Here is a 55664-nt window from a genome sequence, read left to right on the forward strand (position 1 = left end):
CACCTGACCCTCAAGCCGACACTGGCGTGGTCGCAGGATGTTGCCGGTTATGCGGCGGACGGCCTGTTCAGTGAAGGCGCCAAGGCCGCCAGCATCGGCCTGGATGCCGAATACCAGAACATCTATCGCGTCGGTCTGCACTACAGCAGTTTCTTCGGTGGCGATTTCAACAGCCAGACTGACCGGGATTTCCTGTTGTTCAGTCTGGGTTTGAGTATCTAGCGCAGCGGCTCAGCGGTCGCTATCAGTGCGCCGGCAGATTCGGCTCAAACTTGGAGTGACCCGCCAAGCTGCAGCAGGCCGCGCTTGCGGCTGCTGTGTCTGGTCGATGGCGGATTATTTGCGGACCGGTGCGAGGAAACGGCGCAGGGCACTCCAGTTCTGCGTGCGGTCTTCCGCGCGGTAGGCGGTCAGCATCTGCAGCTGCTCCTCGATGGCTTTGGCCACCTTCTCGCGCAGCACCCATACGCGTTGTGCGTCGTCCGCTTTGCCGCGCAGGCGCGCAGTGGCTATGCGTTTGCCGAAGCCGAAGTAATAGCGCTGCGGCCGTGGCATCACGCTCAGGCCAATGCCGCGTGCCAGCGGCGGAATCATGTCGCCATTGCGGGTGCGCTCGCTGAGCTTGAGATAGCCGTCGAGCAGCTTCCACAGCTTCGAACTGCTGACGTCATTGGCATCCAGAAGAATGTCAAAATTCTCGTCTGCACCCAGCGAGCCGAACGGAATGATGTCGTAGCCATGCTCGATGGCCATGCGGGCAAAACCAGTGCGCTTCTTCCAGATCAGCTGATAATCCTCGCCCTTGCGCCGCATCACCTCGCGGCCGCCGCCGGGAAATACCAGTACGTGCTGGCCGGTCTGCATCAGCGCGGCACAGTTTTCCGGAGTGCCCAGCACCATGCCGGCGCTGACCAGCAGCTTGCTCCAGCCGGGTACGGCGAAATGCCCGCGGTCACCCAGTCCGCGCAGGAACACAGCGTGCTCGCGGTACAGGTGCTCGTTCATCAGCGGTACATCGAGCAGGCCATAGAGCGTGTGGTTGCCCACCCACAGCGCCGGCTTGCTCAAGTCGAGCTGGTCCAGGCCGAAGAATTGCGGCTTGAAGTAAGCGTTGGCCACGCGAAGGGTGCGCTGCATGGACTTGACCGCTGGTGGCTGGAAATCGGTGACGCCGGGAATATCCGGCAAGGCTGCGTCGGACTTGTGCATGGGGACTCCTTTGCGAGGTTTGCTGTGCTGGCTGGGCACTGATCTAGCGCCGTGCCAGCAGATCCAGGGCGACGTCGACGATCATGTCTTCCTGACCACCGACCATGCGCCGCTTGCCCAGTTCGACAAGGATGTCGAGGGTCTTCACGCCGTACTTGGCCGAGGCGGCTTCCGCATGGCGCAGGAAGCTGGAATAGACCCCGGCATAGCCCAGCCCGAGGGTTTCGCGGTCAACCCGCACCGGCCGGTCCTGCAACGGGCGCACGAGGTCATCGGCCGCGTCCATCAGGGTGTAGAGGTCGGTGCCGTGGTTCCAGCCCATGCGCTCGGCGGCGGCGATGAACACTTCCAGCGGCGCATTGCCGGCGCCGGCACCCATGCCGGCGAGGCTGGCGTCGATGCGGTCGCAGCCTTCCTCGACGGCGGTAATGGAATTGGCTACGCCGAGCGAAAGGTTATGGTGGGCGTGCATGCCGGTCTGGGTCTCGGGCTGGAGCACGGCCTTGAACGCGCGCATGCGCTCGCGGATGTCCTGCATGTTCATCGCGCCGCCGGAGTCGGCCATGTAGATGCACTGGGCACCGTAGCTCTCCATCAGCTGGCCCTGGCGGGCCAGTTCTTCGGCCGGCAGCATGTGGCTCATCATCAAAAAGCCGACGGTGTCCATGCCCAGCCCGCGGGCGTAGTCGATGTGCTGGCGCGAGATGTCCGCCTCGGTGCAGTGGGTGGCTACGCGCACCACGCGCGCGCCGGCGTCATAGGCGGCCTTGAGGTCGTGGATGGTGCCGATGCCGGGCAACAGCAGGGTGGCGATCCTGGCGTGGCTGATCACATCGGCAGCCGCTTCGATCCACTCCAGATCGGTGTGCGCGGCAAAGCCGTAGTTGAAGCTGGAGCCCTGCAGGCCATCACCATGGGCGACTTCGATGGAGTCGACTTTGGCCTTGTCCAGCGCGCGGGCGATGTCCTGCACGTTGCGGATCGAGTACTGGTGGCGGATGGCATGACTGCCATCGCGCAGGGTGACGTCGGAGATATATAGTTTTTTGCCGGGGTTAAACGTCATGACAGCTCTCCTTGGGCGCAGGCCTGGCCGCTGGCCGGGGTGATGATCGACTCGGCCATGCGCTCGGCAGTGGCCAGCGCGGCGGAGGTCATGATGTCGAGGTTGCCGGCGTAGGCCGGCAGGTAATGTGCAGCGCCTTCGACTTCGAGGAAGACCGAGGTCTTCAGCCCGGCGAAGGTACCCACGCCGGGAATGTGCAGCGGCGCCGCTTGCGGAATCACGTCGAACTGCACCTGCTGCTTCAGGCGATAGCCCGGCACATAGCGGTGCACCGCTTGCACCATGGCCTCGATGGAAGCGGCGATTTCAGCCTGGTCTGCCAATTCCGACAGCACGAAAACCGTGTCGCGCATGATCAGCGGCGGTTCCGCCGGATTGAGCACGATCATCGCCTTGCCCCTGGCCGCACCGCCGACCTGCTCGATGGCCCGGGCAGTGGTTTCGGTGAATTCGTCGATATTGGCGCGGGTGCCGGGCCCGGCCGATTTGCTGCTGATGGTGGCGATGATTTCGGCGTAGTGCACCCGGGCTACCCGCGACACGGCCGCCACAACCGGAATGGTGGCCTGACCGCCGCAGGTGACCATGTTGACGTTGGGCTTCTCGAGGTGGGCGTGCAGGTTGACCACCGGCACACAGTACGGGCCGATCGCCGCCGGGGTCAGGTCGATCAGCCGCAGGCCCGGCTTCAGCTGGCGCAGCAGGGCGTCATTGCTGACGTGGGCGGTGGCCGAGGTGGCGTCGAAGACAAAGTCGATGTCGTCGAATACCGGCAGCCGGGTCAGGCCTTCAACGCCCTCGTGGGTGGTCGCCACGCCGAGGCGGGCGGCGCGGGCCAGACCGTCGGAGGCCGGGTCGATGCCGACCATGGCACCCATTTCCACGTGTTTGCCGTTGCGCATGATCTTGATCATAAGATCGGTGCCGATATTGCCGGAGCCGATGATGGCGACTTTCAGTTTGCGGTGACTGCTCATCAGTGAGCCTCCAGTACGGGCAGCGAGTGCGGGCCACGCTGCCAGGCAAAAAGGTAAGGGGTCAGACGAAGCGGCAGCCGACTTCGCCGAGACGGGTCAGGCGCAGTTGCAAGCGGTCGCCCGCCATCACCGGGGTCATCGGGCCGAGCGCGCCGGACAGCAGTACGTCACCGGCCATCAGCGGGCGGCCGGCCCTGGCCATGGTGCGGGCCAGCCACAGGCAGGCATCCAGCGGGTTGCCCAGGCAGGCGGCGCCGACGCCGATCGCGGCCTGCGCGCCGTTCTTCTCCAGCAGCATGCCTTCCAGACGCAGGTCCAGCCCCGCCAGACGGGTCGGCTGCTTGCCCAGCACGTAGAGCGCCGAGGAGGCGTTGTCGGCCACGGTATCGGCCAGACTGATCTTCCAGTCGGCAATCGCCGAATCGACGATTTCCAGCGCCGGCAGCAGGTACTCCACCGCGCTCATCAGTTCGGCCAGGGTGCAGTCCACGTGGGGCAGGTCGCGGCCCAGCACGAAGGCAATCTCGCCCTCGGCCTTGGGCTGGATCAGCCGGCTGCAGTCGATTTCACCGCCATCGGCAATTTCCATATCGGCAAACAGCATGCCGAAGTCCGGCTGATCGACGCCCAGTTGCTGTTGCACGGCCGTCGAGGTCAGGCCGATCTTGCGTCCGACCAGCCGGCGGCCCTGGTCGAGTGCCGCACGGGTGTTGATTTCCTGCACGGCATAGGCATCGGCCAGACGGGTGATGCCGAACTGGCTGGATACCGGTGCAATCGCTGCCTGCGTGGCGCGCGCGGTGCGCAGGGCGAGCGCGGCGGCCTGGATTATTTCCTTGCCTGCGGAAGGGTGCGAACTCATGAGGCCACCTGCTGCTGGCCGGAGCTGTGCATGCCGAGCTGTTCGATCAGCGCGTCAATCGCCGCTTGCAATTGCCCGGGCTTGCTCATGGCGAAAACGAAGCGGTCGGGGCGGACGATGGCCACTGCGCCGGGCACATGGCCGGCTTCGCGGAAGCGGCGGATGCACTCACCGCTCATATCCTCCCACTCGTCGGCCGCCCCGGCGATGCAGGTCGAGAGCGTGCCCTGGGGGCGGCCGCCGGCCGGATACAGGGTCAAATAACGGACGTCCAGGGCTGCCAGCACTTGCTGGTCGGCAGTAGTGAGTTGTGCGCGCGGATCGACGCCATAACCGATCAGGGCATAGCCCTCACCCAGCACCTCATCCAGCAGCGCCTGCCGGCAGTCAAAGTCGGCCAGTTGCGGCTGCGGTAATTGCTCGCCTTCCACGCCGTTGCGGCGCGTGCGCGGCAGGCCGAAGTAGGCGCCGGACTCGTAGCGTGGGCGTGGCTTGAACTTCTGTTCGGCCAGGTATTCGCGGATGCCGGGGGTGGACCGTGCCGTGCGGGTGGCGACATTGCGCAGCGCACCGAGCAGCGGATTGGAGGTGGAAACAAAGTTCTTCATGTGGATCGACAGGTCGATCATCGCCTTGGCGTGTGGCCGGCGTTCACTCTGGTAACTGTCCAGCAGGCTGTCGCGAGCGCGCCCCTTGATGACGGCTTCCAGTTTCCAGGCCAGATTGTAGGCATCGCGCACGCCGGCATTCATGCCCTGGCCAACGAATTGCGGGGTCATGTGCGCGGCATCGCCGGCGAGCAATACCCTTCCACTGCGCCAGCTTTCGGCCACCAGTGCGTTGAAGGTGTAGACCAGACTGCGGAGGATCTCGACCTTGCTCACATCCACGTACTTGCCCAGATAGGCGCGTACGGTTTCCGGGTTCTCCATGTGCTCCCTGGTCTGGCCGGGCATCAGCATGAATTCGAAGCGGTGATGACCGTAGGGCTGGCGGCAGCTGACAGTGGGGCACTCGGGATCACAAATAAAGCTGAAGTAGGGCAGGTGGCGCAGACAGTTCTCGCCTTCCTTCTGTTTGATGTCGACCACGATCCACGGGTTGGGGAAACTCTGGCCGGTCATCTTGATCCCCAGCTGGGTGCGCACCGCGCTGCGGCCGCCATCACAGGCGACAAGATAGCGAGCGCGAAGCGCTTCTTCGCCATTTTTTGCTGCCGGGGTCTGGTCCGCCGCCGGCTTGCTGTAATTCGCGCCGCGACTTTCGCTATGCATCACCGTGACACCCTGATCATCCTGAATGAAGCGGGTGAACTCACGTCCGCGGCGCACACTGACCTGCGGGTAGCGCGCCAGCCCTTCGGCCAGGCTGGTTTCCAGCAGCGGCTGGTAGAACAGGTTGTTGACCGGCCAGCCATTGGGGCGGGCGTTCTGGATCAGTTGGTGCAGCACCTGACCATCGGGCAGCAGCCACTGGAAGGTGGCATTGAGCAGCATGTCCCTGGTCAGTTCTTCGGCCATGCCGGCGGCCTGGAAGATGCGCAGGCATTCATCATCGGTGTAGACGGCGCGGGCATTGCCGTAGAACTGCGGCTCGCGTTCGAGCACGACCACCGACAAGCCGCGCTTGCCGAGCAGGTTGGCCAGGGTGAGGCCGGTGGGGCCCAGTCCGGAAATGACCACATCAACCTGTGGTTCGGTAGTTTTCTTGCTCATCGGCTGCAGCCTCAATGTCCGGGTTCGAAGGGGATGTACTCGCTGCGCAACAGCGAGCGTGCGGCGCGGGTTATCTGGCGCAGTTCATCCATCAGGTTGTGGTCCAGCGGCTGGTGGCCCCAGGTGCTGATGCCCTGGTGCAGGGTCGGTTGCCAGCTGCTTTCGTCCACCGCGATCGGGTCCCAGCCGTATTCGATCTCGAAGCCGGACGGGCTCTGCACATAGAACGACAGCTCGCGGTCATTGGTGTGCTGGCCGACGCCCATCATGATCCGGTAACCGAGCCGGCGGCAGCGCTGGAAAGCGGCGGTCATGTCTTCCAGCGTCGCGCACTGGACATTCATGTGCTGGATGCGCGTGCGGATCGGGTCCATGCGCCGGCCACGGGTACAGGCGATGGCCACCGAGTGGTGTCGCGGGTTGAGGCGCAGAAAGCGGATGTCGAGCATCAGGCCGCCGATGCGCTGTTCGATGTCGTCACTGTGCCGGGCATCGAGAATTTCCTGCCAGAACGCCTGCACGGCTTCCGGGCGCCGCGAGGTGATCGCTACATGGCCCATGCCGGCTTCGCCGGTGACGTAACCGCTGGCCAGCATCGACAGCGGTTTGTCGCTCAGCAGCGGTGTGACATAGAACTCGATGGCCAGCGCCTTGGGCCCACGGCAACGCCAGTACTGCTCGACACCGCGCAGCGCTGCCCCGCAGGCATCCCCGGCTTCCACCGCTACGCCCTTGTCCCGCAACCGTTGCAGTACGGTGTCCAGGCTGGCCTGGTCGGCGAGCTCATAGCCCAGCGCCAGCATATCCTCCTGTGGCCCCTGGCAGATCAGCAGCCGCCGGGCGTGGTTGTCCAGGCGGCAGATCAGCGTGTCGTCCTCCCGATGAACGTCGAGGCCGAGTGCGTCGCGGGTAAAGCGCAGCCAGTCCTGGTGTTTTTCTGATTCGACCAGGGCATAGCCCATGCGTACCTTGCCAAACAGGCTGGTCCGGGTTTCTGGTGCGGTTGCCATGCTGATCATGCTCCCGACCGGGGCGAGGCACTGACGGGCGTGCGCACGGCCAGATAGCTGGTGACCACCGCGTTGAACTCTTCTGCGCGTTCCCACTGCACCCAGTGGCCGGTCTTGCAGAACAAATACAGATCGCAGGCCGGCATGGTTTTTTGCAGGGCCGCTCCGCCGCTGGGGCGATTGACCTTGTCTTCGATGCCCCACAGCACCAGCGTCGGCACCGGGCAGCTGGAGAGCCGCGGATCGCGGGTGAAGTCCATGCGGATGGCCGTCTTCAGGCTGTTGGGCCCGCGCAGGGGCGGTGCCGCGATCACTTCCGGGTCGATGCTGGCGCGGTAGCGTTCCTCGATCATGGCATCGGTGACCTGGCTGGCGTCGTACACCAGGTAGTCGCGGATAAAACGGGTGATTTTTTCCCGTGATGGTCCGCTGCCCTTGTAGTAGTTCAGCAGTTGCTTCAGTCCGGCTGTCGGCAAGCCGCGCGTAGTGCCGACGCCGCCCGGTCCCATGAGTACCAGTGCGGAAACACGCTGCGGCGCTTCCAGCGCCATGCGCAACGCGCAGGCACCTCCCAGTGAGTTGCCCACCACATGGGCCTGCTGGATGTGCAGCTGATCGAGCAGGCCGAGCATCGACTGCGCCAGATCGCCGAAGGTGTCATTGCGGTCGACGCCCTTGCTCGACTGGCCGTAGCCGGGCATGTCGGCCACCAGTACGCGGAAGTGCCGCGCCAGTGCCGCGATGTTGCGCGAATAATTGGACAACCCGGAGGCGCCAGCACCGCCGCCATGCAGCATGAGCAACGGATACCCCGTACCGGTTTCGCTGATGAATATCTTGCGTTTGCCGACGGTGACGGTGCGTGACGTCATCCCCGGATGGGTTACGGCTTGGTTCATCGGTGGCTCTCCAGTGTTGCGATGGCGGGCGGGGTGGTGCGGTTGCTGGGCTGTATAGAAGTCTGATTGACGCGAATGGTTTAAAAAATACTAGCACGATCAAAAATGAACACAAGTGTTCAATCAAAATAAAAAACCACAGCCGACCCGCACACAGCGCTGGGCCGATGCAGGATTGCTGGGGGACGTTGCGGTAATGGCTGCAGTCCAGCCCGGCGGCGGGTCTGGCAATCCACTGAAATGACGGCGTAAAAGCCCGGCGCACCCGGGGCGGGATGCGAGTCCGGCAACCGCCGGCGGGCACTGCCGGGCGGGCAGAAGGTGTTAGTCGAGGGTGGCCAGTGCTGGCAGATCCAGCCGTGCCAGGCGGTGTGCCTCGTCGGTGGCAACGCCCAGGGCGCGCAGCACCAGTTCGGCGGTTTCACTGCCGGCGTCACGCCAGGTCTTGCGGCCATCCAGAACCAGCATGATGGCTCCCAGCACCGCGCCGCCGATCAATGACATGACGCTGGTCAGCATCGACTGATCAAAGCTGTAGCGTGAGCGCGCCAGGCCGGCCAATACATCCTGGACCGGTGGCCCGGTCCAGAGATCCTGAAGGGATTCCGTATTGGTTGCATAACGGATGATGAACGCGCCCCACTGCGGTTCCTCATGGGCGCGGCGGATATAGAAGCGGATACCGTTGGCCAGGCGCTGGGCCGGATCAAGCTGGGGATCGGCGCTTTTCACCACGCGCTGGTTCATTTCCGCACTGAGTTCATTGGCCACGTCAGTAAACAGCGACTCGAGGGATTCGAGGTTGTTGTAGACAGTGCCGCGCGCCACGCCCGCCACCTGCGCCAGCTCGCTGACGCTGATCTCGCTGACGCCCTTTTCGGCGAAGAGTTGCAGGGCGGCCAGGTGCAGGCGTTTTCGAACAGGGGTCATAGGCGCAAGAACTCGGAATGAAAATTGTGATTACTATTGAACAGGCATGTTCAAGCAATTTCAAGCACATGGGGCTGATCAGGCACTAGGGAAAGCAGGCTTTGACGGCTAACCGGTAGCAAGTTTTTAAATACATTCGCCCGCTCCGCTCCGCTACAGTGCTGAAATTTGCAGCCATTGCAGGAAAGTCACGCGCAGGTGTTGAAAGCAAGTAGCTGATGGGGTGAACTTTCCACTTTGCTCCTGACATCCGGATGCACCGGCCTTACACAAGGAATACCCATGCAAGATGCCAAACCCGTGCTTATTCGCGAAACCTTCCCCGTCGGTCCGTTGCAGTGCAACTGCACCATCATCGGCGATCCGCTGAGCAAAAAGGCCATAGTGGTCGATCCGGGCGGCAACCCCGATCTGATCATGGCCAAACTGGAGGCCCACGGGCTGAAAGTGGTGAGCATCATTCATACCCACGCGCATCTGGACCACTTCCTTGCCTCCGGGCAGATGAAGGAGAAGACCGGCGCCACCTTGCACCTGCACAAGGAAGACCAGTTTCTCTGGGACAACCTGGAAATGCAGTGCGGCATGTTCGGTGTGCCCTATGTGCCGGTGCCGGCCCCGGACAGGTGGCTGGCCGATGACGAGGAACTGGCCTGCGGCTGCGGCGTGGCACTGCACACGCCGGGGCATACGCCGGGTTCGATGAGTTTCTGGTTTGCCGATGCAAAGTTGCTGATTGCCGGCGACACGCTGTTCCGTGGCGCCATCGGGCGTACCGATCTGTGGGGTGGTGACTTCCCGACTATCCAGCGTTCGATCAAACAAAGGTTGTACACCCTGGACGAGGAGGCCACTGTGGTCACCGGTCACGGCCCGGATACCCGGCTGGGTGACGAGATGCGCAACAATCCCTTTGTCCGGGCTTGAAGTGCTGCATGAATAAAAACAGCCGGAAAGCGGCGGAACCACGGCGCTGCTGTCCGGGTCCAACGCGCCGTCCGCTCAATTAACGAATCCATTTCCCACAGCCAAGGAACTTCCCATGAAGCAAAGCAAAACACTGATCGCCGGCGCTGCCTGCCTGGCGTTGCTCGCCGGTTGCACCACCAACCCCTATACCGGTGAGCAGGAAGCCGGCAAGGCTGGCGTTTATGGTGGTATTGGCGCGGTGACCGGGGCGGTGATCGGGGCGGCAACGTCGAGCAAGAAAGATCGCACCAAGGGTGCGCTGATTGGTGCCGCCGTAGGCGGTGCTGCCGGTGGCGGCTATGGCTACTACGTCGATACCCAGGAGGCCAAGCTGCGCCAGACGCTGGTGGGAACCGGTGTGCAGGTACAGCGCAATGGCGACAATCTCAAACTGATCATGCCCGGCAACATCACCTTTGCCAGCAACTCGTCGGATATTTCCAGCGGCTTCTACCAGACCCTCAACTCGCTGGTGCTGGTGTTCAAGGAATTCGACAAGAATGGCGTGGCTATCGTCGGCTACACCGACAGCACAGGTTCGCAGCAGCTGAACCAGAATCTGTCGAACCAGCGCGCGCAGAGCGTGGCCTCCTATCTGGTGGCCAATGGCGTGCCATCCAGCCGCATTTCTTCATACGGTGCCGGCCCGAGCAATCCGATTGCCAGCAACGACACCGCTGACGGTCGTGCGTTGAACCGCCGGGTGGAAATCAATCTGACGCCACTGCCTGGCGCCCAGTAAGCCTTAAAGCGCAAACCATCAGGCCGCTCTCGCAGCGGCCTGATGCTGTTCACTGCGGGCCTGGTAATCAGGATCGGCCCACCAGTCGCGCGCTGCCACCTGCATTCATGCAATCAGCGCCTGCAAGCTGATTCCAGACGGCAGGTAAATGGCACAAACAAGCTGTAACGGGCACCGGGCCAAAAAAAAGCGCCCCGCAGGGCGCTTCCGGATACTGCCGCGGGATCAGCTGGCCGTGGTCAGCTGCAAGCGCTGGTCGGATTGCGCGCGAACCGTGCGATACAACTCCGCATCATCCTGCAGTTCCTTGGCCGTTGCCGGGAAGATCTGCCGCAGCCGCGCTGTCCAGTCGGCCGAAGCCATCTTCTCGGGGAAGCAGCGGTACAGTACATCGAGCATTGCCGATACCGATACCGAAGCACCCGGAGAAGCGCCCAGCAGCGCCGCAAGACTGCCATCGGAAGAGGCGACGATCTCGGTGCCGAACTCCAGTTTGCCGCCGCTTTTCTGGTCTTTCTTGATGATCTGTACGCGCTGGCCGGCGGTCTCCAGGCGCCAGTCAGCGTCCCTGGCTTCCGGATAGAACTTGCGCAGGGCATCCAGCCGCGAGTCGGTTGACTGCATGACTTCCTTGATCAGGTAGCGGGTCAGATCCATGTTGTCGCGGGCGACTGCCAGCATCGGCATGATGTTGCCCGGGCGAATCGACTTGGGCAGATCCATGTACGAGCCGTGGCGCAGGAACTTGGTCGAGAAACCGGCGTAGGGGCCGAACAGCAGGGCCTTCTGGCCATCCACCATGCGCGTATCCAGATGCGGCACCGACATGGGTGGAGCGCCCACATCTGCCTGGCTGTAGACCTTGGCCTGATGCCGTGCGACCACCTCCGGATTGTCGCAACGCAGCCATTGGCCGCTGACCGGGAAGCCGCCATAGCCTTTGCCTTCGGGAATGTCGGACTTCTGCAGCAAGGGCAGTGCGGCACCACCGGCACCGAGAAACACGAAGCGCGCGGTAACCGAGCGCTGCTTGCCGGTTTCCAGATCCTTGATCTCGACAATCCAGCCCTTCTGGCTGTGTTCCAGGCCGGTGACGCGCTGGCTGTAGTCAATCGTGGTGTCAGGTTTTTGCGCCAGATGGCGCAGTAACTGGCCGGTCAGGGCGCCGAAATTCAGGTCGGTCCCGTTGCTGACACGTGTGCAGGCAACCGGCTCGGCGTCGTCACGTCCGGGAACCAGCAGGGGCGCCCAGCCGGCAATCGTGCTGCGCTCCTCGCTGTATTCCATGTTGCTGAAGCAGTGGTGAGCCTTGAGTGCTTCAAAACGCTTCTTGAGAAAGGCAATGCCGGCACTGCCGCGCACGAAACTCATGTGCGGAACCGGGTTGATGAACACCTTCGGGTCGCCAAAGGTTTCCTGTTCGACCAGATGCCCCCAGAACTGCTTGGATACCTCGAACATGCTGTGGATGCTGACGGCCTTGCCGATCGGCACGGAGCCGTCGTCGGCCTGCGGCGTGTAGTTCAGCTCGCAGAGCCCGGCATGTCCGGTGCCGGCATTGTTCCAGGGGTTGGAACTCTCCGCAGCGCCTCGATCGAGCAGTTCGACCAATTCGATCTTGAGCCCGGGGTCCAGCTCCCGGAGCAATGCCCCGAGAGTTGCGCTCATGATGCCTGCGCCTACCAGTAATACATCGACTGTTTCGTTGTCTTGTGCCATTTGCCCGTCACACTCTTTTGAAGTTGTGTAAAACCGTTATTTCACGCTGTTTGTGGAGACGTGAAATCAGATACTGCTGCAGGCTGGCTGCTACTGGCGATCCGCGGGTGGCGTGGCATCGGCACAGGAGCCTGTCTGCGGTACTCGAGCCAGTGACCTAAGCGTCGGGCTGGCTCGAGTGGAAATCGTTCTGTCAGTCGGAAGGCGATTATAACGGTGAAAAAACTAAATTTCGCCGTGTCAGACGTTAATCTTTCGTCGGATGTGCTACCGGGAGTCTCCATGCTTCCGGCCCTGTCTGTCTCAGCTGTAGGGTCTGGCATCGGCTTGCTGTCAGTCCGTGGCCGTGGATGGTTATACTGACGGGGTATCTATGGCTTTTCTGGAGATTTTTGCATGTGGCAACGCCTGTTTACCGCGCTGATTCTTTTGTCCGGCCTGTCCCTTGCCGGTTGTGGCCTTAGTCCGCAGCAGCTCAATCCCAATCCGGTGTTTAGCGGCGGGATCGTCGCGGTAGGCCAGGGGCAGCCGGTGCAGGTGCGGGTTGTCGATGGCCGCTCTTCGCCCGTGCTCGGCACCCGTGGTGGCATGTATCCGGAGACCAGCACCATCAGTGTCGCCGGCGCAACCATTCTGCCCAAGCTGCAGGCGCAGGTTGAGGCCGCAGTGCGTTTGATGGGCTTTACCCCGACTGCCGGCGCGATGAACGCGCCGCAACTGAGTGTGACCCTCAGCCAGCTGACCTATCAGTCGCCCAAGGATGAGGCCTACGTCACCGAGGCGGATATCGCCACGGTGCTCAGTGTCGATGTACTGAACGGCAACCGTCGTTATAACGGCCGCTATTCAGCCTCGATGAACCAGCGTTCGGGCATGGCACCGAATGAAGAGACGAACAACCAGCTGGTTACCGAAGTGCTCAGTGACGCCCTGAACAAGCTGGTGCGCGATCAGGCCATTGGCAACGCCTTGCTGCCCTGATCCCGGGAGAGTAAAGCCAGAGGCCCGGCAGCTGACTGTCGGGCCTTTGTCGTTCAAGTCGCAGCCGATTCGGGCAAACAGGGGCCGGGTACCGCTCAATACCCGGGCCGGGACGCCGTCATCCAGCCGTGTCTGTAGGTCAGGCGCCAGGCATAGCCACCAAGGATCAGACTGCGCAGCAGCATGAAGCTCAGCAGGGCGATCCACAGGCCGTGATTGCCATAACCCTTGAGGGCGAAGGCCAGCGGGACGCTGAGGGCGACGGCCAGCAGCATGGCGTCACGCATTTCGCGGGCGCGGGTGGCGCCGACGAACAGGCCGTCGAGCAGATAACTCCAGACTGATACCAGCGGCAATAAAGCCAGATAGGGCAGGTAGGCATAGGCTACCGCCCGTACCGTGTCGATGTCGCTTTGCAGGTTGATGAAAGCCTGCCCGCCGAGCCAGAACAGCAGTGCAAAGGCCAGGCTGAACAACAGCGACCAGCCCGTGGCGACCACCAGGGTGCGGCGCAGCGCCAGCTTGTCGCGGGCACCGATGGCATGCCCGCAGAGTGCTTCCACGGCGTTGGCCAGACCATCCAGGGCGTGTGCGGTAAGCAGCAGGCCGTTGAGCAGCAGGGCGTTGGCCGCCAGCGTGGCAACCCCCAGTCGCGTGCCTTGTACGGTGATCAGAAAGAACACCAGCTCCAGCGCCAGGGTGCGGATAAAGATGTCCCGGTTGACCGCCAGCAAGGGTTGCCAGTTAACCCAGCGGCGCAGCGCCGGCCAGTTGATCTGGTCGGGGAAGCGGCGCAGGGCATGGCGTGCGAGGAACAGCCCGAGCAGCGCGCCGCTCCACTCGGCGACTATGGATGCCTGTGCCGCGCCGGCCACCCCCCAGTCGAAACCAAGTACGAACAGCAGGGTCAGCGGTACGTTGAGCAGATTGGTGGTCAACAGGATCGCCATCGGCGCGCGGGCATTCTGTGTGCCCAGCAACCAGCCGACCAGTGCGTAGTTGGCCAGGGCCGCCGGCAGACCGAGCAGGCGGATATGGAAGTAGCTGCGGGTCAGCAGGTCGAGCTCTGCCGACGGATTCATCAGGCGCAGTGCCAGGTCGGTGAAGGTCAGGCTGAGCAGCCCGAGCAACAGCGCCAGGGCGCCGGCCAGCAGCAGCCCTTGCAGGAGAACCTGTCTGAGCAATGCGCCATCACCACTGCCGCAGGCCTGCGCGCTGAAGCCGCTGGCACCCATGCGCAGGAAGCCCATGGCCCACACCAGCAGGGTGTACAGACTGCCGCCCAGGGCTACGGCACCCAGCTGGTGGGCGTGCGGCAGGTGCCCGACCACCGCGCTGTCGACCAGCGTCACCAGCGGGACCGACAGATTGCACAGGATCATTGGCGCCGCCAGCGCCCAGACCCTTTGCTGGGTCGGCCGGTGCCGCCAGGAATCGCCTAGCCATGACATTTGCGTGCTCCTCAGGAACGCCGGACTATTGGGTGCAGTTGCAGTATGCAGGACCCGCCCGGGGCGAGATTTTCCTGTGGCGCCGGTCAGCCCCGGGTCTGGGCCAGCCGCAGGCAGTTGCGACCGTCGTGTTTGGCCTGATACAGGGCGGCATCGACGCGCCGGTACAGGCCATCGCCATTGCGGTCCACTTCGGGGATATAGGCACCGGCGCCGAGGCTGGTGGTGATCACCACGCTCTGGTCTTCGATCCTCAGCTGGGTGGCTGCCAGGGTGGTGCGAAACTGTTCCGCCAGCTGGATGGCCTGATCCAGCGTGGTGCCGGGCATGATCACGCCGAACTCTTCACCGCCCAGCCGTAAAGGCACATCACTGTCACGCCGGAACACCTGGCGCATCAGCTCGGAAAACTGCTGCAGGCACTGATCTCCCGCCACATGACCATAGGCATCATTGATCCGTTTGAAATGATCTATATCGAGCAGCACCAGTGACAACGGGCTGCGCTGGCGCTGGGCGGTGGCAACCATGGTCTGGAAAAGATCGTTGAACTGATAGCGATTACCCAGCTGGGTCAGACTGTCGGTGCGGCTCAGCTCTTCCAGATCGTTGCGCTGGCGCAACAGCAGCAATTCATTGCCCAGGGTGTTGTGGTAGTCGATATGGCTGCGCCGGCAGGCAAGCAGCAAATACACCATGTAGATGGCCAGGCAGATGAAGGCGGGTTGCTGTTCGGCAGTGCCCCGGGCCAGTGCCAGCAGACCCGGCAGATTGAGCAGGAAAAGCACGCCGACGCAGCGCGGCAGGCGCATGGCAAAGGTAAAGGCAAAGGCCGTACTGAAGGCGATGGTGCCGATGATCGCAACCAGATGGGAAATCTGGAAAATCGCCTGATGCAGAACCAGGCCATTGACCAGACCCCAGATCCCGGTAGTGATGATGATCAGTGCCCAATGCTGGTTGATCCAGCGTTGCAGGGCTGGTGGATCGGGATCAGCGGGCAGCTGGTGCAGCCAGCGGCTGATCAGCATGACGGCAAAAAAAATGCTGCCAAGTACCCCGTAGCCGAATATCTGCTGCGGGTCTGACATCGACAGCCAGATCATCAGCCAGGCAACCAGATAGAAACTGCCGCCCATCCGTGTCCGGCGGCTCATGTCGCTGGCTTCACGCCATAGCGCGAAAGTCTCGGGGTCAGCCGGTGGAGAGTTCGCCGTCATAGGTCGGTTTCGCCTGGTGAGCAGCTAAGCATAGCCGCGCATTGCGTGATTGAGCGTATTCATTGCACGGGAAAACTCTGCATGGCCCGGGTAACCGCTTCACGCAGCTTCTCCGGTTGTGCCGCATCGCCGTAGCCGCTTATCTCTGCCGAGTCGCCGGACCAGACCAGTTGCCCGCTGCGCGCGTCGTACATGTCGATCTGTACGCGCAGCACCTGTTGTGTGCTGTTGATGGCTCCACCAACCCCCACGCCATAGCCATCACCATAAGGGCCGTTCCCGTAGAAGCCGCCGACCCGTGGTGGCTCGCGGATTTCCACTTGCCGGGTCAGCACGCTGGCGCTGACCAGCAGATCGGGGCTGGCCTTGCCCTGCACCGGGCGCAGGCCGCTCTGGTCAAGGCTGGCACTGATGCTGTCAATGAACAGCTGGGTGCTGACCCAGCCACTGCCGGCGGGCAACACATCGTTGCGCCAGGCCCAGCTGTGGTAGAGGCCAAAGTCACGTTGTGGCGGTGGATAATTGCTGCGGTCGAAATTATCCGCTGCAGCGGCGGGTGCCGGCGGGTAGGGGATGGATTCCTCTTTATAGGGATTGGGCGTCTGCTGGCAGGCCGCCAACAGCGCACAGAGCATCAGTCCGGGCAATATCTTCATCAGTTACCTCCTTGCGGCCGGCACAGCCAGTGCAGGTAGCGGCCCAGGCCGGCATAGGCCGGGTGACGACGATAGGCCAGCTCCATTTCCAGCAGTTCGGCGAGTTCGGCGCGGGCCTGAAATTCTGACGGCATGTAGTCGTGAAACACCCGTACGCCGCTACGTTTCCCGATCTGCCAGTGTGCACCCATTTGCTGTTCCAGTTGGCGCGGATCAATTGGCCGTTGTGGCGTCAGGCTCTGCTTCTCTCCGGCCAGGGTGTCGCCGCGCAGTTTGCGGAAATGCCCCTTGAGCAGGTTGCGATAGACCAGTGCGTCGCGGTTGTAGAAAGCCAGTGACAGCCAGCCATCGGTTGCCGTGAGCTGATGCAGCAGCGGCAGGATCTGCTGCGGTTCGGCCAGCCATTCGAGCACGGCATGGCAGAGCACCAGATCGTAGGGCTGCTGTATTTGCCCCGCCAGTTCCTGCCACGGGGCCTGGATAAAGGTGGCGTTCTGGCCGGCCAGGGCAAAGCGTTCCCGTGCAGCATCGAGCATCGGCGCGGCCGGTTCGGCGAGGGTCACAGCGTGGCCGCGTTCGGCCAGCCACAGCGCCATATGGCCGAGGCCGGCACCGATATCCAGTATCCGTAGCGGCTTCGCGGGCAGCACTTCAGCCAGATCGGCCTGCAGCACGGCCAGGCGGATGGCCCCCTTGGCGCCGCCATAGATTTTTTCGGCAAAACGGCTGGCCAGTGCATCGAAGTGACGATCCTGCATCAGGCAAAACGCCTCTCGTTGTCGGCCAGTTTGGCGCGCACCGCCTGTTCCATGTCGATGCCCAGTTCGGCGCACAGCAGCAACAGGTAGAGCACGATATCACCGACCTCTTCGCCGGCGTGGCTGAGCGCAGCGGCAGGCAGTTGGCGCGATTGCTCCTCGCTCAGCCACTGGAATATCTCCACCAGCTCGGCCATTTCCACGCTGGCGGCCATGGCCAGGTTTTTCGGGCTGTGAAAGCCGCGCCAGTCATTGTTGTCGCGGATGTGGTGCAACCGCGTGGTGAGTTCGGTGATGTTCATCGGCAGTTTCCATCAGGCATTGGCATAGCTTCCGGTTCGGCCGGTGGAAAGGCAAGGCGCAGCCGCAGATCCGCCTGGAAATCGGTACAGGTTGCCAACGCATCGGCCCGATCTTGCCGTCATCCGTTGATAACGAACTCATCCAGCTGCGGTTCGCGCAGCTTACCCTGCACCCTGCCGGGCGACTTTGCAGGGTTCAGGGCAGACTCGCCAGGCCGTCGGCTTGATCGGCCAGCACGGCGCTATTTCCAGCTTCGGCCCGCAGTAGCGCCGCCTTGCGCTGTAGCCCCCAGCGATAGCCGCTGAGGGCGCCGTTGCCGGCGATGACCCGGTGACAGGGCACCAGCAGGCCCACGGGATTGCGTGCACAGGCACTGGCGACCGCGCGCGGATGGCTGTCCAGTTCGGCGGCCAGCTGCCCGTAGTTGCGTGTTTCCCCCGCCGGAATCCGTTGCAAGGCTTGCCAGACACGTTGCTGGAAGGCCGTGCCCTGCAAATCCAGCGGCAGTTGGGCGGCGCGCGCCGGTTCCTGCAGTTGGGCCAGTACCTGCTGCAGCATTGCGCCGAGTCCGTGCTGATCGACGCGGCGTTGTGCAGCAGGGAAACGCCCGGCCAGTTCGCTTTCCAGCGCTGCCGGGTTATCCGCGAAGAGCAGGGCGCAGATGCCTTTGTCGGTGGTTGCCAGCAGCAGAAAACCCAGCGCACAGGCGCTGATGGCATAACGCAGGTGCAGGCCGGCGCCTTTGCCGGCGCGCAGGGTCGGGCCGGTTTGCGCCTGGGCCAGGCTCCAGGCCCTGGGTGTCATGCCGATGCGGGTCTTGAAGGCGCGGGTCAGGTGCGAGGCGGATACGCCAATGCGCGTGGATAGCTGGGCCAGGGTCAGCGGCTCGGGACTGTCCTGCAGCAGGCGGCAGGCCGCAGCGACCAGTTCGTCGAGCAATGCCGCGGGGCTTTTGCCGTGCGGCGCACAGCGCTGGCAGGGGCGAAAGCCTGCAGATTCGGCGCTGGCGGCATCGGCAAAATAGCTGATATTTTTCGCCAGCGGCCGCCGCGCCGGGCAACTGGGGCGGCAATAGATGCCGGTGCTATGCACGGCAAACACAAAGTTGTCATCTTCTGTGGCATCACGGGCACAGACGGCTTGCCAGCAGCGTTGTGAATCAAGCATGGTGTGCTCCTGCAACAGGTTACATGGATTGTCGGCCACTGCCGGCAAGCTGCCAATGCGTAACTGACTTTCAAACTGGCCGGCGTTGGTGACTATTACTGCCCTGGCCATTACCCTGTAACAATCCGATTCCCACCTGGCGAGGCCCATTCCAGTTCCGATGAAAACCCCGAAGCGCCTTGAGTCACTGCTGGAAGATGGTTTGATTGATGAGGTGGTCCGTCCGCTGATGAGCGGCAAGGAAGCCTCGGTGTATGTGGTGCGCTGTGGCACCGAACTGCGTTGCGCCAAGGTTTACAAAGAGGCCAACCGCCGCAGTTTCCGCCACGCGTCCGAATATCAGGAGGGTCGTACTACCCGCAATACCCGTGATGCCCGCGCCATGGCCAAGGGCAGCAAGCACGGCCGCAAGGAGCAGGAAGAAAGCTGGCAGAATGCCGAAGTCACTGCGCTGTTCCAGCTGGCAGCGGCTGGCGTGCGGGTGCCCAAGCCTTTCGACTTCCAGGACGGTGTGCTGCTGATGGAACTGGTCGGCGATGGCCTCGGCGGTGTGGCGCCACGCCTGAACGATGTCGACCTGGAACCGGCGGATGCCCGTGAATTTCACGCGTTCATGGTCAGTGAAATCGTCAAGATGCTCTGCGCCGGTCTGGTACATGGTGATTTGTCCGAATTCAACGTGCTGCTCGGCCCGGAAGGCCCGGTGATCATCGATCTGCCGCAGGCGGTGAATGCGGTGGCGAACAACCATGCCTTCAGCATGCTGGAACGCGATGTGGGCAACATGGCCGAGTACTTCGGCCAGTTTGCCCCGGAATTGCGCTACACCAAATTCGCCAAGGAAATGTGGGCGCTGTTCGAAGACGGCAAGCTGACCCCGGAAAGCAAGCTGAGCGGCGAGTTCGCCGAGCCGGAAGACAGTGCCGACGTGGATGCCGTGCTGCGCGAGATCAAGGACGCGCTGGCCGAACAGGCACGCCGCGAAGCCATGCTCAACGCCGAAGATGCGCCGAATGACGAGCCGCCGATACCGCCGTGGATGCGCTGATCGCTGAGGTCCGCCAGCGGCTGTCGAGAATGTTCCGCAATGGCCCGCCCGCGCTGCTGGTTGTGGCCGGCCTGGGCGTTGCAGGCGTTTCAGGCGCCGCTGAGCAGTGCCCGGACGGGCAGCAGCGCCTGTGTGTGGGTGTCTGCTTCTGTGCGCCCGGCGATTCGCTGGTGCTGCAACAGGCCAATCGCGTGCTCGGTTACGGCCTGCGCAACTGGGTTGTCGAATCACGCCAGCGTGCGCTGGCCAGCGGCGCCAGCCCGATTCCGCCGGCCATTCGCGAGCAGCTGCAAAGTTACTTCGCTGCGCAGACCCTGGATGCGGTGCGCTATCGGGTCGGCGATGACATTCCGGCCAATCTCAGCCACGGCCTGTTGCAGAATCCGGATGTCAGCGCGGTGACGCTGGTTGATCTGATTGTCTTCCGCAATGCCGGGGATGCGCAGCACAACACTGCGTTGTGGGCGCACGAACTGACCCATGTCGAGCAATACCGCGAACTCGGTATCGACGGCTTCACGCAACTGTATGTGCGTGACTATGTGGCGCTGGAATCGCCGGCCTACCAGATGCAGAGCAGGGTGAGGTATGCGCTGAAAACGGCCGCAGAGCAGGCAACGCTGGCCGGAGACAGGCAGGGCGGTGGCCAAAATCCGTAGGGTGGGTTTCAGCCCGCCCGGACGGTGAATGCTGCCCGCCCTACGGTGTCCGGTCACCAGAGGCTAACTCCTTGAGGATCGGGCAGTCCGGGCGGTCATCGCCATGGCAGCTGGCTGCCAGCCCGGCAAGGGTGTCGCGCAGGCTGGTCATCTCGCTGATCTTGCGGTTGAGTTCTTCGATATGACTGGCGGCCAGTGCTTTCACTTCGGCGCTGGCGCGCTGGCGGTCCTGCCACAGCGCCAGCAGCTTGCCGACTTCTTCCAGCGAGAAACCCAGATCGCGGGCGCGCTTGATAAAGGCCAGACGATCCAGATCTTTCGCGGCGTAATGGCGATAGCCACTTTCCGTGCGGCCAGCAATCGGCAGCAAGCCGATGCTTTCGTAGTAGCGGATCATCTTGGCACTGAGTCCGGTTTTACTGGCAGCCTGGCCGATGTTCATGGTGTGACGCCCCCGGGCGTTGTGGTTGTTACCCCTTTCCCGTCTGCGGGAGGGTGCTCGACGGTGGAGCTTTGCCTGGCCGGCTTCCAGTAGCCGAGCAGCAGCGCATTGCTCACCACGCTGACACTCGACAGCGCCATGGCAGCGCCGGCCAGTACCGGGTTGAGCAGGCCGGCGGCGGCCAGCGGGATGCCCACCAGGTTGTAGACGAAGGCCCAGAACAGATTCTGGCGGATCTTGGCGTAGGTGCGCCGGCTGATCTCCAGCGCGGCCGGTACCAGTTGCGGGTCACCACGCATCAGGCTGATGCCGGCCGCCGCCATCGCCACATCGGTGCCGCCGCCCATGGCAATGCCGACATCGGCGGCGGCCAGTGCCGGAGCATCGTTGATGCCGTCACCGACCATCGCCACCACATGCCCGGCCTGTTTCAGTGCGGCGACGTGGGCGGCCTTGTCCTCCGGCAGCACGTTGGCGTGCACCTGCTGGATACCCAGTTGGCGGGCGACCACGCCGGCACTGCCCGGGTTGTCACCGCTGATAAGATGGCAGGTCACCCCGCGCTGTTGCAGGCTCGCCACCGCAGCGGCAGCGCCGGCTTTGAGTTCGTCGCCAAAGGCCAGCAGGCCGAGGACTTTTGCTTGCGGAGCGAGCTGCAGCAGCCAGGACAAGGTACGGCCCTCGTTCTGCCAGGCAGCGGCCTGCTGCTGCAGTTCGCCGGTGCTGAGCTGTTGCTCTTCCAGCAGGCGCTGATTGCCCAGCGCCAGTTCAAGCTCCCCGACCTGGCCACGGGTGCCACGTCCCGGCAGGCTGTGGCTGGCGTTGACTGCCGGCAGGCGCAGGTTGCGTTCGCTGCAGGTACGCAGCACGGCCTTGGCCAGCGGATGCTCGCTGCCTTGTTGCAGGGCGCCGGCCAGACCCAGCAGGTCTTCTTCACTGGTGCCCGGCACAGCCTGCCAGTGCAGCAGTTGCGGCTTGCCGGAGGTCAGCGTGCCGGTCTTGTCGAAAGCCACGTCGGTGACCTTGTGAACGATTTCCAGCGCCTGCGCATCCTTGATCAGAATGCCGTGTTTTGCCGCCACCCCGGTGCCGGCCATGATCGCCGCCGGTGTGGCCAGACCCAGTGCACAGGGGCAGGCGATCACCAGCACCGATACCGCATTGATCAGTGCCTGTTCCATGCCGCTGCCGGCCAGCAGCCAGCCGGCGAAGGTCAGCGCAGCAATCAGCAGCACCACTGGCACGAACACCGCACTGATGCGGTCGACCAGTTTCTGGATCGGTGCCTTGGCCGCCTGGGCGTCCTCGACCAGACGAATGATCCGTGCCAGCACGCTTTCGGCACCCAGCGCCGTGGTCTTGACCAGCAGCTGGCCGGCGCCGTTGATCGCACCGCCGGTGACCCGGTCGCCGGGCGCCTTGTCCAGCGGCAGGCTCTCGCCGGTGATCAGCGATTCATCGGCCTGACTCTGGCCTTCGACCACCTCGCCATCCGCCGCAAAGCGCTCGCCGGGGCGCACGCGCAACAGGTCGCCAACCTGCAGCCGGGCAATGCTGATCTGCTCGTCGCGCCCATCGACGATACGCACCGCCTGCTCCGGGCGCAGCGCCTGCAGGGCCTGGATCGCAGCACCGGTCTGGCGCTTGGCGCGGCTTTCGAGAAATTTGCCGAGCAGCACCAGGGTGATCACCGTGGCCGAGGACTCGAAATACAGATGGGCCATCTGCCCGTCGCCAGCAGTCCACCACAGGTAAATGCTCAGGCCGTAGGCTGCGCTGGTGCCGATGGCCACCAGCAGGTCCATGTTGCCGGTGCCGGCGCGCAGGGCATTCCAGGCGGCGCGGTAAAAACGTGCGCCGATGACAAACTGCACCGGCGTGGCCAGAGCGAACTGCAGCCAGGCCGGCAGCATCCAGTGCCAGCCCAGCCAGTCGGCGAACATCGGCAGCGCCAGCGGCAGGGTCAGCAACACGGCGGCGAGCAGCAGCCAGTGCTCGCGGGTGTAGTTTGATGGCGCAGCTTTGGTTTCCTGCTCCGGCAGGCTGGCGTGGTAACCGGCGGCTTCCACGGCGGCGATCAGTGCTGCGCTGTCGCTGCCGGCCAGCACTTGCAGGCTGGCTTTCTCGCTGGCCAGGTTGACGCTGACGCTGATCACCCCGGGCTGTTTGAGCAAGGCGCGCTCGACGCGGCCGGCACAGCTGGCGCAGGTCATGCCGCCTATACTCAGCTCCAGGCGTTGGCTGGATACCTGATAGCCGGCTTGCTGGACCGCTTCAATCAGGCTCGGCAGTGTGGCATCCAGGCCTTCGATCCGGGCCATTTCGCTGGCCAGGTTGACCTGTGCCGATTGCACCCCCGGCACTTTGGCAAGTGTGCGCTCGACGCGCCCGGCACAGCTGGCACAGGTCATGCCGCTGATGGGCAGATTGTAGGTTTGCTGGTTACTGGCAGGCATGCGGGCTTGTCCTGGCTATGAACGGCAGATTTCAGGATCAACCTTGACCTTATGGGAAGGTCAAGTCTTTGTCACCTGTTTACCCGAAAAGAGGAAATCGCAGTGGAAAAGCCTACCGAGCAGTTGTTCAGGGTTGAGGGAATGACCTGCCAGCATTGTGTGGCGGCCATCACGCGCGCGCTGCAGGCCCGGGATCAACTGGCCAGAATCGATGTGGATCTACCGGCTGGGCTGGTACGGGTAAACAGTGCGGCAGCGGCAGCCGAGTTGTTGCGGGTGCTGGCAGAAGAGGGCTACCCGGCGACCGTCGTCAAGGCCTGAGCCATTCCCGGCGCAGCCGTCAGCCGGTAACCGGGCGTCAACCGGATGCTTTAGACTATGGCTTTGCGCTAATTCGGCCAGCGGGAGTGTTGCATGCGTTGCTTGAGGTTTGCGTCGGGCTTGTTCTTCGGCCTGCTTGCCGCTGTTTCCGTGAGTCAGGCTGACGAGTCCTCCGCTGCGCAAACCCAGGTGCAGGTGGAAGTGGTCGAACCACAGGATATTCCGATCCTGCTGGAATATCCGGGGCGCACGGCCGGTTATCGCGAGGTGGAAGTGCGCGCGCAGGTCAGCGGGATTCTGCAGGAGCGTACCTACGAGGAGGGCGCACGGGTCGAAAAAGGCCAGGTGATGTTCCGTATCGATTCGCGCCAGTATCAGGCCGCGGTGGCTCGGGCCAAGGCCGCAGTGGCGCAGGAGCAGGCACGCTTGCGGCAGACCGAACGGGATGTCAAACGGGTGCGTACGCTGTCGAAGAAAGGCTTTGCCAGTGAGCGTGAGCTGGACAATTCGATATCTGCCTACGAACAGAGCAAGGCCAATCTGCAGGCCGCCGAAGCGGAGCTGCAATCGCGGCAGATCGACCTCGATTACACCACGGTCAGGGCGCCGATCAGTGGCATGACCAGCCGTGAAGCGCGTTCCGAAGGCAGCCTGGTGATCGCCGGTGATCCGCAGGCCAGCCTGCTCACCCAGCTGACCCAGCTCGATCCGATCTACGTCAACTTTGCCTTGCCGCAGGATTCCGAAGGCGCACGTTTGCGCAAGGATTTTGCCAGTGGCCAGCTGGGCAATGTCGATCAAAGCCAGTTGAGTGTCGAAGTGCTGTTTGATGACGGCACGGTTTACCCGCTCAAGGGCCGCGTCGACTTTACCGACAGCCTGGTCGACCGCGGTACCGGCAGTATCAGTGCGCGGGTGCAAATGCCCAATCCGCAGCAGAAAATGCTGCCCGGGCAATTTGTGCGGATTCGCATCAGTGGTCTGGTGCGCCGGCAGGCGATCAGCGTGCCGGAACGCGCAGTGGCACAGAAGGCTTCCGGTCCGTATGTCTATGTGGTCGATGCGCAGGGCGTTGCCCATCAGCAACCGGTGGTGCTGGGCTCGACCACAGGGGGGCGCTGGCTGATCAAGTCGGGTCTGCAAGCCGGTGACCGGGTGGTGATCGAAGGCGGCCAGAAGCTCGACCCGGATGAGCGGGTGCAGGCAGCCACGGTCAATACCTTGCAGAACAAGCATCTGATCGAAGAGGTGCGCCGGTGATTTCGCGCTTCTTCATTGACCGGCCGATTTTCTCCGCAGTTGTTTCCATTGTTATCGTGCTGGCCGGCCTGGTGGCCATGCGCGAACTGCCGATTTCGCAGTATCCGGCGATCCTGCCGCCGCAGGTAGTCATCAGCGCCAGCTATCCGGGTGCCAGTGCGCAGGTGCTGGCGGAAACCGTTTCGGCGCCGCTGGAGCTGGCCGTCAACGGGGTGGAGGACATGATTTATCTGGTGTCCTACTCCGGTGGCGGCAAGGTCAGCCTGTCAGCGTATTTCCAGATCGGTAGCAACCCGGGGCAGGCGACCATCGATGTCAACAACCGCGTGCAGGCGGCGCTGGCCAGACTGCCCGAGGAAGTGCGCCGGCAAGGCGTGAATGTCGAGAAGAAATCCTCGGACATTCTGCAGGTGGTGACGCTGTATTCCCCGGATGATTCGCAGACCCCGCTGCAGCTGAGCAACTACGCGCTGATCAACGTCATCGATGAACTCAAGCGCCTGCCCGGCGTGGGTGATGCGCGCCAGTTCGGTTCGATGAACTACTCCATGCGTATCTGGCTGCGTCCCGACAAGCTGGCGCAATACCAACTGACCTCCGCCGATGTGGTGGCTGCCCTGCGCGAGCAGAACTCGCAATTTGCTGCCGGCAGCTTCGGCCAGCAACCGCTGCGTGAAGAGCAGGACTTCACCTATATCGTCAGCACCCAGGGTCAGATGACGTCGCCGGCGCAGTTCGAGGATGTGATTCTGCGGACCAATCCGAATGGTTCCAGCCTGCTGCTCAAGGATGTCGCGCGCGTCGAGCTGGGTGCCCAGGATTACGCCATGATCACCACGCTGAATGGCAAGCGCAACGCGTCGTTCGGCATCTATCTGCAGCCGGGCGCGAATGCCCTGAAAACCGCGGCTGGCGTGCGGGAGGCCATGCAGCGCCTGGAACAACGCTTTCCCCAGGGCATGGCCTACAAGATTCCCTACGACACCACGCGCTTTGTTGAAGTGTCGATCGAGGAAGTGCTCAAGACCTTCGCCGAAGCACTGCTGCTGGTCGTGCTGGTGGTGTTCATCTTCCTGCAGAACTGGCGTGCCAGCCTGATCCCGGTGCTGGCAATCCCGGTGTCGCTGGTCGGCACCTTTGCCGGCATGTATGCGCTGGGCTTCTCCATCAACCTGCTGACTTTATTCGGCATGGTGCTGGCCATCGGCATCGTGGTGGACGATGCGATCGTGGTGATCGAAAACGTCGAACGGATCATGGCCACGGAAAAGCACAGCCCGCGCGACGCGGCGATCAAGGCCATGGATGAGGTGACGGGGCCGATCATCGCCATTGTGCTGGTGCTCTGTGCGGTGTTCGTGCCGGTGGCCTTTCTCGGTGGGCTGGCCGGAGAAATGTATCGGCAGTTCGCCATCACCATTGCCATCTCGGTGGTGATTTCCGGGATTGTCGCGCTGACCCTGAGTCCGGCCCTGTGTGCCCTGCTGCTCAAGCCGGGGCACAGCGAGCCGGCGGCACCGTTTCGCTGGTTCAACCGGGGATTCGAGCGCCTGACCCGGGCCTATGGTGCCGGCGTGGCGTTCTTTCTCAAGCGCAGTCTGCTCGGGGTGGTGCTGTTCGGGCTGATGATTGCGCTGACCTTTGGCCTGTTTTCCCGCGTGCCCGGCTCGCTGGTCCCGAGCGAGGATCAGGGCTACGTGCTGGCCAGTTATGTGTTGCCGCCGGCGGCCTCGCTGACACGCACGGCCAAGGTCAGCAGTGCGGTAACCGAAAAGCTGATGGCCCATCCGGCGGTCAAGGACGTGGTCACTTTCGCTGGCTACGACATTCTCAGCTCCGGCACCAACAGTTACTCGGGGGTATCGTTCATCCCGCTGCAGGACTGGAGCGAGCGCCCCGGCGCGGCGCTGGATGCGCGCAATCTGGTGGATGAGTTCAAGGAAATGGCGGCAGACCAGACCGACGGTTCGATCTATCTGTTCAATCCGCCACCAATTACCGGCATGAGTACTACCGGCGGCTTTGAAGGCTTTGTGCAGGACCGGCATGGCGGCAGTACCGAAGAAATGGATGTCAGGATCCACCAGTTGCTCGATGCGTTGAAAAAGCGTCCGGAACTGAACGGTGTGAAAACCACCTTCAACGCCGACGTGCCGCAGTATTACATCGACCTGGACCGCACCCGGGCACGCGCTCTCGGGGTGGCGGTCAATGATGTGTTCACTGCCATGCAGTCGACCTTTGGCAGCTACTACGTCAACGACTTCTCCATGGCCGGGCGTATCTGGCAGGTTTCGCTGCAGTCGGATGCCGAATTTCGCCGCAAACCGGAAGACCTGGCACAGGTTTACGTACGCTCGCGAAGCGGTGAGCTGGTGCCCTTGTCCACACTGGTGAAGGTCAAGCGCATTCTCGGTCCGGATATCTATACCCGCTTCAATGGCTACCCGTCGGCCAAGCTGATTGGTGCCCCGGCCGATGGTTACAGCAGCGGCCAGGCGCTGGCGGCAGTGCAGGAGGTGGCCGACGCAGTGCTGGGCAACGATTACTCGATCGGCTGGACCGGTTCGGCCTATCAGGAGATTGCCAGTCAGGGCTCGGGCAGCATGGCTTTTGTATTCGGCCTGATCATGGTCTTTCTGATTCTGGCGGCGCAATACGAGCGCTGGTCGCTGCCACTGGTGGTGGTAACGGCGGTGCCATTTGCGGTGTTCGGCGCGGTGCTCGCGGTGTGGCTGCGCGGCCTGGAAAACGACCTGTATTTTCAGGTCGGGCTGATTACCCTGATTGGTCTGTCGGCGAAGAACGCGATCCTCATCGTCGAATTTGCCGTGCTCTGCCGCGAGCGCGGCATGAATCGCCTGGATGCTGCCCTGCATGCGGCCAGGTTGCGCTTCCGGCCGATCATCATGACCTCGCTGGCCTTCATTCTTGGCTGTGTGCCGCTGGCCATCAGCAGCGGAGCCGGCTCGGCCAGCCGGCATTCGATCGGTACCGGGGTGATTGGCGGCATGCTGGCGGCGACCTTGCTGGCGACCTTCCTGATCCCGATGTTCTTCCTGCTGGTGGAGAAATTCACCAGTCGCGCTGACAAGGGATAGTGCTGTTCGCCACCAGCCTGCGAAAAGCTGTGTGTAACCAGGTCGCAAGGCGGGCGGGCCGCAGGGTGGGCTTCAGCCCACCAATACAATGCTGCCGATATGCGCCGGGCTGAGGCCCGGCCTACTCGGACTCTACCGCCTGGGCCACGCCGTCATGCAACGGCAAGCCGTAGCTTTGCAGCGCATGTGCAGGTGAAATCTGCGCACCCTGAATGCTGCCCAGTTGCAGCCACGACAGCTTGGGTTCGAGGATCAGTTTGACCAGTGATTCGGCTTCCTTGCTGGCCAGTGATGCATCGCAGAGCAGCAGGCTGCTGACGGCCAGGGTGCTGACAGCTTGCTTCTGTTCGGGATAGCTGCCGCTGGCAATGTTGAAGGCCAGGGTGCCGGGGCGGCTTTGCAGCAACTGTTCTACCGCCTTGGCCTCGAGGGGTAGCAGGCGCAGATGCATGTCTTGAGCAGCGGCGCGGATAGCATCGGCGGGCAGGCCGATGACCTGGATCAGGCCGTCGAGCCTGTCATCACGCAGTGCGGTCAGCGCTGCCTGCAGGTTCAGGCTGGTGATTTCGGAAAAATCTTCCGGCTGCAGGCCATGTGCTGCCAGCACGGCCAGTGCGGTGTCACGCGAGGCCGAACCCGGCAAACCAAGGTTGATGCGCTTGCCGCGCAAGTCGCTGATGCGCTGGGCGCCTTCGGCCTTGACCAGCACCTGCACCGGCTCCGGGTACAGGTTGGCCAGCACGCGCAAGCTGCCGTAGGCGCCCTTGCCGGCAAACGGGCCGATACCGTTGAACGCTTGCCAGGCCACATCACTCTGCGACAGTGCCAGTGTAGCGGTGCCTTCGCGGAGCATCTGCAGGTTGACCGTGCCGCCGTCGGTAAGCAGTGGCCGGATAATGATCTTGCGCTGCTTCGCCAGTTTTGCCAGGGCTTTGGCAAAGCGGCTGTACTGCCCGCTTTCCGGGCCGCCAGCGAGGGCAAAGCCGTTATGGCTGCGGGCGATGCGGCCTTCGATACTGCTCAGCGAACGGGTCATTTCTTCGGCAATGATCTTGCGGTCTTCCGGCCCGCTGCCCTCCGGAGACAGGTTCAGCGCGGTGGAGATGGCACTGATCAGCTGCTCGCGACTGCTGTCTTCTTCGCTCACCGGGCCATCGGTCGGCGGCTGGCTGAAGCCGTGCGGGGCGTGCAGCTGCCAGCCCTGGGGGCTGTCCTGGTAGATCATGCTGCCATGCACCTGCAACTGGTCACCGGCGTGGTTGCCACCACTCTCGATGCCGCTCAGTCCGCGCGGCCCGGCGCCAAGCAGGCTGACCAGACTGGCAACCCCGGGAACGTCCCAGCTGGAGAAGTCCCGATCCTTGTTCAGCTTCAGGGTCGCGTCAAAGTACAGCACGCGCCGTTCAGCGCCATCCTTGGCCGGTGCGGCAGGGGCAGAGCCCTGCCGGCGAAATTCGGTAATGCTGACGCTGTCCGGGCCGAGCGTCTGCTCCAGGCGCTGGTTCAGATCGTTGCGCAGGGCCTCGGCGTCAGGGCCCTGGCTGCAGGCGGCCAGCAACAGGAACAGGCCCAGCAGAATGATGCGTGGCATGTTCAACCCCCCACCCAGGACAGTGAAATGTAGCCGGTGAGAATCACCGCGTTGATAATGTCGATCAGGAAGGCGCCGACCAGTGGCACCACGATAAAGGCTTGCGGTGCCGGTCCGTAGCGCTGGGTGATGGCCTGCATGTTGGCGATTGCAGTGGCGGTCGCGCCCATGGCAAAGCCGCAGAAGGCGGCAGACATGACCGCGGCCTCGTAGTCGCGACCCACTGCGCGGAAGGTCAGCAGCGCGCCGAATAGCATGACCAGTGCGACCTGGAACAGCAGGATCACCAGTAACGGACCGGCCATGCTGGCCACGCTGACCAGGCTCAACGCCATCATGGTGATGGCCAGAAACAGCGACAGGCTGACTGACGAAATGAAGTCGATTGCCTTCAGGTTGAGTTGCAGCCCCAGCGGGCGGCCCAGATTGCGGATCAATACGCCGAGCAGCATGCACCAGAGGAAACTGGGCACGGTAACGCCGCTGTCGGCGAACAGGCTTGCCAGGGCCTGGCCACCGAGTACCGCGGCCAGGGTGGCGCACAGTACCGGCAGGAAACTGTAGGTAGCGATCGGGTTATGGGTGATGTCGTGTGCATCGCTGGGCACATCGGGGATTATTTCACCGCCGGACAATTTATGCCGCTTGATCAGCCATTGCGCCAGCGGGCCGCCGACCAGACCGCCGAGTACCAGCCCCATGGTGGCGGAGGTCATCGACAGCTCAAGGATCGACTGGATGTTGTGCTGTTCGGCGAAGGTCTGCGCGTAGGCGGCGCCGGTGCCGTGGCCGCCGATCAGGGTAATGCTGCCACCGACCAGCCCCATCAGCGGGTGCATGTCGAGGCCCAGCGCTGCCAGCAGGCCGAGGGCATTCTGCAGAAACAGAAAGGGGATCAGCACCAGTACGAACATCACCAGCCGCTTGCCGCCCTGGCCGAGCAGGCTGAGGTCGGCGGAGAGGCCGACAGCGGCAAAGAACGACAGCATCAGAATCGGCTTGAGCGTGTTGTCAAAGCTGATGCTGAAGTCACTCAGCTGTTCGGCTATGGCGAGCAGGACTGCTACCAGCAGGCCGCCGCTGATCGGCTCGGGAATGTTGTAGCGCGCCAGGGGGGCAATCACGCGGTTGAGCAGGTGGCCTAGTAATAGCACCAGAGCTGCGGCCAGCAGGGTTTCCACCGGTTGTAGAGTCACGCCAGGCTCCTTGCATGAAAAGCGGTGATGCTCACGCACAAGCCTGCGTGTCCATCCGGAAGGCTAAGCATAGTTGTACTGGCCAGTTTGTGACGAGTGATTTTAGCTGGTGCCGGCCAGCGCCTCGAGAAAGCTTTCCAGCACCAGATTGGGACGCCGTCCGCGGCGGGTTACCGCCGCCAGGCTGAGGTCGTAGAAACGCTCGGCGGGTTTCAGCGCGCGCAGGCGGCCCTCTTTCAACCAGGCCTCGGCGTAGTGATCAGGCAGATAGCCGATGAAGCGCCCGGTGAGAATCAGGAAGGCCATGCCTTCACGGTCCGAGGCGCTGGCGGTGCAGCGCAGCGCCTGGTAGTGCTGCTGGATTTCAGCGGGCAGGCGGAAGCTCGGAGCAATGGCATCCTGCTGATTCAGGCGCTCGTCTTCAAGCTTCGCGTCATCGACATAAAACAGCGGATGGCCGACCGCGCAGTAGAGCAGCGAGCGCTCGCTGTACAGTTGCTGGTAATCCAGCCCGGATAGCCCGCCAGCCTGCGGCACCACGCCGATATGCAGGCTGCCGCCGAGCACGCCTTGCTCGACCTCGTCCGGCGGGTTCATGCGGATATTGATGCGCACTTCGGGGCCCTGCTCCTTGAGGTGCGACAGGGCATGGGTGATGCGCATGTGCGGCAGGGTCACCAGATTGTCAGTCAGGCCGATGTTCAGCTCGCCACGCAGGTTGCGGTGCAGACCGTTGACCTCGGTGCGAAAGGTTTCCATCGCGCCGAGCAGTTGCTGGGCAGACTGATAGACCTCGCGGCCTTCGTCGGTCAGGGCAAAACCGGCCCGGCCGCGCTGGCACAGCCGCAGGCCCAGGCGTTGCTCCAGATCGCTCATGTGCAGGCTGATTGCCGAGCGGCCAATACCCAGGCTGGTTTCGGCCGCGGAAAAGCCGCCACATTCGACCACGCTGCGAAAGATGCGCAGCAGGCGGATATCAAAGTCACTGACCTGGGCCAGCGGGTCTGGGCGGCGGCTGCTCATTGTTTGGAAAACTCTAAACTAAAGATTGAAAAAGCATGATTTTACTGACTTTAAACCTCTGGCAACTTGCATGGCAAGAACCTGTAGGAGCGGCCCTGGTCGCGAACGGACTCGACAGCCTTCGCGGGCAAGCCCGCTCCCACACAAACTCCATCGCCAGCGCGAGACTGCCAAAATGACCATGCCAGAAACCGCACCGCTTATCTCCAGCCAACTGAAGCTGGATGCCCACTGGATGCCGTTTTCCGCCAACCGCAACTTCAAGCGTGATCCGCGGATCATCGTCGGCGCCGACGACAACTTCTTTATTGATGAAAGGGGCCGGCGCATCTTTGACAGCCTGTCCGGGCTGTGGACCTGCGGTGCCGGGCACAATCGCAAGGAGATCCAGGAAGCCGTGGCCAAACAGCTGGGCACCCTGGATTACTCGCCGGCCTTCCAGTACGGCCATCCGCTGTCGTTTCAGCTGGCTGAGAAAATCACCGAGCTGACCCCCGAAGGGCTGGACCATGTGTTCTTCACCGACTCCGGTTCCGAGTGTGCCGATACTGCGGTGAAAATGGCGCGTGCCTACTGGCGCCTGAAGGGCCAGCCAAGCAAGACCAAATTCATCGGTCGCGCCCGTGGCTACCATGGCGTGAATATCGCCGGCACCAGCCTCGGCGGCATCAATGGCAACCGCAAGATGTTCGGCCAGATGATGGATGCCGATCACCTGCCACATACCCTGCAGTCGCACCTGGCCTATACCAGAGGGATGGCTGCGACCGGCGGCGTCGAGCTGGCCAACGAACTGCTCAAGCTGATCGAACTGCATGACGCATCGAACATCGCCGCGGTGATCGTCGAGCCGATGGCCGGTTCGGCCGGCGTGCTGGTCCCGCCGCAGGGCTATCTGCAGCGCCTGCGCGAAATCTGTACGCAGCACAGCATCCTGCTGATCTTCGATGAAGTGATCACCGCCTTCGGCCGTATGGGCAAGTGGACCGGTGCCGAATACTTCGGCGTCACTCCGGACATCATGAACACCGCCAAGCAGGTCACCAACGGGGCCATTCCGATGGGTGCGGTGATCGCCTCCAGCGAGATCTACACCACCTTCATGAACCAGGCCATGCCCGAGCACATGGCCGAGTTCGGTCACGGTTACACCTACTCGGCCCACCCGGTAGCCTGCGCCGCCGGTCTGGCAAGTCTTGAATTGCTCAAGCGCGACAACCTGCTCGAGCAGTCCGCGGCACTGGCACCGGTATTTGAAGAAAAACTGCACGGCCTGAAAGGCAGCAAACATGTGCTGGACATCCGCAACTGCGGCCTGGCCGGCGCCATCCAGATCAACCCGCGCGATGGCGACGGGGTGATCCGCCCGTTCGAAGCAGGCATGAAGTTGTGGCAAGCCGGCTTCTACGTACGCTTCGGCGGCGACACCCTGCAGTTTGGCCCGACCTTCAACACCAGGCCCGAGCAGCTGGACACGCTGTTCAATGCGGTCGGTGAAACGCTGAACAGCCTCGACTAACGATCAAGTTTCTTCTGCAGGAGCGGGCTTGCCCGCGAACAGCTTCGCGGGCAAGCCCGCTCCTACAGGCATCGATGGTTCCCTCGCTCCGCGTGGGAACCCGTTGCGGGACGAGACGCTTGACCCAGAATTCAATTGATAGAGAGAAGCCCATGACTAGCATCGCCCACCTGATCAACGGCGAAACCGTTTCCACCAATGGCCGCACCGCCCAGGTCTTCAATCCCTCCATCGGCGCCGCCGTGCGTGAAGTCGAACTGGCCGATCGCGCCACCATGCAACTGGCCATCGATGCCGCCAAGGCCGCGTACCCGGCCTGGCGCAACACACCACCGGCCAAGCGTGCGCAGGTGATGTTCCGCTTCAAGCAGTTGCTGGAAGAGAACAAGGACAAGATCGTTGCGCTGATCAGCGAAGAGCACGGCAAGACCCTCGAAGACGCCCACGGTGAACTGCTGCGCGGTATCGAAAACGTCGAGTTCGCCTGCGCCGCCCCCGAGCTGCTCAAGGGCGAATACAGCCGCAACGCCGGCCCGGCCATCGACAGCTGGAGCGACTTCCAGCCGCTGGGCGTGGTCGCCGGCATCACCCCGTTCAACTTCCCGGCCATGGTGCCGTTGTGGATGTACCCGCTGGCCATCGTCTGCGGCAACTGCTTCATCCTCAAGCCGTCCGAGCGTGACCCGAGTTCGACCCTGCTGATCGCCAGTCTGCTGCTGGAAGCCGGTCTGCCCAGGGGCGTGATGAACGTGGTCAACGGTGACAAGGACGCGGTGGATGCGCTGATCGAGGCGCCCGAAGTAAAGGCCCTGAGCTTCGTCGGCTCCACGCCGATTGCCGAATACATCTACAGCGAAGGCACCAGGCGCGGCAAGCGCGTGCAGGCTCTGGGCGGCGCGAAAAACCATGCGGTGATCCTGCCCGATGCGGATATGGACAACACGGTGAATGCCCTGATGGGCGCCGCTTATGGCTCCTGCGGCGAGCGCTGCATGGCGATCTCGGTAGCGGTCTGCGTGGGTGACCAGGTGGCCGACACCCTGATTGCCAAGCTGACACCGAAGATCAAGGCACTGAAAATCGGTGCCGGTACTTCCGCCGGTCTGGACATGGGCCCACTGGTGACCCGTGCCCATTGCGACAAGGTGCGTGGCTACGTGGATGCCGGGGTGGCCGAAGGCGCCGAGCTGGTGGTCGATGGTCGCGGTCTGTCGGTAGCCGGCAACGAAAACGGCTACTTCCTCGGTGGCTGCCTGTTTGACCGGGTGACTCCGCAGATGAGCATCTATACCGATGAAATCTTCGGCCCGGTGCTGGTCATCGTGCGCGTCAACAGCCTGGAAGAAGCCATGCAGCTGATCAACGAGCACGAGTACGGCAACGGCACCTGCATCTTCACCCGTGACGGTGAAGCGGCGCGGCTGTTCTGTGACGAGATCGAAGTGGGCATGGTCGGCGTCAACGTGCCGCTGCCGGTACCGGTCAGCTACCACAGCTTCGGCGGCTGGAAGCGTTCGCTGTTCGGCGACCTGCATGCCTACGGTCCGGACGGTGTGCGTTTCTACACCAAGCGCAAGACCATCACCCAGCGCTGGCCGCAGCGCGCCAGCCATGAGGCGGCGCAGTTTGCCTTCCCCAGTAACAGCTGAGTAATACCCCCGGGGCTGGTCGCAAGATCAGCCCCTTTTTTTGCTGCAAGGCCCGGCTTGCGGGATGACTGGCGCACAGCGCTACCCGTCAGCCATGCGCTTGCACAGTACAACCAGCCGCGCGGGCGCGGCATTGGTGCAGTGCCCGGCCTGGCCGGTTACGGCACCCCTTGGGTGAGCGGGTTCACGCTTGATGTGAGCCGCAAGCCCGCTCTCCCAAGGGCAGCCCACTTCAACTACTTGTGAAGAGGACTTGCTATGACAAAACCCCTGATTGGCCTGCCGTTATGCCGCTGGCAACTGACTGACCGTGACATTGGCTGGTTTCACCTGGTCGGTGAAAAGTACATCAGCGCAGTCACCGGCTACGGCGCTTTTCCGCTGATGATTCCGGCCTTCGGCGATCAGCTGGATCTGGATTTCGTGCTGGATAGCGTCTCCGGCATCATGTTCGGCGGCTCACTGTCCAATCTGCACCCGAGCTTTTACAACGATGATCATCCCGGTCTGGGGCTGGCCGACAAACCGCGGGATGCCACGGTGCTGCGGCTGATGCGTGCCTGTATCGAGCGCGGTATTCCCCTGCTCGGTATCTGCCGGGGCGTGCAGGAAATGAACGTACTGTTCGGCGGCACCCTGCACCGCGAAGTGCATGCCGTACCCGGCCGGCTGGATCACCGCGAAGTCAAGGACGTGCCGGATGACGTGGCCTACGGGCCGATGCACAACGTCACCCTGACCGAGGGCGGACTGCTGCACCGGCTACTGGGTGAACGCGAGGTGGCGGTCAACTCGCTGCACGGGCAGGGCATTGATCGCCTGGGCGAGGGCCTGCAGGTCGAGGCCGTGGCCGAAGACGGGCAGATCGAAGCACTCAGCGTGAGCGACGCCAAAGCCTTTGCCGTGGGCGTGCAATGGCATCCGGAATATCGCTACTGGGAAAACCCGCAGTACCACACGCTGCTGCAGGCGTTTCATGATGCAGCGCAGGCGTATCAGGCGCAGAAGCAAGCCTGAATCGTTGCAGCAAAACCGGGAGCCCGTCGAGCGACGGGTTCTGGTTGTCGGTCGGCAGTGCGGTTCAGACCTTCTTCACAAACTCCGATTTCAGCTTCATCGCGCCGATACCATCGATCTTGCAGTCGATGTCGTGGTCGCCGTCGCACAGGCGGATACCCTTGACCTTGGTGCCGACCTTGACCACCAGTGACGAGCCCTTGACCTTGAGGTCCTTGATCACGCTGATGGTGTCGCCGTCCTGCAGCACGTTGCCGACCGCGTCGCGGATCACCTTGGCGTCCTCTGTCGCGTTGCCGGATTCCGTGGCAGACCACTCGTGGGCGCATTCCGGGCAGATCAGCAGGCCGGCGTCTTCGTAGGTGAATTCGGACTGGCATTTGGGGCAGGGTGGCAAAGTACTCACGGTAGATCCTCGGTGTTGGCCATTCTGGTCGGCCGCTGGGTGGAAAAGGCTTTTGTGCTTCGGCGCGGGTGTTGTTCAGCTACGCAGGCGCAGGGTCAGACCCTTGAGAAAGTTGCGCAGCAACTGGTCGCCGCACAGGCGGTAATTGTGATGCCCGGCCTTGCGGAACAGTGCGCTGAGTTCCGGCTTGGATACCGGGAAGTCGGCAGCCTGCAGAGTCTCGTGCAGGTCGTCTTCCTTGAGTTCGAAGGCCACGCGCAGCTTTTTCAGCACGATATTGTTGGTCATCGGCAGTTCGATGGCCGGTGCCGGACGGCTGTCATCACGGCCTCGGCGCAAGATCACCAGACCATCGAGAACGTGTGCCAGAACTTCATCGCTGCACAGCGTGTAACCGTCCTCGTCTTCCTTCTTGAGAAAACTGCTGATGCTCTTGCTGCTGATTTCGAGACCGCCGAGAGCGGCAATTTCAGCGACTTTGGCGTCACTGATGTCGAGCATGAAGCGCAGGCTGCGCAGTACATCGTTATTGAGCATGGGATTCCCTGGTTACAGTGGCCACGGATGCGTAGCCGGTCATGAAAGTGGGTCAGAATTTTTCGCCGGCGGCCAGATAGCGCCAGTGGCCGGGATCCATCTTGCGCAGGGAGACGCCGCCGATTCGCAGGCGCTTCATGCTGATAATCGTCAGGCCAACGCTGGCGCACAGATTGGCGATCAGACCGGGAGCCGGGTTCTTTACCGCCAGGCGCAGGCGATTTTCGCTCTGCCAGCTGGCCTTGACCGGCGCCAGACTCTGGCCCTTGTACAGCTGGCCCTGATTCATCCGGTTGAGGCCGTGCGGCGCTATTTCACCGCTGACCTCGACCACATACTCCTGCTCCAGCTTGCCGGCATCGTCGGTCAGTTTGCGCAGGGTGCGCCAGTCCTGGGTAAATACCAGCAGGCCGCCGGCACCGCTCTGCAGTGGCAGGGCGCTGTCGAGTCGGGCGAAGTGGCCTTTCAGCGGGCGGGTACCTTCACGGTGTTCGCTGGACAGGCTGGCCGGACTGATCAGCTGCAGGGCCGTGTCGGGGTTTGCCGCCACGGGCAGGTTGAGCAGCAGGGTGACCGGGTCGGCCTTGCTCAGGTCGGCATCGGGCAGCAGCTCGACCTTTTCATCGAGCACCTTGAACTGCGGTTCCTCGACTACCGTGCCGTCTACCGTCACCCAGCCACCTTCAATGTACAGTTCGGCTTCGCGACGGGAGCAGCCGACCAGTTCGATCAGGCGTTTGGACAGGCGGATTGGGTCGGTCATGGCGTTTGCCGGGCAAAGTGGGGAGCGCATTGTACCTCCCCGTGCAGCCTCGTGGCGGCTTCAGGGACGGGCCGGTTGTGGCCAGTCCAGTTTGCCGCTGGCGGTGAAGCGCTCGGCGAACAAGCCGCCACCGAGCTTGCCGCGCAGTTCATAGCCGATTTCCTGACCAGGTTGCAGGGTGCTGGCGCCCATGGCCTGGCGCAATATCGAATAGGCCGAGATGGTCAGCGGTACCTTGATCAGGCTTTCGCCAAAGCGGGGCACCTGGCCTTTCTGGTCGCTGACGCCGGTGGCCAGTGGTTGATCGTTGATCTCCATCTCCAGCGCAATGCCGTCGTAATCGATGGCGCTGTCGTTCGGATTCTGCACGCGCAGGGTCAGATTGAAACGCATCTCCATGCCCTGGCCGGGCAATGGCTCGATACCGGCGACGTCGATATTCAGCGGGTCGCGGGAGCTCAGGCTGCTGCAGCCAGCCAGCAGCAACACAAGGCACAAGCCCGTAAGGTAGCGCAGAGAAATGCTGCTGGATGACATGCGGTAGCTCCATAAGGGCGTCGGCGGGTTCTGCTCAAACGGGCAGTTGCGTGAGGCTGGCCGGCAAGAACGGGGGACTGCACACAGCGTCGATCATTCATGCGGTCTATGCAACCGCTGCCGGCCGCTACGGGTGCTGCCCGGGCTAGATTTATTGCAGCGCATGACACGGATGCATGTAAAAAATATAGAACTATCGAGCGGATCGCTCTGCTTGAGGAAGCCGTTTTACAGGTAATCATGCGGGTGTATTGCCACTGGTGGTGAGCGCGGCTGTTTTATTTATTTGACATATTTTGCCCATTTGGCAGACTGCAGGTCGGCAAGCATTTGCCATGGGAATGCCGTGATTCGCAGTTTCAGGCTTTACTGCAGGTAGTGGCATTTCTTCAACCCGAAGGTGACAGGTTTCTGCCCGCATGCCGGTAACGGTCATGCGCGATCCTTCCGGCCGATTCGGGTACGTATGTATGAAGGTAGTCCGGTTGTCCGGACTTCCGGAAAAATAATGGCAGAGCCTGTCTGCCCTCCAAGGTGACGTATGTCCGACAACACTGCAAAAACCGCCAAGACCCGCCGCAAACCGGTAGTGCTTATGAGCATGGGTACCTATGAGCGCAACGGCCATCCCTATCAGGTGATGACCCACAAATACATCCTGCCGATTACCGATATTTCCGATTGCGTACCGGTGCTGGCACCTACCTGCTGTGGCATCGAAGACCTGGATGCCTATCTGGACCTGGCGGATGGTGTGTACCTGACCGGTGCCGGCTCGAACATCGATCCGGCCTTGTATGGTCAGGAAAACATGACGCCGAAAAAAGCCCAGGACAAGGATCGCGACAATTTTGATCTGCCGCTGATCCATGCCGCGATCAAGCGCGGCCTGCCGATTTTTGCGGTGTGCCGTGGCATGCAGGAAATGAACGTGGCGCTCGGCGGTGATATTTATCAGAAGGCCTACACCCAGCCGGGCTTCATGGATCACCGTGAAGACGGCGATGATGCAATCGAGATCCAGTACGGGGAAAGCCATGCGATCAACATGGTGCCGGGCACCTGGTTTGCCGATCTGCTCGGGCAGCCGTCGATCATGGTCAACTCGCTGCATGGCCAGGCACTGAAGAATCTCGGACGCGGGGTGGAGCCGCTGGCGCATGCACCTGACGGCCTGGTCGAGGCGATTCATCTGCCTGAAGTGCCGCAGTTCACCCTCGCGGTGCAATGGCATCCGGAATGGCAGGCTGCCGAGAACCCGTTTTCGGTAAAGATCTATAAGGCGTTCGGCGATGCCTGTCGCGCCAGAGCGGCACAGCACGACGAGTAAGTTCTGCGCCTGTTGTGTCCCCAAGGCCGCCATGTGCGGCCTTTTTCATGCCGGTCTGGCGGTGAATCGGTTTTGTCGCAGGTCGATCCGGCCACAATCGTCTGCTGCTGATGCGCGGCACAGCGGTGCTGTATACAGTTCGCAGACATCCGGCTGGCGGATCAAATTTACAGGGGCGAGGTGTCCAGGATGGAACATGTTGATGTGCTGATAGTCGGTGCCGGAATTTCCGGGATAGGCGCGGCGGTCCATCTGTGCAAGCACAGCCCGCAGCGCAGTTACCTGATCCTCGAAAGTCGCGCGGCCATCGGTGGCACCTGGGACCTGTTCCGCTATCCCGGCATCCGTTCCGACAGTGACATGTACACCCTGGGGTACAACTTCAAACCCTGGACGCAGGGCAAGGCGATCGCCGATGGCGCAGCGATTCTCGACTATCTCGACGAAACCATCAGTGAACATCAGCTGCGCGAGCGGCTGCGCCTGGAGCACAAGGTCTGTGCAGCCGCCTGGGATTCCACGACCGCGCGCTGGACACTGGAGGTGCAGCATGCCGGCAAAACCGTGCAGTTTTCCTGCAACTTTCTTTACATGTGCTCCGGCTACTACGACTTCAACGAAGGCTACACCCCGGAATTTCCCGGCCGCGAGCAATTTGCCGGGCAGTTCGTGCATCCGCAGCACTGGCCCGAAGGGCTGGATTACCGGGGCAAGCGGGTGGTGGTGATCGGCAGCGGCGCCACGGCCATGACGCTGGTGCCGAATCTGGCGCGCGAGGCACAGGAAGTGGTGATGCTGCAGCGTTCGCCAACCTATGTGGTGTCGCGCCCGGCGCAAGACCGGCTGGCCAACCGTCTGCGCCGCTACTTGCCGGCCATGCTGGCCTATCAGCTGATCCGCTGGCGCAATGTGTTGCTGCAGATGTTCTATTTCAACCTGGCACGCCTGCGTCCGGAAAAATTCAAAGAACGCCTGCTGGACATGCTGCGCAAGGAGCTGGGGGATGCTGAAGTGGAGAAGCACTTCACCCCGAATTACCGGCCCTGGCAGCAGCGTTTGTGTCTGGTGCCCGACAGTGACCTGTTCCAGGTACTGCGCTCCGGCAAGGCGCGCATGGTCACCGGGCCGATCGATAGCTTCACGCCGGAGGGCATTCGCCTGCAGTCCGGGGAGCAATTGGCGGCCGACATCATCGTCAGTGCCACCGGACTCAAGCTGTTGCTGCTCGGTGGCATGCAGGTGCGCGTCGACGGGCGTGAGGTCGATCTGGCCGATACCTTCGGCTACAAGGGCATGATGTTTTCCGGGGTGCCGAACCTGGCAGTGGCCTTTGGCTACACCAATGCGTCGTGGACGCTCAAGGCCGACCTCTCCGGCGAATACCTGTGCCGCCTGCTCAATCATATGCAGGCCAGCCACAAACCGATCGTCACGCCACAACTGGATGATCCGCACATGCAACCGCTGCCCTGGCTGGACTTCACCTCCGGTTATGTCATGCGCGCCCGCGACCGGCTGCCCAGGCAGGGCACGCGCCTGCCCTGGCGGCTGTATCAGAACTACATAAAAGATCTGCTGCTGTTCAGGTTCTCGAAACTGGACGACGGCGTGTTGCGCTTCAGCGAGCCAGTGGCGGCGCCGGCTACTCGACCAGCGCCACCGATTTGACCTGCGCCCAGGCTGACTGGCCGGCATGCAGGCCCAGGGCGTCAACGGCGCGCCAGGTCACCCGCGCCAGCAGGATGGATTCAGCGCAACGCAGGCGGAGCAAGGCCTGTGATGGGTGGTTGTCGGCACTGACCGATTCGATCACGCAGGGCAGATGATTCTGGATGCTGGTGCGGGTCGGTTCTTCGGTGGCAATGCTGACATCGCGCGCCATTACCCGCAGCCGCACTTTTTTCCCCAGCGGCACACCGCTGTCGCGCAACCACAGACTGCCACCGGCGAAACGCACGCAGGCCAGATGCCATTGCCGGTCGCGCTGACTGATCTGGCCCTCCAGCAGTGCCCCGGCGTCCTCGCCGTGAGCCAGGGGGCTGGCGCTGGCCGAGAGGACTTCGGCAACCGCGCCAGCAGCCTTGATCTGTCCGCGCTCCAGTACCACCAGCTGGTCGGCCAGGCGCGCGGCTTCATCGGCGGAGTGGGTGACGTAGAGCATGGGGATTTTCAGCTCGTCGCGCATTTTTTCCAGCCACGGCAGGATGTCCTGGCGGCGGCTGTAATCCAGCGCAGTCAGCGGTTCGTCGAGCAGCAGCAAGCGCGGGCTGGTGGCCAGGGCGCGGGCGATCGCCACCCGCTGCCGTTCGCCGCCGGACAGCTGGTGGCTGCGCCGCCGGAGCAGGCTGCCGATACCGAGCAGTTCGATCGCGTCCTGCAGTGCGCCAGTGGCTGCCGCTGACTGGTTGCGGCGCAGCCCGTAGTGCAGGTTGCCCTGCACATCAAGGTGCTCGAACAGGCTGGCTTCCTGGAACACGTAACCCAGCGGGCGGCGCCAGGTCGGCAGGAACAGACCGGCCTGATCGTCCTGCCAGACTTCGCCGTTGATCCGCACCAGGCTGTTGCTTGCTCGTTCCAGACCGGCAACGCAGCGCAGCAGGCTGGTTTTGCCGGAGCCGGAAGCACCGAACAGTACGCTGATGCCGTGGGCGGGGAGGGCCAGGTCCACCGCCAGTTCGAAGTCGGGACGTGCCAGGCTCAGCCTGATCCGGTTGAGGTGTTCGCTCATGGCATGACCCGCAGGTTGCGCCGGTTGAGCAGGCCCAGACCGAGCAATACGGCGAAGGAGAACAGCACCATGCTGCCGGCCAGCCAGTGGGCCTGGGTGTACTCCATGGCTTCGACGTAGCCGTAGATCTGGGTGGACACCACCTGGGTCTTGCCAGGGATATTGCCGCCGATCATCAACACCATGCCAAACTCGCCCACGGTATGCGCAAAGGTCAGAATGGCTGCGGTGATAAAGCCGGGCAGCGCCATCGGCAGCGCCACGCTGATAAACGCATCCAGTGGTCTGGCGCGCAAGGTGGCGGCGACCTCCATGGGGCGCCTGCCCAGTGCCTGAAACGCATGCTGCAGAGGTTGCACGGCAAACGGCAGGGAAAAGATCAGCGAGCCCACTAGCAGCCCGGAAAAGGTGAAAGACAGGATGCCCAGGCCCAGCGCCACGGTCAGCTGGCCCAGCGGGCCATGCGGGCCGAGTGCCACCAGCAGGTAAAAGCCGAGTACGGTCGGCGGCAGCACCAGCGGTAGCGCCACCAGTGCGCCCACCGGCGCGCGCCAGACCGAGCGGGTGTGGGCCAGCCACCAGGCCAGGGGCGTCGCGATAATCAGTAACAGCAGGGTGGTCAGGCTGGCCAGTTGCAGCGTTACCCAGACTGCCTGCAATGCCTCGGGGCTGAGCGGCATGGTGGTCAGAATCCGTATCCGTAGGACTGCATGATGCTGCGTGCCTTTTCCCCGCGCAAATAATCTGCCAGTGCCAGCGCTGCCGGATTGTCCGCGCCGGCCTTGAGGATCACTGCATCTTGCAACAGCGGGCTGTGCAGTTCGGCAGGCACGATCCAGGCCGAGCCCTCGCGGATCCGGCCGTCGGCAAATACCTGCGACAGCGCGACAAAGCCCAACGGCGCGTTGCCGCTGGCAACAAACTGGTAGGTCTGGGCAATGTTCTCGCCCTGCACGAATTTGCTCTGCAGTTGCTGCCGCAGACCGAGCTTGTCGAGTGTCTCTAGCGCGGCGGCACCGTAGGGTGCCAGTTTGGGGTCAGCCAGGGCGATGCGCGTAAACCGCTCCGAGCGCAACACGGCACCTTCGGCATCGACCAGTCCCGGCTCTGTGCTCCACAGCACCAGTTGGCCAATCGCGTAGGTGAAGCGCGTGCCGGCTACTGCCAGGCCTTCACGCTCAAGGCGCTCGGGAGTGGTCTGGTCGGCAGCCAGAAGTAGCTGGAAGGGGGCGCCATGGCGGATCTGCGCATAAAATTTGCCGGTCGCACCCGTGGAGAGCACGGCCTTGTGACCGGTGTCCTGCTCGAAAGCCGCAGCGATTTTTTGCATCGGTGCGCTGAAGTTCGCTGCCAGAGCGACGCTGACTTCCGCTGCATAAGTGCTGGAAGTAAAACAGAAGAGGCTGATCAACCCGGCCAGCAGTCGTCGCATAACGTGTTCCAAAATTCAGTTTCAGAAAGCACAAAGCCCCGGAGTACGGGGCTTTGTGCTGTTTTTGGTGGAGCCGGGGGGATTTGAACCCCCGTCCGCCAGTACTCCGCTGTCGGTTCTACATGCTTAGCCGTGTCTACTGAGTTAACCCTTGGCCGCCCGACGGGCAGGGTGCTTTGGGCGAGTTGTGTAATGTTTAGCCGCTTCGTCCACAACGTACTGCACGGCGATTCTGTTCTATCTGACAATCATTTCGGGTTTACAGACATCCCCTGATGATTGCTGGAGCCGAAGCTACCAGAAGTGGCACTTGGCTGCTTACGCAGCTAGTTGCGCACCGTAATTGTCGTCATTGGCAATTATGGATTTTGCAACAGTGGATTTACGAGTTCTGTTACCAACTCGGCATGCCCCTCGAGTTTCATCACCGGCGTCGAATCCTAATCGGCCCCAAAACTGTCGTGGTCGGTACTACGACCAGCAGTGTACGTTAAAGGTTCCCTGCAGTCGATCAGCTCGCGTTATCTGACTGGCGGTCAGTGGCGCATGGCGCGCGCGACTTCGCGGTCGGAATCGCGTTCCTTCTCGGTGTTGCGCTTGTCGTATTCCTTCTTGCCCTTGCCCAGACCGATCTCGCACTTGATCAGATGCTGCTTCCAGTAGATCGCCAGTGCTACGCAGGCAAAGCCTTTCTGCTGCACGGCGGTGGTTATCTTTTCCAGTTCGCGCTTGTTCAACAGCAGTTTGCGTGTGCGCAGCGGATCGGCGATGACATGGGTGCTGGCGGTGGTCAGCGGGGCGATGTGGCAGCCGATCAGCCAGGCTTCGCCATTTTTCAGCAGTACATAGCTGTCGACCAGCTGGGCTTTGCCAGCGCGCAGGCTTTTGACTTCCCAGCCAGCCAGAACCATACCTGCCTCGAACTTGTGCTCGATGAAGTAGTCGTGGCGGGCCTTCTTGTTTTGGGCAATGGTGCCCTGCGGGTGTTTCTTCTGCTTGCTCATAGGCGGCGCATTATAGGGGTTACGCTGCCGGCAGGCTATGCCGTAGCTTGCGCCTTGAGCGGGTTGCCTGAATACCGGACAATGCGCAGCTGGAAAACAGGTGCCGGCGCTGCAGGTGCTTGTTGCATGGAGAGGAACTGGCAGGATTATGACTACCCACATACAGCGTTCGGCGTTGTTGCCTTATCCGGCACAGGCGCTGTTTGATCTGGTCAATGATGTGCCGGCTTATCCGCAGTTCTTGCCCTGGTGTGCTGCTGGCGAGGTGCTGGAGCAGGATGACGAGCACATGCTGGCTGCGTTGACTGTTGCCAAGGGCAACGTGAGTCAGCGCTTTCTGACGAAAAACAACCTGCAACCGGGACGTCGCATCGAAATGAGCCTGCGCGAAGGGCCGTTCACCGATCTGCATGGTATCTGGGAGTTCAAGGCGCTCGGAGAAAAGGCCTGCAAGATCAGCCTCGACCTGACTTTCGAGTATGCCGGTCCGCTGGTCAAGGCAACGCTGGGGCCCTTGTTCACTCAGGCCGCCAATACGCTGGTCGATGCATTCTGTCAGAGGGCTAAGCAGCTCCATGGATAAGCGCAATATAGCGGTAGAGGTTGTATATGGCCTGCCAGACAAGCAGAAGCTGCTGAAGCTGAGTGTGCCGGCCGGAACAACAGTTCGCGAAGCGGCAATCCGTTCGGCAATGGACAGCTATTTTCCGGGGCTTGATCTGACGCAGAGCCCGCTGGGGATTTTTGGCAAGGCGGTAGCCAAGCCGGAGGAGCGCGTGCTTGAAGAGGGCGAGCGGGTGGAAATTTACCGGCCCTTGATTGCCGATCCCAAAGAAGTGCGCAAGCAGCGTGCGGCCAAGGCGGCCAAAGCCCGGCAAGAAACCCCGGCAGAGTGATGGCGAACCCACAAAAAAGCCCGGCGAGCCGGGCTTTTTTGTGGGAAGTGTTGGTTACTGGGGCGTTTCTTCGAGCGGTTCCGGTGTAGGAACTTCGATCACCTCGGTGGTGTCCACCTCGATTTGCAGCTGTTCCTCCAGCGAGCCAGGCTTGGCCTTTTCCTGCTGGGCGGGCTGTTCGACAGCTTTTTCATCAATGGTGGTGATGGTCGAGTCACTGAGGATCACCGCCTGGTCGCCCATGCCCGGCACAAAGTCACCGGAAAGCCCGGAAAGTTGTTCGGCATCACTGAAGAACAGGGTTTCCTGCTCTTGTAGGCGCTTCCCGCCTCCCGGCTGGATGGTATAGATGTAATCCCAGCGGTTGGGGTGGAAGGTGTCCTGAATCAGTGCTGTGCCCAGTGCAAAGTGGCTCTGGCTGCGACTCATGCCGGGGCGCAGCTTGTCGACCATGTCCTGGGTGACAATGTTGCCCTGTTGGATGTCGATTTTGTAAACGCAGCCGGCTAGAGCGGTCACGCCGATCAGGCTGATGAGGCTCAGCAGGCGTTTGGTGTTTTGCATCGGAGAGTGACTTCCACTATCTTGGCGGGAATTGAGAACCGATCATACCTGCATTAGACGGAGCTGCGAAGCAGCATCCTGCGAGAAACCAATTCATGGCTGAAAATACTGAACTGCGCAAAGCCGGCTTGAAGGTGACCCTGCCCCGGCTGAAGATTCTTCAATTGCTCGAATCTGCCGGACAACGGCACATGAGTGCGGAGGATGTCTACAAGGCGCTGATGGAGGCCGAGGAAGACGTTGGTCTGGCGACGGTATACCGGGTTTTGACCCAGTTCGAGAGCGCCGGTCTGGTAGTCAGGCACAATTTTGATGGTGGTCATGCAGTGTTTGAGCTGGCCGATGGCGGCCATCATGACCACATGGTCTGTGTGGATACCGGTGAGGTGATCGAATTCATGGATGCCGAGATCGAGCGTCGGCAGAAGGAAATTGTCAAACAGCACGGCTTCGAACTGGTCGAGCACAATCTGGTGCTGTATGTGCGCAAGTCGCGAAAAAAAGATGCCTGACGCATTGTTGATGCGTGTCTGCGACGGCGACCCGGGGGTCGCCGTTTTTTATGCCTGATCAATTGTTGGCGATCGTCACCAGCTTGCGTGCGTGAGCCAGGGACTCTTCTGTCAGGTCGACACCGCCGAGCATGCGTGCGATTTCCTCGATTTGCGCCGCTTTGTCCAGTGCGGTGATGGCTGTGCGGGTTTCACTGCTGCCGCGCTCCTTGTGCACGAACAGGTGCTGATGCCCCTGTGCCGCCACTTGAGGCAGGTGCGTGACGGTCAGTACCTGGCCATGCTCGCCCAGTTGGCGCAGCAGTTGGCCGACCACTTCTGCGGTGGGCCCGCCAATGCCTACGTCCACTTCGTCAAAAACCAGTGTCGGCACTCTGGATGTCTGCGCAGTGATGACCTGAATGGCCAGGCTGATGCGCGAAAGCTCTCCTCCCGAGGCTACTTTTGCCAGCGCCTTGAGCGGCTGCCCGGGGTTGGCGCTGACCAGGAATTCAACCAGTTCCAGGCCGGCGGGGTGTGGGTCGTTGGTGTCGGTAGCAGGCAGCTCAATGCCCAGCCGCCCTCCCGGCATGCCCAGCCGCTGCATCTCGGTTTCAACGGCAGTCGAGAGCTGGGCGGCCGCAGTCTGGCGCATCCGGCTGAGTTCGGTGGCCTTTTCCTGGTAGTGACGGGCATAGGCGTCCAGCTCTGTCTGTAACTGCTCGACGGCCAGATCGTCGGCATTCAGTCCGTCCAGTTCTTCGAGCAGTTTCTGCTGCAAGCCGGGCAGCTCCAGAGGCTTGATCCGGTGCTTGCGCGCCAGGTTGTAGATGGCGTCGAGTCGCTCTTCCAGCAGTTGCTGGCGCTGCGGGTCAGCATCAAAGTGGTCGAGAAAACGATTCAGTTCGCCCACCGCTTCCTCGACCTGTATCTGCGCGCTGGTCAGCAGGCTGACGGTTTCACTGATGGCGCCGGTATGTCCGGGGAAGGCGGTCAGGCGTTGCAGGCTGGTGGCCAATGCCGACAGCACGTTGCCGGCATCACTGTCGCTGCACAGGTCGAGAACCTGCTTGCAGGCTGCAAGCAGCTGTTCGGCGTTGCTCAGGGTGCGGTGTTCCTGCTCCAGTTGCTCCAGTTCGTGATCACCCAGGGCCAGATTTTCCAGTTCTTCGATCTGGTAGCTGAGTAGCTGGTGCTGGGCCCGCTGTTCGTTGCTGTTGCTGGACAGGCGCTGCAGTTGCTGGCTGGTCTGGCGCCAGCGCTGAGCGGCCAATTGCACCTGACGGGCCAGTTCGCTGGCGCCGGCGAACTCATCGAGCAGGCGTCTATGGGTGTCGGTTTTCAGCAGCGACTGGTGCTCGTGCTGGCTGTGAATATCGATGAGTAGTTCGCCGAGGGCCTTGAGATCCGCTTGCGGGCAGGGGCTGCCATTGATGTAGGCGCGTGAGCGGCCTTCGGCGGTAATGACCCGGCGCAGGATGCACGGGCCGTCCTGATCCAGGTCGCGCTGGGCCAGCCAGTCGCGGGCTTCGGGTATTTCACTCAGATCAAAGCTGGCGAGGATGTCGGCCTTGTCACTGCCGGGGCGCACTACGCCGCTGTCGGTACGGTCGCCAAGGGCCAGGCCAAGGGCGTCGAGCATGATGGATTTGCCGGCACCGGTCTCGCCGGTGATCACCGTCATGCCCTGCTGCAGTTCAATATCGAGGTGTTCGACGATGGCGAAATTGTTCACAGCCAGATGGATCAGCATGGGGCACCTCGAATGTTGAATGCTGTGTATTTATACAGTATCCGATTTGCTGCTGACAATCACCTTTGCCCTTGAAGCCGGGCACACAGTCCCCATATAGATGCTCAGTGCAAGGCGGAAGCGTGTTGACGCCCCAATTGAGAGGAAAAGTTGATGGTTGACGAAGTGGATCTGGATAGCCCGAACCCTGAAGCCCGGCAAACTGCGGAGGCAGGCGAGGATTTGCAGGCGCGCATTCAAACGCTCGAAGAGCAGCTGGCCGAGGCGCAGGACCAGTCCCTACGGGTTGCTGCCGACATGCAGAACGTGCGTCGGCGTGCCGAGCTTGATGTCGAGAAGGCACACAAATTTGCGCTGGAAAAGCTGGTCACCGACCTCCTGCCGGTGGTTGACAGCATCGAGCGCGGACTTGAGTTGACCAGTGCGGATGATGAGGCGAGCAAGCCTGTGCGTGAAGGCATGGAGCTGACCCTCAAGTTGCTGGTCGATACCCTCAAGCGTTATCAGGTAGATGCGCTGGATCCACATGGCGAGCCCTTCAATGCCGAGCACCATCAGGCGATGGCCATGCAGGAAAGTCCCGAGGTGGAGCCCAACAGTGTGCTCAAGGTGTTCCAGAAAGGGTATCTGCTCAATGGCCGCCTGTTGCGGCCTGCCATGGTTGTGGTGAGCAAGGCGCCGTCTGCAACCCAGTCCTAGATCGATGGGTGTACTTGAAATTTCCAAGGCAACCCCCATCTGTTAGTTCAAGCGTTTAATGCTGCCGTGATGACCTGATTGCAGGTTGTGGCGGTAATCAAGAATCAAGTCAAAGTATTGGAGAATATTCATGGGCAAGATTATCGGTATCGACCTGGGGACCACCAACTCCTGCGTCTCCATTCTGGAAAACGGCAAAGCCAAAGTCATCGAGAACGCCGAAGGTGCACGCACCACGCCATCGATCATTGCCTATGCCAATGACGGTGAAATTCTGGTTGGCCAGTCGGCCAAGCGCCAGGCAGTGACCAATCCGCATAACACCCTGTATGCGGTGAAGCGCCTGATTGGCCGTCGTTTTGCTGAGGATGTCGTACAGAAAGACATCCAGATGGTGCCGTACAAGATCGTCAAGGCTGACAACAACGACGCCTGGGTCGAGGTCAACGGCCAGAAGATGGCGCCGCCGCAGATCTCTGCGGAAATTCTGAAGAAAATGAAAAAAACCGCCGAAGACTATCTGGGCGAAGCAGTCACCGAAGCGGTTATCACCGTGCCGGCCTACTTCAATGACAGTCAGCGTCAGGCGACCAAGGACGCCGGCCGCATCGCCGGTCTGGACGTCAAGCGCATCATCAACGAGCCGACCGCGGCAGCACTGGCCTATGGCATGGACAAGGCCAAGGGCGACCACACCGTGATCGTCTATGACCTGGGCGGCGGAACCTTCGACGTGTCGGTAATCGAGATTGCCGAAGTGGATGGCGAGCACCAGTTCGAAGTACTGGCCACCAACGGTGACACCTTCCTCGGCGGTGAAGATTTCGATATTCGTCTGATCGACTACCTGGTCGACGAGTTCAAGAAAGAAACCGGCATGAACCTCAAGGGTGATCCGCTGGCCATGCAGCGCCTGAAGGAAGCCGCCGAGAAGGCCAAGATCGAGCTGTCTTCCAGCCAGTCGACCGACGTCAACCTGCCGTACATCACTGCAGATGCCAGCGGACCGAAGCACCTCAACGTGAAGATTTCCCGTGCCAAGCTGGAGTCGCTGGTTGAAGATCTGGTGCAGCGCACCATCGAGCCATGCCGTATCGCCCTGAAAGATGCCGGCATCGAGATCAGCGCGATCAACGACGTGATTCTGGTCGGTGGCCAGACCCGTATGCCGCTGGTGCAGAAGCTGGTGACCGAATTCTTCGGCAAGGAAGCGCGCAAGGACGTCAACCCGGACGAAGCCGTAGCCATGGGCGCGGCGATTCAGGGTGCGGTACTGGCCGGTGACGTCAAGGACGTATTGCTGCTGGACGTTACGCCGCTGACGCTGGGTATCGAGACCATGGGCGGCGTGATGACCGCACTGATCGAGAAGAACACCACCATTCCGACCAAGAAGTCGCAGGTGTTTTCCACCGCCGATGACAATCAGGGCGCGGTAACCATCCACGTGCTGCAGGGTGAGCGCAAGCAGGCCGCTGGCAACAAATCGCTGGGCAAGTTTGATCTGGCCGAGATTCCGCCGGCGCCGCGTGGCGTACCGCAGATCGAAGTAACCTTCGATATCGACGCCAACGGTATCCTGCATGTTGGCGCCAAAGACAAGGCCACCGGCAAGACCCAGTCGATCGTGATCAAGGCCAACTCCGGTCTGTCCGAGGAGGAAATCGAGCAGATGGTGCGTGATGCCGAGGCCAATGCCGAGGAAGACCGCAAGTTCGAAGAGCTGGCCACTGCGCGCAATCAGGGCGATCAGCTGGTGCATGCCACCCGCAAGATGGTCACTGAAGCCGGTGACAAGGCGACCGACGATGAGAAGGCGGCGATCGAGAAAGCGCTTGGCGAACTGGAAGTTGCCGTCAAGGGCGACGACAAGGCTGACATCGAGGCGAAAATGACCGCGCTGTCCCAGGCCACCGCACCGCTGGCACAGAAGATGTATGCCGAGCAGGCGGAAGCCGGCCAGGCGGCGCCGGAAGGCGAGCAGGCACAGGCTGGCGATGATGTGGTCGATGCCGAGTTCGAAGAGGTTAAAGACAACAAGTAACCTGCCTGTCTGGCTGTTGCCTTGCCGGAATAGCGGTGCGGCAACGGCCATGCGCTCCGGTTTTCCGGTGTCAGCGTTGACTGGATAAAAGCCGCGCGGGAGCTTGCTCCCGCGTAGGCGTATCTGGAGTAGATGAATTTGAAGGTGTTGATGATTTATGGCCAAGCGTGACTATTACGAAATCCTCGGTGTCGAGCGGGGCGTTAGCGAAGCGGAGTTGAAAAAGGCCTACCGCCGTCTGGCAATGAAATATCACCCGGATCGCAGTCCGGATGACAAGAACGCCGAAGAAAAATTCAAGGAAGCCAGCGAAGCCTACGAAGTGCTCTCCGATGCGGCCAAGCGTTCGGCTTATGATCAGTACGGCCATGCCGGGGTTGACCCGCAGATGGGCGGTGGCGGCGGATTTGGCGGCGGGAACTTCTCCGATATTTTCGGCGATGTGTTCAGCGATTTCTTTGGTGGCGGCGGCGGTCGTGGCGGTCAGCGCGGTGGCCCCCAGCGCGGCAGTGATCTGCGCTACACGCTGGATCTCGATCTGGAAGATGCCGTTCGCGGGACCACGGTAACCATTCGTGTACCGACGCTGGTCAACTGCAAGCCCTGCGAGGGTTCCGGAGCGAAGAAAGGCAGCACTCCGGTGAGCTGTACGACCTGTGGCGGTATCGGCCAGGTGCGCATGCAACAGGGCTTCTTTTCGGTGCAGCAGACCTGTCCGCGTTGTCATGGCAGCGGCAAGATGATCACCGATCCCTGCACCAGCTGCCACGGGCAGGGCCGGGTTGAAGAGCACAAGACGCTTTCGGTCAAGGTTCCGCCAGGTGTGGACAGCGGGGATCGGATTCGTCTCACCGGCGAAGGTGAGGCGGGCGCCCAGGGCGGGCCGGCAGGCGACCTCTATGTGGTAGTCAGCGTGCGCGAGCACCAGATTTTCCAGCGCGATGGCAAGCACTTGTATTGCGAAGTGCCGATCAGCTTCGTCGATGCTGCGCTGGGTGGCGAGCTGGAAGTGCCGACCCTTGATGGCCGGGTCAAGCTGAAGATCCCGGAAGGTACCCAGACCGGCAAGCTGTTCAGGCTGCGCGGTAAAGGGGTGGCACCGGTGCGTGGTGGTGGTGCAGGTGACCTGATGTGCAAGGTGCTGATCGAGACGCCGGTCAAACTGACCCGGCATCAGCGCGAACTGCTCGAAGGCTTCCGCGACAGTTTGCAGGGTGACGAATTGCACTCACCCAAGACCAGTAGCTGGTTTGAGGGTGTAAAGCGTTTTTTCGGTGATCTTTGAGCGGTTTGCGTAAGGTTGCGGCTTGGGTCTGAGGGCGTGGATCCCTGAACTATGGAGCAAGAGAGATGCCACGAATAGCAGTGATGGGTGCCGCCGGGCGCATGGGCAAAACCCTGGTCGAAGCGGTGCAGCAGGCCGCAGGTGCGGAGCTGGGGGCGGCGTTTGACCGGCCGGACAGCAGTCTGATCGGTGCGGATGTGGGCGAACTGGCTGGCGTTGGCAAGCTGGGCTTGAGTCTGCAGGCCGACCTGCGCCAGGCGCTGGAGCAGTTTGATGTGCTGATCGATTTCACCCATCCCACGGTTACCCTGCAGAACCTCGAAATATGCCGTCAGGCCGGCAAGCCCATGGTGATTGGCACTACCGGTTTTTCCGCAGACGAAAAGCAGCTGCTGGCTGAGGCCGGCAGAGAGATTCCGATCGTCTTTGCGGCCAATTACAGCGTGGGTGTGAACCTCTGCCTGAAATTGCTGGATACGGCGGCCCGGGTGCTGGGCGATGACGTCGATATCGAAATCATCGAAGCCCATCACCGGCACAAGGTGGATGCCCCTTCCGGCACCGCCTTGCGCATGGGCGAAGTGGTGGCCAATGCGCTGGGTCGCGATCTGCAGAAGGTAGCGGTGTATGGGCGCGAAGGCCAGACCGGTGCCCGTGCCCGTGAAACCATTGGCTTTGCCACAGTGCGCGCCGGCGATGTGGTCGGTGATCACACGGTGCTGTTTGCGGCCGAGGGCGAAAGGGTGGAAATTACCCACAAAGCCTCCAGCCGCATGACCTTCGCCAGTGGTGCAGTGAGGGCGTCGTTATGGCTGTCAGGCCAGCCGGCCGGGCTGTATGACATGCAGGATGTGCTGGGGCTGCGCTGAATACACTGCAACATGCCCTGCGCGGTGGACCGAAAAAGCCTTTCCCTGTAGACTTCCCGCTTTAGTGTATCCACTAAAAGTTGCGCAGAATGAATAAGTAGAAAAAGCGGGGTGACGGTCGATACGTCATCCCGCTTTTTTTGCGATTTGCTGTGCGCGAAGTATCGACTGACGGGAGGTCTTCTTGAGTAAGCCAGCCATACTCGCCCTTGCTGATGGCAGCATTTTTCACGGCGAGGCCATCGGTGCAGATGGCCATACTATTGGTGAGGTCGTATTCAATACGGCTATGACCGGTTATCAGGAAATCCTTACCGATCCTTCCTATGCCCAGCAGATAGTCACGCTTACCTATCCGCATATCGGCAATACCGGCACCACCCCCGAGGATGCCGAGTCGCACCGCGTCTGGGCGGCAGGGCTGGTTATTCGTGACTTGCCGCTGACGGCGAGCAACTGGCGGAACAAGTTGCCGCTGGCAGACTATCTGGTTGAAAACGGTACGGTAGCGATTGCCGGCATCGACACCCGTCGCCTGACGCGCATTTTGCGTGAAAAAGGCTCGCAGAACGGCTGCATCCTGGCCGGTGCGGGTGCTACTGCGGAAAAAGCCCTGGAACTGGCGCGCAGCTTTCCCGGCCTCAAGGGTATGGATCTGGCGAAAGTGGTCAGTTGTGACGCCGGCTACGAGTGGCGCTCGAGCGTCTGGTCGCTGCAGACCGACAGTCACCAGGACATAGCAGCCGGCGATCTGCCTTATCACGTGGTGGCCTACGATTACGGGGTCAAGTTCAACATCCTGCGCATGCTGGTGGCACGGGGTTGCCGCCTGACGGTGGTGCCTGCGCAAACGCCGGCCAGTGAAGTACTTGCTCTCAAGCCGGATGGCGTCTTCCTGTCCAACGGTCCTGGCGATCCGGAGCCTTGCGATTACGCCATTCAGGCCATCAGGGACGTGCTGGAAACCGATATTCCGGTATTCGGTATCTGCCTCGGCCATCAGTTGCTGGCTCTGGCTTCAGGTGCGAAGACCATGAAAATGGGCCATGGCCATCATGGTGCCAACCACCCGGTACAGGATCTGCAAAGCGGCGTGGTGATGATCACCAGCCAGAACCACGGTTTCGCTGTCGACGAGAACAGCCTGCCGGCTTCCCTGCGCGCGACGCACAAGTCCTTGTTCGACGGCACCCTGCAGGGGATCGAGCGTACGGACAAGGTGGCCTTCAGCTTTCAGGGTCACCCGGAGGCGAGCCCCGGGCCGCATGACGTAGCACCGCTGTTTGATCGTTTTATTGCCGCCATGGCTGCACGCAGCCCGCAACAGAGTCAGTAAAGCCAGTAGAGCCAAGGAATTCGAGAGTTACCCATGCCAAAACGTACAGATATCAAAAGCATCCTTATTCTCGGCGCCGGACCCATTGTCATTGGTCAGGCCTGCGAGTTCGACTATTCAGGTGCTCAGGCGTGTAAAGCGCTGAAGGAAGAAGGCTTTCGCGTCATCCTGGTGAACTCCAACCCCGCCACCATCATGACCGATCCGGCCATGGCCGATGCCACCTACATCGAGCCGATCAAGTGGCAAACAGTGGCCAAGATCATCGAAAAGGAACGCCCCGATGCGCTGCTGCCGACTATGGGCGGGCAGACCGCGCTGAACTGCGCGCTGGATCTGGAGAAGCACGGTGTCCTGGAAAAATTCGGCGTAGAGATGATTGGCGCCAATGCCGACACCATCGACAAGGCCGAAGACCGTTCGCGCTTCGACAAGGCAATGAAGTCCATTGGTCTGGCCTGCCCGGTTTCCGGCATCGCGCACAACATGGAAGAGGCTTACGGCGTACTGGAGAAGGTCGGTTACCCCTGCATCATCCGGCCGTCCTTCACCATGGGCGGCACCGGCGGCGGGATTGCCTACAACCGCGAAGAGTTCGAGGAAATCTGTGCTCGCGGCCTGGATCTGTCACCGACCAGCGAGTTGCTGATCGACGAGTCGCTGATCGGCTGGAAAGAGTACGAGATGGAAGTGGTCCGCGACAAAAAGGACAACTGCATCATCGTCTGCTCTATCGAGAACTTCGATCCGATGGGTGTGCATACCGGTGACTCGATCACCGTGGCCCCGGCGCAGACCCTGACCGACAAGGAATACCAGATCATGCGTAACGCCTCGCTGGCGGTGTTGCGCGAGATTGGCGTGGAAACCGGCGGTTCCAACGTGCAGTTCGGCATCTGCCCGAACACCGGACGCATGGTGGTGATCGAGATGAACCCGCGCGTGTCGCGTTCCTCGGCACTGGCCTCCAAGGCCACCGGCTTCCCGATTGCCAAGATCGCCGCCAAGCTGGCGGTCGGCTACACCCTCGACGAGCTGCAGAATGACATAACCGGCGGTCGCACCCCGGCGTCC

53 protein-coding genes, 1 other RNA gene and 1 pseudogene (2 of these 55 running past the window's edge) are annotated in these 55664 nt (G+C 62.0%); 23 read left to right on the forward strand and 32 right to left on the reverse strand.

All coding sequences use genetic code 11. The features are described from left to right. Positions 1–222: the final stretch of a DUF1302 domain-containing protein gene (locus BLT89_RS02495; RefSeq protein ID WP_090192934.1), read on the forward strand. It extends 1629 nt beyond the left edge of the window; only the last 222 of its 1851 coding nucleotides appear in the window; the start codon falls outside the window, past its left edge; its stop codon occupies positions 220–222. A 114-nt stretch (positions 223–336) separates the two neighbouring features. Here BLT89_RS02495 and BLT89_RS02500 read toward each other — a convergent pair whose 3' ends face one another. The 8 genes from BLT89_RS02500 to BLT89_RS02535 all read right to left on the reverse strand — a co-directional run bounded on the left by BLT89_RS02500 (position 337) and on the right by BLT89_RS02535 (position 8668). After that, positions 337–1209, reverse strand: a complete 873-nt coding sequence (locus BLT89_RS02500) for a lysophospholipid acyltransferase family protein (RefSeq protein ID WP_090192935.1) — start codon at positions 1207–1209, stop codon at positions 337–339. Positions 1210–1252: 43 nt separating this feature from the next. Continuing rightward, on the reverse strand, positions 1253–2275 hold the full coding sequence (gene dmpG, locus BLT89_RS02505; protein ID WP_090192936.1) for a 4-hydroxy-2-oxovalerate aldolase: 1023 nt from the start codon (positions 2273–2275) through the stop codon (positions 1253–1255). Further along, on the reverse strand, positions 2272–3252 hold the full coding sequence (locus tag BLT89_RS02510; protein ID WP_090192937.1) for an acetaldehyde dehydrogenase (acetylating): 981 nt from the start codon (positions 3250–3252) through the stop codon (positions 2272–2274). Before BLT89_RS02510 ends, dmpG begins: the two co-directional genes overlap by 4 nt. Before the next feature lie 61 nt (positions 3253–3313). Further along, positions 3314–4114, reverse strand: a complete 801-nt coding sequence (locus BLT89_RS02515) for a 2-keto-4-pentenoate hydratase (protein WP_090192938.1) — start codon at positions 4112–4114, stop codon at positions 3314–3316. Further along, positions 4111–5829 (reverse strand): bifunctional 3-(3-hydroxy-phenyl)propionate/3-hydroxycinnamic acid hydroxylase MhpA, encoded by a 1719-nt coding sequence (gene mhpA / locus BLT89_RS02520; protein WP_090192939.1) that lies wholly within the window; start codon positions 5827–5829, stop codon positions 4111–4113. The genes BLT89_RS02515 and mhpA overlap by 4 nt, the downstream gene beginning before the upstream one ends. 11 nt (positions 5830–5840) lie before the next feature. Next, on the reverse strand, positions 5841–6839 hold the full coding sequence (locus tag BLT89_RS02525) for a VOC family protein (RefSeq protein ID WP_197673530.1): 999 nt from the start codon (positions 6837–6839) through the stop codon (positions 5841–5843). Between the two features lie 5 nt (positions 6840–6844). After that, positions 6845–7738, reverse strand: a complete 894-nt coding sequence (locus tag BLT89_RS02530) for an alpha/beta fold hydrolase (protein ID WP_090192941.1) — start codon at positions 7736–7738, stop codon at positions 6845–6847. A 324-nt stretch (positions 7739–8062) separates the two neighbouring features. Then, on the reverse strand, positions 8063–8668 hold the full coding sequence (locus BLT89_RS02535; protein WP_090192942.1) for a TetR/AcrR family transcriptional regulator: 606 nt from the start codon (positions 8666–8668) through the stop codon (positions 8063–8065). Between the two features lie 282 nt (positions 8669–8950). Between BLT89_RS02535 and BLT89_RS02540 the strand changes: the two genes are divergently transcribed. Together BLT89_RS02540 and BLT89_RS02545 are read left to right on the forward strand one after the other, a co-directional pair. Next, positions 8951–9595 (forward strand): MBL fold metallo-hydrolase, encoded by a 645-nt coding sequence (locus BLT89_RS02540; protein ID WP_090192943.1) that lies wholly within the window; start codon positions 8951–8953, stop codon positions 9593–9595. 115 nt (positions 9596–9710) lie between these two features. Continuing rightward, positions 9711–10379, forward strand: a complete 669-nt coding sequence (locus BLT89_RS02545) for an OmpA family protein (RefSeq protein ID WP_090192944.1) — start codon at positions 9711–9713, stop codon at positions 10377–10379. 225 nt (positions 10380–10604) lie between these two features. Here the strand turns inward: BLT89_RS02545 and mqo are convergent. Continuing rightward, a pseudogene (mqo, locus tag BLT89_RS02550) lies at positions 10605–12110 on the reverse strand (malate dehydrogenase (quinone)); the annotation flags it as partial. Between the two features lie 384 nt (positions 12111–12494). Here mqo and BLT89_RS02555 point away from each other — a divergent pair. Further along, a complete protein-coding gene (locus tag BLT89_RS02555; RefSeq protein ID WP_090192946.1) occupies positions 12495–13079 on the forward strand; it encodes a YajG family lipoprotein in 585 nt (194 codons plus the stop codon). Between the two features lie 95 nt (positions 13080–13174). On the opposite strand, the gene BLT89_RS02560 is transcribed toward BLT89_RS02555, so the two are convergent. The 6 genes from BLT89_RS02560 to BLT89_RS02585 all read right to left on the reverse strand — a co-directional run bounded on the left by BLT89_RS02560 (position 13175) and on the right by BLT89_RS02585 (position 18634). Beyond that, complete coding sequence (locus BLT89_RS02560; protein ID WP_090192947.1) at positions 13175–14530, reverse strand: MATE family efflux transporter; 1356 nt, start codon at positions 14528–14530, stop codon at positions 13175–13177. Positions 14531–14616: 86 nt separating this feature from the next. Continuing rightward, positions 14617–15750 (reverse strand): GGDEF domain-containing protein, encoded by a 1134-nt coding sequence (locus BLT89_RS02565; protein WP_090192948.1) that lies wholly within the window; start codon positions 15748–15750, stop codon positions 14617–14619. A gap of 59 nt (positions 15751–15809) precedes the next feature. Next, positions 15810–16406, reverse strand: a complete 597-nt coding sequence (locus BLT89_RS02570; protein WP_090192949.1) for a DUF4136 domain-containing protein — start codon at positions 16404–16406, stop codon at positions 15810–15812. Next, complete coding sequence (locus BLT89_RS02575; RefSeq protein WP_090192950.1) at positions 16406–17164, reverse strand: methyltransferase; 759 nt, start codon at positions 17162–17164, stop codon at positions 16406–16408. Before BLT89_RS02575 ends, BLT89_RS02570 begins: the two co-directional genes overlap by 1 nt. After that, on the reverse strand, positions 17164–17466 hold the full coding sequence (locus BLT89_RS02580; RefSeq protein WP_090192951.1) for a nucleotide pyrophosphohydrolase: 303 nt from the start codon (positions 17464–17466) through the stop codon (positions 17164–17166). Before BLT89_RS02580 ends, BLT89_RS02575 begins: the two co-directional genes overlap by 1 nt. Before the next feature lie 196 nt (positions 17467–17662). Continuing rightward, positions 17663–18634, reverse strand: a complete 972-nt coding sequence (locus BLT89_RS02585; protein ID WP_090198625.1) for a methylated-DNA--[protein]-cysteine S-methyltransferase — start codon at positions 18632–18634, stop codon at positions 17663–17665. Between the two features lie 160 nt (positions 18635–18794). Here BLT89_RS02585 and BLT89_RS02590 point away from each other — a divergent pair, with 160 nt between their 5' ends. Further along, on the forward strand, positions 18795–19682 hold the full coding sequence (locus BLT89_RS02590) for a PA4780 family RIO1-like protein kinase (RefSeq protein WP_090192952.1): 888 nt from the start codon (positions 18795–18797) through the stop codon (positions 19680–19682). Further along, complete coding sequence (locus BLT89_RS02595; RefSeq protein WP_090192953.1) at positions 19670–20341, forward strand: eCIS core domain-containing protein; 672 nt, start codon at positions 19670–19672, stop codon at positions 20339–20341. The genes BLT89_RS02590 and BLT89_RS02595 overlap by 13 nt, the downstream gene beginning before the upstream one ends. 40 nt (positions 20342–20381) lie before the next feature. On the opposite strand, the gene cueR is transcribed toward BLT89_RS02595, so the two are convergent. Beyond that, the gene (gene cueR, locus BLT89_RS02600; RefSeq protein WP_090192954.1) at positions 20382–20783 is read right to left on the reverse strand and encodes a Cu(I)-responsive transcriptional regulator; all 402 of its coding nucleotides are present in this window, start codon (positions 20781–20783) and stop codon (positions 20382–20384) included. Beyond that, complete coding sequence (locus BLT89_RS02605) at positions 20780–23239, reverse strand: heavy metal translocating P-type ATPase (RefSeq protein ID WP_090192955.1); 2460 nt, start codon at positions 23237–23239, stop codon at positions 20780–20782. The genes cueR and BLT89_RS02605 overlap by 4 nt, the downstream gene beginning before the upstream one ends. A gap of 102 nt (positions 23240–23341) precedes the next feature. Here BLT89_RS02605 and BLT89_RS02610 point away from each other — a divergent pair, with 102 nt between their 5' ends. The 3 genes from BLT89_RS02610 to BLT89_RS02620 all read left to right on the forward strand — a co-directional run bounded on the left by BLT89_RS02610 (position 23342) and on the right by BLT89_RS02620 (position 27921). Then, positions 23342–23560: a heavy-metal-associated domain-containing protein gene (locus BLT89_RS02610; RefSeq protein ID WP_269457170.1), complete on the forward strand. Its 219-nt coding sequence runs from the start codon at positions 23342–23344 to the stop codon at positions 23558–23560. Between the two features lie 93 nt (positions 23561–23653). Further along, positions 23654–24820 carry an efflux RND transporter periplasmic adaptor subunit gene (locus BLT89_RS02615; protein WP_090192957.1) on the forward strand — a complete coding sequence of 389 codons (1167 nt, stop codon included), beginning with the start codon at positions 23654–23656 and terminating at the stop codon, positions 24818–24820. Continuing rightward, positions 24817–27921, forward strand: a complete 3105-nt coding sequence (locus tag BLT89_RS02620; protein WP_090192958.1) for an efflux RND transporter permease subunit — start codon at positions 24817–24819, stop codon at positions 27919–27921. Before BLT89_RS02615 ends, BLT89_RS02620 begins: the two co-directional genes overlap by 4 nt. A 121-nt stretch (positions 27922–28042) precedes the next feature. Here the strand turns inward: BLT89_RS02620 and BLT89_RS02625 are convergent, their stop codons facing one another. The 3 genes from BLT89_RS02625 to BLT89_RS02635 all read right to left on the reverse strand — a co-directional run bounded on the left by BLT89_RS02625 (position 28043) and on the right by BLT89_RS02635 (position 31731). Then, on the reverse strand, positions 28043–29512 hold the full coding sequence (locus BLT89_RS02625) for a TAXI family TRAP transporter solute-binding subunit (RefSeq protein WP_090192959.1): 1470 nt from the start codon (positions 29510–29512) through the stop codon (positions 28043–28045). A 2-nt stretch (positions 29513–29514) separates the two neighbouring features. Then, positions 29515–30708 (reverse strand): sodium/glutamate symporter, encoded by a 1194-nt coding sequence (gene gltS / locus BLT89_RS02630; RefSeq protein WP_090192960.1) that lies wholly within the window; start codon positions 30706–30708, stop codon positions 29515–29517. A 102-nt stretch (positions 30709–30810) separates the two neighbouring features. Continuing rightward, a complete protein-coding gene (locus BLT89_RS02635; RefSeq protein WP_090192961.1) occupies positions 30811–31731 on the reverse strand; it encodes a LysR family transcriptional regulator in 921 nt (306 codons plus the stop codon). Between the two features lie 175 nt (positions 31732–31906). On the opposite strand from BLT89_RS02635, the gene BLT89_RS02640 reads away from it, so the two are divergent. From BLT89_RS02640 to BLT89_RS02650, 3 genes are all read left to right on the forward strand, one after another. Then, positions 31907–33250: an aspartate aminotransferase family protein gene (locus tag BLT89_RS02640; protein WP_090192962.1), complete on the forward strand. Its 1344-nt coding sequence runs from the start codon at positions 31907–31909 to the stop codon at positions 33248–33250. A 152-nt stretch (positions 33251–33402) separates the two neighbouring features. After that, the gene (locus BLT89_RS02645) at positions 33403–34899 is read left to right on the forward strand and encodes a CoA-acylating methylmalonate-semialdehyde dehydrogenase (protein ID WP_090192963.1); all 1497 of its coding nucleotides are present in this window, start codon (positions 33403–33405) and stop codon (positions 34897–34899) included. Between the two features lie 258 nt (positions 34900–35157). Further along, a complete protein-coding gene (locus BLT89_RS02650) occupies positions 35158–35916 on the forward strand; it encodes a gamma-glutamyl-gamma-aminobutyrate hydrolase family protein (RefSeq protein ID WP_090192964.1) in 759 nt (252 codons plus the stop codon). Between the two features lie 64 nt (positions 35917–35980). On the opposite strand, the gene BLT89_RS02655 is transcribed toward BLT89_RS02650, so the two are convergent. From BLT89_RS02655 to BLT89_RS17535, 5 genes are all read right to left on the reverse strand, one after another. Next, positions 35981–36322 carry a zinc ribbon domain-containing protein YjdM gene (locus tag BLT89_RS02655; protein ID WP_090192965.1) on the reverse strand — a complete coding sequence of 114 codons (342 nt, stop codon included), beginning with the start codon at positions 36320–36322 and terminating at the stop codon, positions 35981–35983. Between the two features lie 75 nt (positions 36323–36397). Beyond that, positions 36398–36859, reverse strand: coding sequence for a YehS family protein (locus BLT89_RS02660; RefSeq protein ID WP_090192966.1), 462 nt, complete (start codon positions 36857–36859; stop codon positions 36398–36400). A 52-nt stretch (positions 36860–36911) separates the two neighbouring features. Further along, on the reverse strand, positions 36912–37622 hold the full coding sequence (locus tag BLT89_RS02665; protein ID WP_090192967.1) for an rRNA pseudouridine synthase: 711 nt from the start codon (positions 37620–37622) through the stop codon (positions 36912–36914). 60 nt (positions 37623–37682) lie between these two features. Beyond that, positions 37683–38159: an LEA type 2 family protein gene (locus tag BLT89_RS02670; protein WP_090192968.1), complete on the reverse strand. Its 477-nt coding sequence runs from the start codon at positions 38157–38159 to the stop codon at positions 37683–37685. Between the two features lie 238 nt (positions 38160–38397). Beyond that, the gene (locus tag BLT89_RS17535) at positions 38398–38595 is read right to left on the reverse strand and encodes a hypothetical protein (RefSeq protein WP_157718769.1); all 198 of its coding nucleotides are present in this window, start codon (positions 38593–38595) and stop codon (positions 38398–38400) included. Between the two features lie 105 nt (positions 38596–38700). Between BLT89_RS17535 and BLT89_RS02675 the strand changes: the two genes are divergently transcribed. Next, complete coding sequence (locus tag BLT89_RS02675; protein WP_090192969.1) at positions 38701–39489, forward strand: gamma-glutamyl-gamma-aminobutyrate hydrolase family protein; 789 nt, start codon at positions 38701–38703, stop codon at positions 39487–39489. Between the two features lie 189 nt (positions 39490–39678). Continuing rightward, the gene (locus BLT89_RS02680; protein WP_090192970.1) at positions 39679–41157 is read left to right on the forward strand and encodes a flavin-containing monooxygenase; all 1479 of its coding nucleotides are present in this window, start codon (positions 39679–39681) and stop codon (positions 41155–41157) included. Here the strand turns inward: BLT89_RS02680 and modC are convergent. The 5 genes from modC to smpB all read right to left on the reverse strand — a co-directional run bounded on the left by modC (position 41132) and on the right by smpB (position 44653). Next, positions 41132–42217 carry a molybdenum ABC transporter ATP-binding protein gene (gene modC / locus BLT89_RS02685; RefSeq protein WP_090192971.1) on the reverse strand — a complete coding sequence of 362 codons (1086 nt, stop codon included), beginning with the start codon at positions 42215–42217 and terminating at the stop codon, positions 41132–41134. The two genes, BLT89_RS02680 and modC, sit on opposite strands and share 26 nt — an antisense overlap. Beyond that, a complete protein-coding gene (gene modB / locus BLT89_RS02690) occupies positions 42214–42897 on the reverse strand; it encodes a molybdate ABC transporter permease subunit (protein ID WP_090192972.1) in 684 nt (227 codons plus the stop codon). The genes modC and modB overlap by 4 nt, the downstream gene beginning before the upstream one ends. A 5-nt stretch (positions 42898–42902) precedes the next feature. Further along, the gene (gene modA / locus BLT89_RS02695) at positions 42903–43649 is read right to left on the reverse strand and encodes a molybdate ABC transporter substrate-binding protein (protein ID WP_090192973.1); all 747 of its coding nucleotides are present in this window, start codon (positions 43647–43649) and stop codon (positions 42903–42905) included. A gap of 65 nt (positions 43650–43714) precedes the next feature. After that, positions 43715–44101: a transfer-messenger RNA gene (gene ssrA, locus BLT89_RS02700) on the reverse strand. An 84-nt stretch (positions 44102–44185) separates the two neighbouring features. Continuing rightward, positions 44186–44653, reverse strand: a complete 468-nt coding sequence (gene smpB / locus BLT89_RS02705; protein WP_090192974.1) for an SsrA-binding protein SmpB — start codon at positions 44651–44653, stop codon at positions 44186–44188. Positions 44654–44801: 148 nt separating this feature from the next. Here smpB and BLT89_RS02710 point away from each other — a divergent pair, with 148 nt between their 5' ends. Next, a complete protein-coding gene (locus BLT89_RS02710; protein WP_090192975.1) occupies positions 44802–45236 on the forward strand; it encodes a type II toxin-antitoxin system RatA family toxin in 435 nt (144 codons plus the stop codon). Further along, positions 45229–45549, forward strand: a complete 321-nt coding sequence (locus BLT89_RS02715) for an RnfH family protein (protein WP_090192976.1) — start codon at positions 45229–45231, stop codon at positions 45547–45549. The genes BLT89_RS02710 and BLT89_RS02715 overlap by 8 nt, the downstream gene beginning before the upstream one ends. Before the next feature lie 54 nt (positions 45550–45603). On the opposite strand, the gene BLT89_RS02720 is transcribed toward BLT89_RS02715, so the two are convergent. Further along, positions 45604–46113, reverse strand: a complete 510-nt coding sequence (locus BLT89_RS02720) for an outer membrane protein assembly factor BamE (RefSeq protein WP_090192977.1) — start codon at positions 46111–46113, stop codon at positions 45604–45606. A gap of 95 nt (positions 46114–46208) precedes the next feature. On the opposite strand from BLT89_RS02720, the gene fur reads away from it, so the two are divergent. Then, on the forward strand, positions 46209–46625 hold the full coding sequence (fur, locus tag BLT89_RS02725; RefSeq protein ID WP_090192978.1) for a ferric iron uptake transcriptional regulator: 417 nt from the start codon (positions 46209–46211) through the stop codon (positions 46623–46625). A 58-nt stretch (positions 46626–46683) separates the two neighbouring features. On the opposite strand, the gene recN is transcribed toward fur, so the two are convergent. Beyond that, the gene (gene recN / locus BLT89_RS02730) at positions 46684–48357 is read right to left on the reverse strand and encodes a DNA repair protein RecN (RefSeq protein WP_090192979.1); all 1674 of its coding nucleotides are present in this window, start codon (positions 48355–48357) and stop codon (positions 46684–46686) included. 153 nt (positions 48358–48510) lie between these two features. Between recN and grpE the strand changes: the two genes are divergently transcribed. The 6 genes from grpE to carB form a co-directional block, all read left to right on the forward strand. Then, complete coding sequence (gene grpE / locus BLT89_RS02735) at positions 48511–49056, forward strand: nucleotide exchange factor GrpE (RefSeq protein WP_090192980.1); 546 nt, start codon at positions 48511–48513, stop codon at positions 49054–49056. 130 nt (positions 49057–49186) lie between these two features. Continuing rightward, entirely contained in the window at positions 49187–51100 is a 1914-nt protein-coding gene (gene dnaK / locus BLT89_RS02740) for a molecular chaperone DnaK (RefSeq protein WP_090192981.1), read from the forward strand. 157 nt (positions 51101–51257) lie between these two features. Beyond that, positions 51258–52385 (forward strand): molecular chaperone DnaJ, encoded by a 1128-nt coding sequence (dnaJ, locus tag BLT89_RS02745; protein WP_090192982.1) that lies wholly within the window; start codon positions 51258–51260, stop codon positions 52383–52385. 65 nt (positions 52386–52450) lie between these two features. Further along, positions 52451–53254 (forward strand): 4-hydroxy-tetrahydrodipicolinate reductase, encoded by an 804-nt coding sequence (gene dapB, locus BLT89_RS02750; RefSeq protein ID WP_090192983.1) that lies wholly within the window; start codon positions 52451–52453, stop codon positions 53252–53254. Positions 53255–53438: 184 nt separating this feature from the next. Then, on the forward strand, positions 53439–54590 hold the full coding sequence (carA, locus tag BLT89_RS02755; protein ID WP_090192984.1) for a glutamine-hydrolyzing carbamoyl-phosphate synthase small subunit: 1152 nt from the start codon (positions 53439–53441) through the stop codon (positions 54588–54590). Between the two features lie 33 nt (positions 54591–54623). Further along, positions 54624–55664 carry the 5' portion of a carbamoyl-phosphate synthase large subunit gene (gene carB / locus BLT89_RS02760; protein WP_090192985.1) on the forward strand. The gene runs 2181 nt beyond the window's last position, so only the first 1041 of its 3222 coding nucleotides appear in the window; it begins with the start codon at positions 54624–54626; the stop codon falls past the right edge of the window.

This window comes from Pseudomonas pohangensis (assembly GCF_900105995.1).
Taxonomy (GTDB): Bacteria; Pseudomonadota; Gammaproteobacteria; order Pseudomonadales; family Pseudomonadaceae; genus Aquipseudomonas; species Aquipseudomonas pohangensis.

Excerpts from the sequence above, each read along its gene's own strand:
- BLT89_RS02500 (WP_090192935.1), bottom strand. The coding sequence starts at position 1,209 with ATGCACAAGTCCGACGCAGCCTTGCCGGATATTCCCGGCGTCACCGAT.
- dmpG (WP_090192936.1), bottom strand. The coding sequence starts at position 2,275 with ATGACGTTTAACCCCGGCAAAAAACTATATATCTCCGACGTCACCCTG.
- BLT89_RS02510 (WP_090192937.1), bottom strand. The coding sequence starts at position 3,252 with ATGAGCAGTCACCGCAAACTGAAAGTCGCCATCATCGGCTCCGGCAAT.
- BLT89_RS02515 (WP_090192938.1), bottom strand. The coding sequence starts at position 4,114 with ATGAGTTCGCACCCTTCCGCAGGCAAGGAAATAATCCAGGCCGCCGCG.
- mhpA (WP_090192939.1), bottom strand. The coding sequence starts at position 5,829 with ATGAGCAAGAAAACTACCGAACCACAGGTTGATGTGGTCATTTCCGGA.
- BLT89_RS02525 (WP_197673530.1), bottom strand. The coding sequence starts at position 6,839 with ATGGCAACCGCACCAGAAACCCGGACCAGCCTGTTTGGCAAGGTACGC.
- BLT89_RS02530 (WP_090192941.1), bottom strand. The coding sequence starts at position 7,738 with ATGAACCAAGCCGTAACCCATCCGGGGATGACGTCACGCACCGTCACC.
- BLT89_RS02535 (WP_090192942.1), bottom strand. The coding sequence starts at position 8,668 with ATGACCCCTGTTCGAAAACGCCTGCACCTGGCCGCCCTGCAACTCTTC.
- BLT89_RS02540 (WP_090192943.1), top strand. The coding sequence starts at position 8,951 with ATGCAAGATGCCAAACCCGTGCTTATTCGCGAAACCTTCCCCGTCGGT.
- BLT89_RS02545 (WP_090192944.1), top strand. The coding sequence starts at position 9,711 with ATGAAGCAAAGCAAAACACTGATCGCCGGCGCTGCCTGCCTGGCGTTG.
- BLT89_RS02555 (WP_090192946.1), top strand. The coding sequence starts at position 12,495 with ATGTGGCAACGCCTGTTTACCGCGCTGATTCTTTTGTCCGGCCTGTCC.
- BLT89_RS02560 (WP_090192947.1), bottom strand. The coding sequence starts at position 14,530 with ATGTCATGGCTAGGCGATTCCTGGCGGCACCGGCCGACCCAGCAAAGG.
- BLT89_RS02565 (WP_090192948.1), bottom strand. The coding sequence starts at position 15,750 with ATGACGGCGAACTCTCCACCGGCTGACCCCGAGACTTTCGCGCTATGG.
- BLT89_RS02570 (WP_090192949.1), bottom strand. The coding sequence starts at position 16,406 with ATGAAGATATTGCCCGGACTGATGCTCTGTGCGCTGTTGGCGGCCTGC.
- BLT89_RS02575 (WP_090192950.1), bottom strand. The coding sequence starts at position 17,164 with ATGCAGGATCGTCACTTCGATGCACTGGCCAGCCGTTTTGCCGAAAAA.
- BLT89_RS02580 (WP_090192951.1), bottom strand. The coding sequence starts at position 17,466 with ATGAACATCACCGAACTCACCACGCGGTTGCACCACATCCGCGACAAC.
- BLT89_RS02585 (WP_090198625.1), bottom strand. The coding sequence starts at position 18,634 with ATGCTTGATTCACAACGCTGCTGGCAAGCCGTCTGTGCCCGTGATGCC.
- BLT89_RS02590 (WP_090192952.1), top strand. The coding sequence starts at position 18,795 with ATGAAAACCCCGAAGCGCCTTGAGTCACTGCTGGAAGATGGTTTGATT.
- cueR (WP_090192954.1), bottom strand. The coding sequence starts at position 20,783 with ATGAACATCGGCCAGGCTGCCAGTAAAACCGGACTCAGTGCCAAGATG.
- BLT89_RS02605 (WP_090192955.1), bottom strand. The coding sequence starts at position 23,239 with ATGCCTGCCAGTAACCAGCAAACCTACAATCTGCCCATCAGCGGCATG.
- BLT89_RS02615 (WP_090192957.1), top strand. The coding sequence starts at position 23,654 with ATGCGTTGCTTGAGGTTTGCGTCGGGCTTGTTCTTCGGCCTGCTTGCC.
- BLT89_RS02625 (WP_090192959.1), bottom strand. The coding sequence starts at position 29,512 with ATGCCACGCATCATTCTGCTGGGCCTGTTCCTGTTGCTGGCCGCCTGC.
- BLT89_RS02635 (WP_090192961.1), bottom strand. The coding sequence starts at position 31,731 with ATGAGCAGCCGCCGCCCAGACCCGCTGGCCCAGGTCAGTGACTTTGAT.
- BLT89_RS02640 (WP_090192962.1), top strand. The coding sequence starts at position 31,907 with ATGACCATGCCAGAAACCGCACCGCTTATCTCCAGCCAACTGAAGCTG.
- BLT89_RS02645 (WP_090192963.1), top strand. The coding sequence starts at position 33,403 with ATGACTAGCATCGCCCACCTGATCAACGGCGAAACCGTTTCCACCAAT.
- BLT89_RS02650 (WP_090192964.1), top strand. The coding sequence starts at position 35,158 with ATGACAAAACCCCTGATTGGCCTGCCGTTATGCCGCTGGCAACTGACT.
- BLT89_RS02660 (WP_090192966.1), bottom strand. The coding sequence starts at position 36,859 with ATGCTCAATAACGATGTACTGCGCAGCCTGCGCTTCATGCTCGACATC.
- BLT89_RS02665 (WP_090192967.1), bottom strand. The coding sequence starts at position 37,622 with ATGACCGACCCAATCCGCCTGTCCAAACGCCTGATCGAACTGGTCGGC.
- BLT89_RS02670 (WP_090192968.1), bottom strand. The coding sequence starts at position 38,159 with ATGTCATCCAGCAGCATTTCTCTGCGCTACCTTACGGGCTTGTGCCTT.
- BLT89_RS17535 (WP_157718769.1), bottom strand. The coding sequence starts at position 38,595 with ATGACCGTTACCGGCATGCGGGCAGAAACCTGTCACCTTCGGGTTGAA.
- BLT89_RS02675 (WP_090192969.1), top strand. The coding sequence starts at position 38,701 with ATGTCCGACAACACTGCAAAAACCGCCAAGACCCGCCGCAAACCGGTA.
- BLT89_RS02680 (WP_090192970.1), top strand. The coding sequence starts at position 39,679 with ATGGAACATGTTGATGTGCTGATAGTCGGTGCCGGAATTTCCGGGATA.
- modC (WP_090192971.1), bottom strand. The coding sequence starts at position 42,217 with ATGAGCGAACACCTCAACCGGATCAGGCTGAGCCTGGCACGTCCCGAC.
- modB (WP_090192972.1), bottom strand. The coding sequence starts at position 42,897 with ATGCCGCTCAGCCCCGAGGCATTGCAGGCAGTCTGGGTAACGCTGCAA.
- modA (WP_090192973.1), bottom strand. The coding sequence starts at position 43,649 with ATGCGACGACTGCTGGCCGGGTTGATCAGCCTCTTCTGTTTTACTTCC.
- smpB (WP_090192974.1), bottom strand. The coding sequence starts at position 44,653 with ATGAGCAAGCAGAAGAAACACCCGCAGGGCACCATTGCCCAAAACAAG.
- BLT89_RS02710 (WP_090192975.1), top strand. The coding sequence starts at position 44,802 with ATGACTACCCACATACAGCGTTCGGCGTTGTTGCCTTATCCGGCACAG.
- BLT89_RS02715 (WP_090192976.1), top strand. The coding sequence starts at position 45,229 with ATGGATAAGCGCAATATAGCGGTAGAGGTTGTATATGGCCTGCCAGAC.
- BLT89_RS02720 (WP_090192977.1), bottom strand. The coding sequence starts at position 46,113 with ATGCAAAACACCAAACGCCTGCTGAGCCTCATCAGCCTGATCGGCGTG.
- fur (WP_090192978.1), top strand. The coding sequence starts at position 46,209 with ATGGCTGAAAATACTGAACTGCGCAAAGCCGGCTTGAAGGTGACCCTG.
- recN (WP_090192979.1), bottom strand. The coding sequence starts at position 48,357 with ATGCTGATCCATCTGGCTGTGAACAATTTCGCCATCGTCGAACACCTC.
- grpE (WP_090192980.1), top strand. The coding sequence starts at position 48,511 with ATGGTTGACGAAGTGGATCTGGATAGCCCGAACCCTGAAGCCCGGCAA.
- dnaK (WP_090192981.1), top strand. The coding sequence starts at position 49,187 with ATGGGCAAGATTATCGGTATCGACCTGGGGACCACCAACTCCTGCGTC.
- dnaJ (WP_090192982.1), top strand. The coding sequence starts at position 51,258 with ATGGCCAAGCGTGACTATTACGAAATCCTCGGTGTCGAGCGGGGCGTT.
- dapB (WP_090192983.1), top strand. The coding sequence starts at position 52,451 with ATGCCACGAATAGCAGTGATGGGTGCCGCCGGGCGCATGGGCAAAACC.